The organism is Paraburkholderia sp. GAS333, assembly GCF_050435665.1.
Taxonomy (GTDB): Bacteria; Pseudomonadota; Gammaproteobacteria; order Burkholderiales; family Burkholderiaceae; genus Paraburkholderia; species Paraburkholderia fungorum_A.
On record NZ_JBNDKS010000014.1, the window covers coordinates 1 to 57,671 of the forward strand.

The 57,671-nt window shown below is 56.7% G+C and carries 49 protein-coding genes and 1 pseudogene (1 of these 50 running past the window's edge); 30 read left to right on the forward strand and 20 right to left on the reverse strand.

Annotation, left to right across the window (positions count from 1 at the left end):
- Positions 1-753: 753 nt before the first annotated feature.
- The 4 genes from ABH945_RS35090 (at position 754) to ABH945_RS35105 (ending at position 4,420) form a co-directional block, all read left to right on the forward strand.
- Positions 754-1,845, forward strand: coding sequence for a glycosyltransferase family 4 protein (locus ABH945_RS35090; RefSeq protein ID WP_429253717.1), 1,092 nt, complete (start codon positions 754-756; stop codon positions 1,843-1,845).
- Entirely contained in the window at positions 1,811-2,884 is a 1,074-nt protein-coding gene (locus ABH945_RS35095; RefSeq protein ID WP_429253718.1) for a hypothetical protein, read from the forward strand. Before ABH945_RS35090 ends, ABH945_RS35095 begins: the two co-directional genes overlap by 35 nt.
- Before the next feature lie 3 nt (positions 2,885-2,887).
- Positions 2,888-3,724: a glycosyltransferase family 2 protein gene (locus ABH945_RS35100; protein WP_429253719.1), complete on the forward strand. Its 837-nt coding sequence runs from the start codon at positions 2,888-2,890 to the stop codon at positions 3,722-3,724.
- A 123-nt stretch (positions 3,725-3,847) separates the two neighbouring features.
- The gene (locus tag ABH945_RS35105; protein ID WP_429253720.1) at positions 3,848-4,420 is read left to right on the forward strand and encodes a hypothetical protein; all 573 of its coding nucleotides are present in this window, start codon (positions 3,848-3,850) and stop codon (positions 4,418-4,420) included.
- A gap of 112 nt (positions 4,421-4,532) precedes the next feature.
- Here the strand turns inward: ABH945_RS35105 and ABH945_RS35110 are convergent, their stop codons facing one another.
- The 5 genes from ABH945_RS35110 to ABH945_RS35130 all read right to left on the reverse strand — a co-directional run bounded on the left by ABH945_RS35110 (position 4,533) and on the right by ABH945_RS35130 (position 9,885).
- Positions 4,533-5,027 carry a ferritin-like domain-containing protein gene (locus tag ABH945_RS35110; RefSeq protein WP_429253721.1) on the reverse strand — a complete coding sequence of 165 codons (495 nt, stop codon included), beginning with the start codon at positions 5,025-5,027 and terminating at the stop codon, positions 4,533-4,535.
- A gap of 119 nt (positions 5,028-5,146) precedes the next feature.
- Positions 5,147-6,022: a manganese catalase family protein gene (locus ABH945_RS35115; RefSeq protein WP_429253722.1), complete on the reverse strand. Its 876-nt coding sequence runs from the start codon at positions 6,020-6,022 to the stop codon at positions 5,147-5,149.
- Between the two features lie 272 nt (positions 6,023-6,294).
- The gene (locus ABH945_RS35120; RefSeq protein ID WP_429253723.1) at positions 6,295-6,993 is read right to left on the reverse strand and encodes a hypothetical protein; all 699 of its coding nucleotides are present in this window, start codon (positions 6,991-6,993) and stop codon (positions 6,295-6,297) included.
- Positions 6,994-7,320: 327 nt separating this feature from the next.
- Positions 7,321-8,664, reverse strand: a complete 1,344-nt coding sequence (locus ABH945_RS35125; RefSeq protein WP_429253724.1) for a chemotaxis protein CheB — start codon at positions 8,662-8,664, stop codon at positions 7,321-7,323.
- Between the two features lie 51 nt (positions 8,665-8,715).
- On the reverse strand, positions 8,716-9,885 hold the full coding sequence (locus tag ABH945_RS35130) for a zinc-dependent alcohol dehydrogenase (protein WP_429253725.1): 1,170 nt from the start codon (positions 9,883-9,885) through the stop codon (positions 8,716-8,718).
- Between the two features lie 309 nt (positions 9,886-10,194).
- On the opposite strand from ABH945_RS35130, the pseudogene ABH945_RS35135 reads away from it, so the two are divergent.
- Positions 10,195-11,376, forward strand: a pseudogene (locus ABH945_RS35135) (DesA family fatty acid desaturase); the annotation flags it as partial.
- Positions 11,377-11,439: 63 nt separating this feature from the next.
- Here the strand turns inward: ABH945_RS35135 and ABH945_RS35140 are convergent.
- Complete coding sequence (locus ABH945_RS35140; RefSeq protein WP_429253726.1) at positions 11,440-12,159, reverse strand: Crp/Fnr family transcriptional regulator; 720 nt, start codon at positions 12,157-12,159, stop codon at positions 11,440-11,442.
- 202 nt (positions 12,160-12,361) lie between these two features.
- Between ABH945_RS35140 and ABH945_RS35145 the strand changes: the two genes are divergently transcribed.
- The 4 genes from ABH945_RS35145 to ABH945_RS35160 all read left to right on the forward strand — a co-directional run bounded on the left by ABH945_RS35145 (position 12,362) and on the right by ABH945_RS35160 (position 17,943).
- Positions 12,362-12,616, forward strand: a complete 255-nt coding sequence (locus ABH945_RS35145; RefSeq protein WP_429253727.1) for a chemotaxis protein CheB — start codon at positions 12,362-12,364, stop codon at positions 12,614-12,616.
- Between the two features lie 50 nt (positions 12,617-12,666).
- Positions 12,667-14,145, forward strand: a complete 1,479-nt coding sequence (locus ABH945_RS35150) for a CheR family methyltransferase (protein WP_429253764.1) — start codon at positions 12,667-12,669, stop codon at positions 14,143-14,145.
- Entirely contained in the window at positions 14,099-16,327 is a 2,229-nt protein-coding gene (locus tag ABH945_RS35155) for an ATP-binding protein (RefSeq protein WP_429253728.1), read from the forward strand. The genes ABH945_RS35150 and ABH945_RS35155 overlap by 47 nt, the downstream gene beginning before the upstream one ends.
- A 938-nt stretch (positions 16,328-17,265) precedes the next feature.
- Complete coding sequence (locus ABH945_RS35160) at positions 17,266-17,943, forward strand: HAD family hydrolase (RefSeq protein ID WP_429253729.1); 678 nt, start codon at positions 17,266-17,268, stop codon at positions 17,941-17,943.
- Between the two features lie 801 nt (positions 17,944-18,744).
- Here the strand turns inward: ABH945_RS35160 and ABH945_RS35165 are convergent.
- From ABH945_RS35165 to ABH945_RS35175, 3 genes are all read right to left on the reverse strand, one after another.
- On the reverse strand, positions 18,745-19,227 hold the full coding sequence (locus ABH945_RS35165; protein ID WP_429253730.1) for a MarR family winged helix-turn-helix transcriptional regulator: 483 nt from the start codon (positions 19,225-19,227) through the stop codon (positions 18,745-18,747).
- Positions 19,224-19,637, reverse strand: coding sequence for an ester cyclase (locus ABH945_RS35170; protein ID WP_429253731.1), 414 nt, complete (start codon positions 19,635-19,637; stop codon positions 19,224-19,226). Before ABH945_RS35170 ends, ABH945_RS35165 begins: the two co-directional genes overlap by 4 nt.
- Positions 19,638-21,307: 1,670 nt before the next feature.
- Positions 21,308-22,405 carry a DUF6708 domain-containing protein gene (locus ABH945_RS35175; protein WP_074774260.1) on the reverse strand — a complete coding sequence of 366 codons (1,098 nt, stop codon included), beginning with the start codon at positions 22,403-22,405 and terminating at the stop codon, positions 21,308-21,310.
- A gap of 943 nt (positions 22,406-23,348) precedes the next feature.
- Here ABH945_RS35175 and ABH945_RS35180 point away from each other — a divergent pair.
- Positions 23,349-25,814 (forward strand): arylsulfatase, encoded by a 2,466-nt coding sequence (locus tag ABH945_RS35180; protein ID WP_074774256.1) that lies wholly within the window; start codon positions 23,349-23,351, stop codon positions 25,812-25,814.
- Positions 25,815-26,109: 295 nt separating this feature from the next.
- Here ABH945_RS35180 and ABH945_RS35185 read toward each other — a convergent pair whose 3' ends face one another.
- Positions 26,110-26,736, reverse strand: a complete 627-nt coding sequence (locus ABH945_RS35185; protein WP_429253732.1) for a tyrosine-type recombinase/integrase — start codon at positions 26,734-26,736, stop codon at positions 26,110-26,112.
- Between the two features lie 1,263 nt (positions 26,737-27,999).
- On the opposite strand from ABH945_RS35185, the gene serA reads away from it, so the two are divergent.
- The gene (serA, locus tag ABH945_RS35190) at positions 28,000-29,205 is read left to right on the forward strand and encodes a phosphoglycerate dehydrogenase (protein WP_429253733.1); all 1,206 of its coding nucleotides are present in this window, start codon (positions 28,000-28,002) and stop codon (positions 29,203-29,205) included.
- A gap of 229 nt (positions 29,206-29,434) precedes the next feature.
- Here serA and ABH945_RS35195 read toward each other — a convergent pair whose 3' ends face one another.
- The gene (locus tag ABH945_RS35195; RefSeq protein ID WP_429253734.1) at positions 29,435-30,154 is read right to left on the reverse strand and encodes a Crp/Fnr family transcriptional regulator; all 720 of its coding nucleotides are present in this window, start codon (positions 30,152-30,154) and stop codon (positions 29,435-29,437) included.
- 1,293 nt (positions 30,155-31,447) lie between these two features.
- On the opposite strand from ABH945_RS35195, the gene ABH945_RS35200 reads away from it, so the two are divergent.
- From ABH945_RS35200 to ABH945_RS35210, 3 genes are all read left to right on the forward strand, one after another.
- The gene (locus ABH945_RS35200) at positions 31,448-31,720 is read left to right on the forward strand and encodes a hypothetical protein (protein WP_429253735.1); all 273 of its coding nucleotides are present in this window, start codon (positions 31,448-31,450) and stop codon (positions 31,718-31,720) included.
- 39 nt (positions 31,721-31,759) lie between these two features.
- Complete coding sequence (locus ABH945_RS35205; RefSeq protein WP_429253736.1) at positions 31,760-32,209, forward strand: type II toxin-antitoxin system HicB family antitoxin; 450 nt, start codon at positions 31,760-31,762, stop codon at positions 32,207-32,209.
- 102 nt (positions 32,210-32,311) lie between these two features.
- Positions 32,312-32,578, forward strand: a complete 267-nt coding sequence (locus ABH945_RS35210) for a hypothetical protein (RefSeq protein WP_429253737.1) — start codon at positions 32,312-32,314, stop codon at positions 32,576-32,578.
- Between the two features lie 167 nt (positions 32,579-32,745).
- Here ABH945_RS35210 and ABH945_RS35215 read toward each other — a convergent pair whose 3' ends face one another.
- Positions 32,746-32,952, reverse strand: a complete 207-nt coding sequence (locus ABH945_RS35215; RefSeq protein ID WP_429253738.1) for a hypothetical protein — start codon at positions 32,950-32,952, stop codon at positions 32,746-32,748.
- A gap of 3,225 nt (positions 32,953-36,177) precedes the next feature.
- Here ABH945_RS35215 and ABH945_RS35220 point away from each other — a divergent pair.
- Complete coding sequence (locus tag ABH945_RS35220) at positions 36,178-36,450, forward strand: hypothetical protein (RefSeq protein WP_074774233.1); 273 nt, start codon at positions 36,178-36,180, stop codon at positions 36,448-36,450.
- Positions 36,451-36,497: 47 nt separating this feature from the next.
- Entirely contained in the window at positions 36,498-36,983 is a 486-nt protein-coding gene (locus ABH945_RS35225) for a type II toxin-antitoxin system HicB family antitoxin (protein WP_074774230.1), read from the forward strand.
- 549 nt (positions 36,984-37,532) lie between these two features.
- Here the strand turns inward: ABH945_RS35225 and ABH945_RS35230 are convergent.
- Positions 37,533-38,405: a manganese catalase family protein gene (locus ABH945_RS35230; RefSeq protein ID WP_429253739.1), complete on the reverse strand. Its 873-nt coding sequence runs from the start codon at positions 38,403-38,405 to the stop codon at positions 37,533-37,535.
- Between the two features lie 418 nt (positions 38,406-38,823).
- Positions 38,824-39,945, reverse strand: coding sequence for a sensor histidine kinase (locus ABH945_RS35235; protein WP_074774924.1), 1,122 nt, complete (start codon positions 39,943-39,945; stop codon positions 38,824-38,826).
- Between the two features lie 130 nt (positions 39,946-40,075).
- Here ABH945_RS35235 and ABH945_RS35240 point away from each other — a divergent pair, with 130 nt between their 5' ends.
- Positions 40,076-40,492: a response regulator gene (locus tag ABH945_RS35240; protein WP_074774221.1), complete on the forward strand. Its 417-nt coding sequence runs from the start codon at positions 40,076-40,078 to the stop codon at positions 40,490-40,492.
- Positions 40,493-41,100: 608 nt separating this feature from the next.
- On the opposite strand, the gene ABH945_RS35245 is transcribed toward ABH945_RS35240, so the two are convergent.
- Entirely contained in the window at positions 41,101-41,481 is a 381-nt protein-coding gene (locus ABH945_RS35245) for a MerR family transcriptional regulator (protein WP_074774218.1), read from the reverse strand.
- A gap of 78 nt (positions 41,482-41,559) precedes the next feature.
- On the opposite strand from ABH945_RS35245, the gene ABH945_RS35250 reads away from it, so the two are divergent.
- On the forward strand, positions 41,560-42,570 hold the full coding sequence (locus ABH945_RS35250) for a zinc-dependent alcohol dehydrogenase family protein (RefSeq protein ID WP_429253740.1): 1,011 nt from the start codon (positions 41,560-41,562) through the stop codon (positions 42,568-42,570).
- A 253-nt stretch (positions 42,571-42,823) separates the two neighbouring features.
- Here ABH945_RS35250 and ABH945_RS35255 read toward each other — a convergent pair whose 3' ends face one another.
- Positions 42,824-43,375, reverse strand: coding sequence for a shikimate kinase (locus tag ABH945_RS35255; protein ID WP_429253741.1), 552 nt, complete (start codon positions 43,373-43,375; stop codon positions 42,824-42,826).
- 87 nt (positions 43,376-43,462) lie between these two features.
- Positions 43,463-43,912 carry a RidA family protein gene (locus ABH945_RS35260; RefSeq protein WP_429253742.1) on the reverse strand — a complete coding sequence of 150 codons (450 nt, stop codon included), beginning with the start codon at positions 43,910-43,912 and terminating at the stop codon, positions 43,463-43,465.
- 654 nt (positions 43,913-44,566) lie between these two features.
- Between ABH945_RS35260 and ABH945_RS35265 the strand changes: the two genes are divergently transcribed.
- Entirely contained in the window at positions 44,567-44,779 is a 213-nt protein-coding gene (locus tag ABH945_RS35265; RefSeq protein WP_429253765.1) for a ParD-like family protein, read from the forward strand.
- On the forward strand, positions 44,776-45,543 hold the full coding sequence (gene map / locus ABH945_RS35270) for a type I methionyl aminopeptidase (protein ID WP_429253743.1): 768 nt from the start codon (positions 44,776-44,778) through the stop codon (positions 45,541-45,543). The genes ABH945_RS35265 and map overlap by 4 nt, the downstream gene beginning before the upstream one ends.
- Positions 45,544-45,779: 236 nt before the next feature.
- Here the strand turns inward: map and ABH945_RS35275 are convergent, their stop codons facing one another.
- Positions 45,780-46,616, reverse strand: a complete 837-nt coding sequence (locus tag ABH945_RS35275) for an AraC family transcriptional regulator (RefSeq protein ID WP_429253744.1) — start codon at positions 46,614-46,616, stop codon at positions 45,780-45,782.
- Positions 46,617-46,767: 151 nt separating this feature from the next.
- On the opposite strand from ABH945_RS35275, the gene ABH945_RS35280 reads away from it, so the two are divergent.
- The 7 genes from ABH945_RS35280 (at position 46,768) to tnpC (ending at position 52,063) form a co-directional block, all read left to right on the forward strand.
- Positions 46,768-47,427 carry a glutathione binding-like protein gene (locus tag ABH945_RS35280; protein ID WP_429253745.1) on the forward strand — a complete coding sequence of 220 codons (660 nt, stop codon included), beginning with the start codon at positions 46,768-46,770 and terminating at the stop codon, positions 47,425-47,427.
- Between the two features lie 322 nt (positions 47,428-47,749).
- On the forward strand, positions 47,750-48,100 hold the full coding sequence (locus ABH945_RS35285; protein WP_429253746.1) for a VOC family protein: 351 nt from the start codon (positions 47,750-47,752) through the stop codon (positions 48,098-48,100).
- Positions 48,101-48,798: 698 nt separating this feature from the next.
- The gene (locus ABH945_RS35290) at positions 48,799-49,191 is read left to right on the forward strand and encodes an NUDIX hydrolase (protein ID WP_429253747.1); all 393 of its coding nucleotides are present in this window, start codon (positions 48,799-48,801) and stop codon (positions 49,189-49,191) included.
- On the forward strand, positions 49,188-49,454 hold the full coding sequence (locus ABH945_RS35295) for a hypothetical protein (protein WP_429253748.1): 267 nt from the start codon (positions 49,188-49,190) through the stop codon (positions 49,452-49,454). Before ABH945_RS35290 ends, ABH945_RS35295 begins: the two co-directional genes overlap by 4 nt.
- A 219-nt stretch (positions 49,455-49,673) precedes the next feature.
- Entirely contained in the window at positions 49,674-50,069 is a 396-nt protein-coding gene (gene tnpA / locus ABH945_RS35300; RefSeq protein WP_429253749.1) for an IS66-like element accessory protein TnpA, read from the forward strand.
- On the forward strand, positions 50,054-50,413 hold the full coding sequence (gene tnpB, locus ABH945_RS35305) for an IS66 family insertion sequence element accessory protein TnpB (RefSeq protein WP_429253750.1): 360 nt from the start codon (positions 50,054-50,056) through the stop codon (positions 50,411-50,413). The genes tnpA and tnpB overlap by 16 nt, the downstream gene beginning before the upstream one ends.
- Before the next feature lie 51 nt (positions 50,414-50,464).
- Positions 50,465-52,063, forward strand: coding sequence for an IS66 family transposase (gene tnpC / locus ABH945_RS35310; RefSeq protein WP_429253751.1), 1,599 nt, complete (start codon positions 50,465-50,467; stop codon positions 52,061-52,063).
- A gap of 201 nt (positions 52,064-52,264) precedes the next feature.
- On the opposite strand, the gene ABH945_RS35315 is transcribed toward tnpC, so the two are convergent.
- Positions 52,265-52,765 carry an SRPBCC family protein gene (locus ABH945_RS35315; protein ID WP_429253752.1) on the reverse strand — a complete coding sequence of 167 codons (501 nt, stop codon included), beginning with the start codon at positions 52,763-52,765 and terminating at the stop codon, positions 52,265-52,267.
- 532 nt (positions 52,766-53,297) lie between these two features.
- On the opposite strand from ABH945_RS35315, the gene ABH945_RS35320 reads away from it, so the two are divergent.
- From ABH945_RS35320 to ABH945_RS35330, 3 genes are all read left to right on the forward strand, one after another.
- Positions 53,298-54,812, forward strand: coding sequence for a putative bifunctional diguanylate cyclase/phosphodiesterase (locus ABH945_RS35320; RefSeq protein WP_429253753.1), 1,515 nt, complete (start codon positions 53,298-53,300; stop codon positions 54,810-54,812).
- Between the two features lie 1,011 nt (positions 54,813-55,823).
- Positions 55,824-56,117 (forward strand): hypothetical protein, encoded by a 294-nt coding sequence (locus ABH945_RS35325; RefSeq protein ID WP_429253754.1) that lies wholly within the window; start codon positions 55,824-55,826, stop codon positions 56,115-56,117.
- Between the two features lie 253 nt (positions 56,118-56,370).
- Positions 56,371-56,634 carry a hypothetical protein gene (locus ABH945_RS35330; RefSeq protein ID WP_429253755.1) on the forward strand — a complete coding sequence of 88 codons (264 nt, stop codon included), beginning with the start codon at positions 56,371-56,373 and terminating at the stop codon, positions 56,632-56,634.
- A 717-nt stretch (positions 56,635-57,351) separates the two neighbouring features.
- On the opposite strand, the gene ABH945_RS35335 is transcribed toward ABH945_RS35330, so the two are convergent.
- Positions 57,352-57,671, reverse strand: partial view of a lipocalin family protein gene (locus tag ABH945_RS35335; RefSeq protein WP_429253756.1) — the 3' portion only. 241 nt of this gene lie beyond the right edge of the window; the window shows 320 of its 561 coding nt (coding positions 242-561); the start codon falls outside the window, past its right edge; the stop codon is at positions 57,352-57,354.

Here is a 57,671-nt window from a genome sequence, read left to right on the forward strand (position 1 = left end):
GGTCTCCGCCTGATGCGGTCATCCCTCGTTGACCCGCCGGGAGCGTGGGACTGAGGCGGGAATCACTGGCGTAAAAAAAAACCGCAGCGTCAGCTGCGGCCGTTAACACACGCACCTTGGCAAGGGCCATGGCACCGCCCGATACTATGCCTAATTACAACTATTACAAGGCATTTCGGGAGGTTTAGCAGACTTAAATTCGCAAGAGCGATATTCGAGCAGTGGACAGTGACCCATAACGGCCCTTCGCCGTAACGCCTGATGAGCGACCGTTCTGCAGCGACAATCGGCCGTCCACGCGCATGAACTCAGTGCAATCGATGCTTGCAACTTTCCTTGCCGCGTAACTATTTAGCGAAGCGAGAGCAATATCCCTTTAACGGGCACAGTGTGTGCTCGAACAAAACACAGTGTGTGCTCTAACAAAAGACAGGTACGGCTTCACGGCCGGCCGCGTGCTTATCGCAGCATTTACCGATTTCTCACCCGCTTTTTCTCTGACGGTAATGATCGAATTCGCTTTTGGCACCTTTGTGGGGAAAGCGCGATTCACCGCTGATTCGTATTGAGAATAGCTAGCTTATTCTCATCTCGGGAAAATTTCAGAACTCGTAATTAGGGGCGATTTGCGAGGCACGCGGCGGTCGCCCATCGAAGCTTGGAGAGCAGGCGGGCTCGAGAAATGACCCTTGTACGCACTCACGCAGACTGCCGAATTAATCAGCTTGCCAAATTTTTATAGGAATGCGAGCTATGCCATCCAGGCTACTTAAAATCGGCGTCCTGACGCATATCAGATATCCGATCATCGAACCATTCGCTGGTGGGCTTGAGGCGTTCACCTACGACATCACCAGCCGATTGCGAGCCCGCGGGCATGACGTGACCCTGTTTGCAGCGGGAGGCTCCGCTCCTGAATTGAGGGTCGAGCGGATGGACATCAGCTCCGGCATCAGAAGCGATGCGAAAAGACACGATCACGATATTCTGAGTTCCGGGTTCATTGCAGAACATCAAGCCTACATGTATTGTATGCAGCGAATCGACGGTTACCACTTCGACGTGATCCTGAACAGTTCCCTGCACTATGTGCCAGTCACAATGGCCGGTCTTATTTCAACGCCATTGCTGACGATCCTGCACACACCACCTTTTTTTGAATTGATCAACGCGATCGCGGCAAGACAAAAACGGGAAGGTGGTTTCTACACCACGGTTTCACAGGCGAACGCATCCGCGTGGTCGGATCTCGTTCCTCAGTGTGCGGTGATCCCGAATGGCATCGACCTCGATTTCTGGTGCCCCGCGTCCGGACACATCAATGACCATGCGTTCTGGTATGGACGTCTCGTACCCGACAAAGGCGCGCATCTGGCACTGGATGCTGCACGCGACGCAGGCACGACGATCCGGATTGCCGGGCGGTGTGAAGACCGGCCGTACTTCGAGCGTGAAATCGCCCCGCGTTTGGGGCCCCGCGCGACCTATCTTGGACATCTCGACAGGAACACAATCGTCGAAGAAATCGGCGAATCAGCGGTATGTGTGGTCACGCCCTGCTGGGACGAGCCGTTCGGCCTGGTTGTGGCGGAGTCCTTTGCTTGCGGCACTCCCGTCGTCGCCTTTGCGCGAGGCGCGTTGCCGGAGCTGGTCACGGCTGAAACCGGGATTCTTGTCGAACCGGGGAACGTGGCCGAATTGGCTGCGGCGCTCGTCCGTTCTCGTATGCTCAACCGGCACGCTTGTCGTTCGAGAGCAGAAAAGCTGTGGAGCCTCGATCTGATGACGTCCCGATATGAAACTCTGCTGGATGAAATCTCCATTAAAGCGTGCGTCGATGCATAAGCTGTCGATTGGATACTACGTGCATCATCACGGTCGCGGCCATGCGCGGCGCGCGCTCGCTGTCGCTGCGGAATTACCGGTAACGGTGACACTATTCGGCAGCAATCTGCCTGTCGAAACCTCGCCGGAAGGCGTGCGCAATTGCCATCTTCCCGCCGATCATGAAGAAGGAATCGTAGCCGATTCGTTTGCGCATTTTCACTACGCGCCGTTAGGAGTCGGGGGAATAAGAGAACGCTCGCGAATTCTGGTCGACTGGTTCGACGCGAACTGGCCGTGTGTACTGGTTGTCGACGTCTCAGTCGAAGTTGCTGCGCTGGCCCGCTTGTGCAGCATACCGGTGATATACGTACGGCAACGCGGAACGCGGCTCGATATGGCCCATCAACTCGCTTACGAAAGCGCCGCTGGCCTGCTCGCCCCGTATCCTTGGGAACTCGAAGAGCCGACGGCTCCGGCGCATTTGCGGTCAAAGACCGATTACGCGGGCTTTATCTCGCGATATCGCCGCCGTGAATTTATAAAGGAGCCGTCGCGTGCAACGGTCACCGTGCTGACAGGCTTCGGTGGAACGGACTTTCGTGCGGACAGAATCATTGCGGCCGCGCATGTCTGTACTGACTGGGAGTGGACAGTCGTTGGACCCGTCCAGCCAATTGGCGTGGTCGACCTGCCTCGCAATCTGAGCTTCGTAGGGGTCGTCAGCAATCCGGATGAATGGCTGCACGACGCTACGGTGGTGATCGGATCTGCGGGAGATGGTGTGGTGGGCGAAGTCGCGGAACTGAGAGGCCGGCTCGTCTGCATCCCGGAGGTACGGCCATTTGGTGAGCAGCAGTCGGCGGGGAAAATTCTCGAGTCCGCCGGGTTGGCGATCTGCTGCATGGATTGGCCCGAGGCCGAACAATGGCCGGGCATCCTGAAGAGAGCGCTGCAGCTCGATCCAGATCGTTGGGCAGTTGCCGCCGACGGACTGGGCGCTAAACGTGCAGCCGCTGCGATCATGCGAATCGCGGCCGGCACATTGCAGGAGACTTAATAGATGGAAGTTCTCACGCTTGTGCATGGCCGTCGCCCGCATCTCGAGAACCTCATTCGAGGACTCGAACGCTCGACGGTCTTGCCCGATGCCCTGATCATCGTTCAGATGAATGAAGAGCCGGAGCAATGGTCCGGTTATCGCTTTCCGGTCATCAGTCATGTCGTGCGCGATGTGAACGACAGGTTACCTCTCGCGTCGGCTCGCAACGCTGCGGTCGAACGGGCGTTGGGAGACAACCTGATATTTCTGGATGTCGACTGCATTCCTTCTCGCCAGCTTGTCGAGCGATATAGAGATCGATTACGCGCAAAAGAGCCTGTTCTGCTCCAGGGCGCGGTCAGTTATCTGCCTGCCGGAGCAGTACGGGACGGCTGGTCGGAAGAGCAGCTCGACCGTTTGGGCAGCTTGCACCACGTTCAGAAGGGGCGCCGTCCCGACGATGACATTCCGTACCAGCTATTCTGGTCGTTGAACTTCGCTTGCAGCAGACGGACTTTCGAATCAATTAGCGGCTTTGACGCGAGGTATGTCGGCTACGGTGGAGAAGATACCGATTTTGCTTTTCGGGCCAGACGATCAAGCGTACCGGTTCAAGCAGTGTCTGCACTTGCGTTTCATCAATACCATCCGACCTTCTCTCCGCCACTCAATCATTTCGCGAGCATCGTCGCGAACTCAGAGCGGTTTTATGAGGTGTGGGGCGAGTGGCCGATGGGCGGTTGGCTCGCAGAGTTTGCCGCTGCGGGCTATTTGCGGATCGATAGGGCAAGACTGGCTGTGCTGCGCGTCCCGACCGACGAGGAGATTCTGGCGTGCCTCTCCTCCGTGACCAGTTGAATGCCCACTGCATCGGTAAAAAAAGCGAAACACCGGCTCAGGCCCGAATCATGCGCGGTGTTGTACGTTGGCTGACCACGAAATCCTTTTTCGCTTCAGGCCGACGCAAACCTGGGATAATCCATGTCACTCATCATCGCTGCGAGATTCAATACCTTCGAAAAAGCGGAAAGCGCCTCCGTCAAGCTGCACGCAAAAGGTATTACGAAGGAAGATGTTTCGATCATTTATGTAACGGATCACGGGCAGCATGCGCGAACGCCGATCGGTGGAGATGCAATCGACGATCCCGGATCGAAGCAGGCACCGAAAGGAGCGGGAAAGGGAGTTCTGATCGGAGCGGTAGTGGGAGCAAGCATCGGCGTGGGTATCCTCGTCGGATTACACGCACCCTGGGTGACCATTGCCATTGCGACGGCAGTCGGTGCCTATGTGGGATCGCTGTCGGGAGCCATGTCCCACACCAAAACATCGCGACAGCATTCGCAAACATCGTTGGACAACTTCGAAAACGCCCGGCAATCGGGCGTCATGATCGCGATACACACAGAGCAAAAAAGTGCAGATGCCGTCATTGAAGCACTGGAGTCGTGTGAAGCAATGGACATTGAGCACGCGTCAGGCCTCTGGCAACAAGGCCGCTGGGCAGACTTTGACCCGACCAAGGCGCGTCAACCAGCAGCCAGAGCGCAGTGAAGCGTTTTCGTTTCATGCATCAGCAACCAAGGCCGCGCGTGTTAAAGAGCACAACGCGCGACCGTAACCAGCCGAACGAGAGTCGCGGACGCCCGTTCGAGTTAGGCAAGTTTCAGGCTGCAGCAGCTTCCTCGGTGACTTCCTCATCCGCTAGCTTTGTGAGTTTCAGATCGGCCGCCTTCTCTTCTTCGAGTGTTTCCAGCAGGAGCTTCATTGCATCCTTCTCGCCAAGCTTCTTTGCGAGTGCGGCGAGTGTCCCATAAGTCGCAATTTCGTAATGCTCGACCTTTTGTGCAGCGCCGATGAGGCCCGCATCCAGCACGGCGCCTTTCTCGATTTCGTCGACAAGTTCCTGGCTCTCCTCGACGAGACCTTCCATTGCAGCGCATTTGATTCGCATCAGCTTGATCCCGCATGATTCCACAACCTGATCGATACGCAGGATCTGACCACGCGTTTCTTCGAGATGACTCTCGAAGATTGCCTTGAGGTTCGCATTCGTTGCGGCGCGTGCCATTTTCGGCAGCGCCTTGGTGAGCTGTTTCTCTGCGCTATAGACGTCCGACAGCGAATGTATAAACAGATCTTTTAGCGTTTCTGAGGCCATGATAAATTCCTTTGATAAATTGAATACGTAGTGCCCCTCGCGTCAGGTTGCCTGAAATCCTTACCTGATCAGATTCGATGCACATAGGCGCGGGGGGCTTGCACACTTAACTCGCGCGATCAGGCAGGCTGACCGGCGCCGAGGTCGGCGCCGGTAACCGGGTCGCTACCGGCGTCAGACGCGGTGCGGGCAGCCATTGCCTGCAACGCGTCCACATCGGCGGCATTGACATTGACTGTCGCCAGGCCGTCACCACCATCAACTGCCGGTTGGGGATCTTCCACGAACGTCCACTCCGGGCCTTCATTCCACGGCCCGCGAGTTTGCCCTTCGTCTCCCTGAGACATGTTGTAGTAGACGCTCGTGAAGTCCGGATTGCCCGGCAGCTTTCCTTGCGGAAAATTGGGCTGTATTGAGTGAAGTGCTTTTTCAAACGATTTCTGATGCGCAATTTCCCGAGTCATCAGAAAGCCGAGTGTGTCGCGAATCCCGGCATCATCGGTCACGTTGATTAACCGCTCGTAGACGATTTTGGCGCGCGCTTCCGCTGCGATATTCGAACGCAAATCGGCAGTGGGCTCGCCAATCGTGTCGACGTAGGCGGCTGTCCACGGTACGCCAGCAGAATTGATCAACGCGGGGCCTCCACCGAAAAGCAGCGAAGTCGTGTGCGAATCGTTGCCACCGCCCGTCATCGAACGATAAAGCTCGGCCTCGCTTTCAACCGCCTCGGCTAGCTGGCCTTTTGCGCCTTTATTCAGCATCGCAATGATAGAACCGATAATTTCGAGGTGGCTCAACTCTTCGGTCGCAATGTCGAACAGCAGATCTTTACGACCTGGGTCATCCTCGCCAACTGCCTGCGTGAAATAGCGGCAGGCTGCGCCAAGCTCGCCCTGAGGGCCGCCAAACTGTTCAAGAAGCAGGTTTGCCAAACCTGGATTGGGCGCGGCTACCCGCACGGTGTACTGGAGTCGCTTGTTGTGAATGAACATATAGTTTTCCTTTGAACTCAGGTTGCGCCGTCGCACAAGACACGCCCAACATTGAACGTGTATGACTTGTACCGACCGGCGGTGAATCGCTGAGCGGTGTCGAATCCGATGACTCGGCACACCTCATGATCGAGGCGCCCAGATCTCAAAGCGCTAAGGCTCTGGCGTGGTCGCAGCAGAATGCTGCGGGTGTTAATCGGTGTGACGTGAGTCACTCTGCTTTTTGTTCGTGCGCTTTCATGAAGGTACCTCCGGCTTCACGCGATATCGTCTCAATGGGCAGTACGGCCCCGACTGTCAATGGTGAGATCCCCCCGTGCGCTCCCGCCTGCATCTTCGAACGGCGGCTGGTGGCGAAAGCCTGCGTTACCCGAAACGAGCGCGATAATCGCGCCGACCACAAGCGCAGCAAATGAGAACCAGGAGGCGCGTGCAACACCGCGTGCTGCCGTATCCGCCATCTGACGGGCGTCGGCTTCTGCCTGAGGGCTCGATGCCTGCGCGGCCGCCGAAGCGACGGCGCCCTGAACCTGCGCCTTGAGCGAGTTCAGCATCGTTCCACTGGCAGCGGAAGGGGCCGCCGCAGCCGTCGCGGTTGCGCCGGTCGCTGCAACACTGCCCGCTGCACTAACAGCACTTCCCACCAGAGATGTCGCGCCATACGCCATCACAATGATCATCACGGCCCAGGCGAGGAGACCATGCAGCCATCCGAGCACTGGTGCGCAGCGACCAGCAAAATATGAACCGACGAAGACGGCTACGACGGTCATCACGATCATGTAGGCGCCGGAGCCGAAAGCGAAACTTCGTGAGGAACCTGGCTGCATGAAGGGCGAGAGCACCGACGCCCCAATGGCGGTGCCGAGTACGGTCAGCACCAGATAGGCAATTAGTGAAAGGATGACTCCGGCAATGACGGAACCCCACGAAATTCGCGGAAGACCGTCTTGAGTGGTTAGCAGGCGCATGTGAATTCTCCATTAGTTGGGAAGCCGAAGCGAGTTGTCCCGCTTGAGTGGCTCTGACGCTAACTTGGCGCGCAACGAGCATTCCCAACGTGCCGCCCGAGTGGATCAGAGGCTAAAAACATTAGATAAGACAAGCAGGCGCCGATAAATGAGTGAGGCTGACCGCGCAGTCACCACAGTTGAGTACATTGCACCTCCCTCACACACACGAGGCAGGCGGCGCGACCACACTTCGGTACATCACCTCGTAGCAGAAGCGAACCGAGACGCTCAACCCGATTTGGTAAAAAATGACATACCGGCGCGAACGGAGGGGACATCTCCGTATCACGGTCGGGCCGGGTCGTGACCAAAGAAATTTGCGTCGAGCAAGAGTTCGCGCAATGGCCGGAGGCGTCTCTCGGCCTCGTTTGCCTGACGCTGACAACTTAGCATTTCCAGCGGCGACCCGGATTGCCCCGCGAGCGTCGCAATCTGACGCAGTAACATAACTCTCTCTTCGATTGCTCTTAACGTGTTCCAAAGCCCTGAATCAATGGCGGCATTGATTTCTGCAATAAGCGTCTTGATAGAAAAGGCGTGCCCCGTATGACACCTGAACCTTGTTACCGAACCTTCCTCGATCTGCACCAGCACACCGTGACAATCAGGGCACGTATAACGGGATACCTTGCCGAGTCCCATCACGCCAGCAGCCAAGCCATCTCCACTTGCTGAAATTAGGTTTTCTATGGCGAGACCCTCCGCGACCGGAATTGCATGAGACGCGACGGGAGTACCGACGCATCGTGCGATCTCTTTCGCAAGCGATTCCAGAGAGCCCACAAAGTCCACCGTCACGTGTTCAATGGCGCTTTCCGGCATGGAGGCATGCATGGCGTCCGACGGGGTCTGGACCATTGCCATCCCGCCACGATCTTTTACAGCCCATAAGCCTGCCGTTCCGTCGTCCAGCGCGCCGGAGAGAATCACGCCGATAACCCTCGCGCCATAGGCCTGCGCAGCGGAGCGGAACAGGACGTCGATCGCCGGCCTTGCCCGGCACTCCTTAGGACCCCGAGTAACACGTATCCCAGCGGGTTCAAGCATGATATGGCGGTCGGCCACGCCCACGTAAACGGTTTTCATCTCGAGAGCCATGCTTGTCGTTGCCGGCAAGACTCGCAAGGGGGTTACCGTCGAGAGAATACGGTGCAGGGAACTGAGCGTGTGAGGTGGAATGTGAAGCACCACCAGAAAGGCCGCACAGATATCGTCCGGAATATGACGGAACAGCGTGGTAAGCGCGTCGACGCCACCGGCCGATGCGCCGATCACAACGATGTTCAGAGCGTCGTCGCCTGGAATAGTAGAGTCGATGGTCGATACTGACATGGCGTAGATGCGGTGCTCTCTCCTGGCAACCAATGTTTCGGAAGCCGCGTGCGGCTTTGTTGCGCGATGGCGTCGGCAATAGAACGGTGCTGTCAGTAGCCGAAGTTTCCGTCTTTTGGCGTAAGAAGCCCGCGTGATCGAGCCAAATTCATGCCCCTCAGAATTTTCACGAACGCCACATATATCTTGCGCAAGCGCCATGCCGCGATCGTGGGGTAAATCGCGAGTGTTGAAGTGGCCACGAGCTTCGCTCAGGAACGGCAGAGCAAAGCGCTCCCCGCAGAATCGACGAAACATTCGACTTCGGCAAGCGGCGCATGGTGACTCGCGCAAACACGCGTAATGCCCTCATGGCTTGAGCACGACTTTGATACAGCCGTCCTCTTTGTCCCGAAACGTTTTGTACATGCCCGGCCCTTCTTCGAACGAGACCGTATGCGTAATGACGAAGGAAGGGTCGATCTGTCCTTCCTGGATGCGACGCAAGAGGTCGTCTGTCCAGCGTTTAACGTGGGTCTGGCCCATCTTCCACGTGAGTCCCTTATTCATCGACGCACCGAATGGAATCTTGTCGATGAGTCCGCCGTAGACGCCCGGCACGGACAGGATGCCGGCGGGTCGGCACACGTAGATCATCTCGCGCAAAACGTGCGGGCGGTCTGTTTCCAGCATGACGGCCTGTTTGACGCGGTCATACATGGCGTCGACGGAACGCGTGGCGTGCGACTCCATCCCGACAGCATCGATACATTTTTCCGGACCTTTTCCCTTCGTGAGTTCCTTAAGGCGGTCGAGAACGCTTTCTTCATCGAAATTGATTGTGATCGCGCCACCCTCTCGAGCCATGGCAAGACGTTCCGGGACGCGGTCGATCACGACCACCTGCCTGGCGCCGAGCAACACCGCGCTGCGAATTGCCATCTGACCGACTGGCCCCGCGCCCCAGATGGCGACGGTATCGTCTGGCTGAATGTCGCAGTTCACAGCGGCCTGCCACCCAGTCGGGAAGATGTCGCCAAGGAAAAGAACCTGCTCGTCGGTGAGGCCGTCCGGAATCTTTACATGAGTCGTGTCGGCCATAGGAACGCGCACGTATTCGGCCTGTCCGCCGGGATACCCACCCGTTAAGTGCGAGTAGCCGAATAGTCCAGACGTGGCATGACCAAACACCTTGTCCGCCTTTTCTTTATTGCGATTACTACGTTCGCAAACAGAAAAGTTGCCTCGCCTACACTGGTCGCACTCACCGCAGAATATCGTGAACGGTATAACGACGCGGTCTCCGACACTCAACGCCTTGTTGTCCTTGCCGACCTCAACTACTTCGCCCATAAATTCGTGGCCCATGATGTCGCCGCTTTCCATTGTCGGCATGAAGCCGTCGAACAGGTGCAGATCCGAACCGCAGATGGCGCATGTGGAGACCTTGATGATCGCGTCGCGCCCCTCTTCGATAATCGGATCGGGGACCGTGTCGCAGCGGATGTCGTGCTTGCCGTGCCAACGTAATGCTCTCATTAAGGGTCTCCAGAAGGTTGAGTTCCGACACGCACGATCGGGTGCACGTCAAGGTGGCCTGTTCTTCGAGCAACCGCTATTCCCGCTGTCGACGATGATTGAACATTTGCGTGACGTTCAAGATCCGGTACGCAACCGTACCGACTTTTGCCGGACATGGACCCATCCTGTGATAGGAGGTTGTCCCACAATCTTGGGGTGAGTAAGCCGTTACCGATCCACTTGGAGACCGTAGCCGGCGTCGAGCGTTGAAACACACACTCCAGGGTTGCGTTATTCGCCTGTCCTAACGACGTTGAAAAGGTCGCCATGCCTGATTCATGGATTGTTTTTATCGGTCAGGGAGTACTGCGCCTGAAGTGGTGGGAAAGCCTGCTGGCGACTGCCATTCTCACTCATGCCACCATCATTTGCGTGACGGTTTATCTACATCGTTGCCAGGCACATAGGGCACTGACTTTGCACCGGTCTGTCAGCCATTTTTTTCGTTTCTGGCTATGGATGACGACAGGGATCGTGACAGGACCATGGACCGCAATCCATCGCAAGCACCACGCAAAGTGCGAGACGCCTGAAGATCCGCATAGCCCGCAAATGCGTGGCATCTGGAAGGTGTTGCTGCATGGCGCCGAGCTGTACCGCGCGGAGATAAAGAACGAAGAGACGCTGCGCAGGTTCGGGTATGGCACGCCGGACGACTGGATGGAGCGCAATCTCTACGCGCGCTACCCGGATCTCGGGATAAGCCTGCTGCTGGTTGCAGATGTCGCGCTGTTCGGCGCTCCCGGCGCCTCCATCTGGGCGATCCAGATGCTGTGGATACCCTTCTGGGCCGGCGGTGTCGTGAACGGTGCCGGACATTTCACCGGCTATCGCAACTTTGGATCGCCCGACGCGAGCAGTAATATCTTTCCGCTGGGCATCGTGATCGGGGGCGAAGAACTGCACAATAACCACCACGCGTTTGCAACGTCCGCGAAGTTGTCCAGTAGATGGTTCGAATTCGACATCGGGTGGATGTACATCTCCATACTTTGCATGTTTCACCTCGCAACAGTACGGAAACGTGCACCTAAACCGCAATGGGTGAAAGGCAGAAAGACGGTCGACGAAGACACGCTGCAAGCTGTGTTATCCAATCGACACGAGGTGATGGGTCGATACGCGCGCGCAGTCGACCAGGCTTACAGGCAGGATCTTGCAGGAATAAACCAGCTGAGCGCTGGCGAAAAATCGCGGCGGCTGCGTGCTGTGAAATACCGCTTGCGGACGCTCGACAGAGGGGTACCGGAGCAGGCGCTGCCGCCCTTGACGTCGCACGATTGCGGGCCACTCCTGTACCTCGATTTGCACGCGACGCTAGCTGCAATGTGGATTCGCTCGACCCGGTCGCGCGAGGAACTGCTTGGGCAGTTCCAGGATTGGTGTATTCGCGCTGAGAACAGTGGCAGCACGCCGGTCAGGGAGTTCGCGCTGCGCCTGCGTCAGTATGCCTGGCGGCCAGTCGATTGCGCGTCGCCATATGCATGCGGCAGGATGTGTAAATGCGGTGCTTTACCTTGCGGTGAGATCGGGCAGCAGCCTTTCGCATTCCCGCCTGACAACGTGATAACACTCGCACACACGTTGTTCGAGTCCGATGCGGTCGAGGACCTCGATCCGGCCGTAGCTGTAGCGGATCAGACCGGCGTCCTGCAATCGCAAGGCCGCCTCGGTTACACCAGCTCGCCGCACGCCGAGCATGTTGGCGATCAGTTCCTGGGTCATCGTCAACTGATTCGTATCGAGCCGGTCGAGGCTGAAGAGCAACCAACGGCATAGTTGCTGGTCGATTGAATGGTGTCTGTTACATGCCGCGGTTTGCGCCATCTGGATAATCAACGCCTGGGTGTAGCGCAATAGAAGTCGCTGCACTGCGCCGCCGCGCTGGAACTCTTCCTTCAGGACTTCCGCGTCGAGCAGGAACGCGCGTCCAGCGCTTTGCACGACTGCCCGGTCAGGCATCGTATTGCCGCCCATGAACAGGGCGATGCCGACCAGTCCTTCATTACCGACGAGAGCTACTTCGGCCGACGCGCCGTTTTCCATCACGTACAGGAGGGAAACGATGGCCGTGGCAGGGAAATAAACGTAGGCAAGACGGCTGCCCGCTTCGTAGATAACTTCGCCGAGTGCGAGATCCGCGGGTATCAGATGTGGTGACAGGCGTGCCCATTCCGGGTCCGCCAGCACGCCAAGGAGATGATTTGCGTTGCGGTGATCTTCCTGCAACATGGCGCCTACCCTGATATGGACGGCAACTCGGCCCGCGTGCCCGATGGTTCGATCACCTTTCAGGCTGAAATGCTGACGTGGTGTCGTAACCGTGACGCAATAAACGTTACACTGGCGCTCCGCTTAAGGGTGGAGTTAGCCCTCAAAGATCCACTTCCATCCTGACTGCGTGGGGGCGCATTTGACTCTTCGAATCGTTGCGATGGGTGCCTCTGCAGGCGCCCTTGACGCGTTGCGCAGGTTCTTCCGGGCCGCTTCTTCGGCGCCGGATAACGTCGCGTACGTGATCCTCGTTCATCTGGCCCCGGACTTCGAGAGTCATCTGCCGGCGTTGCTTGCCCATGATACGCCGCTGCCCGTATCAGCCGTCGAGGACGGGATTGCGCCGCGTGCGGGACATGTCTACGTGATTCCGCCGGCAGCAACGGTCGTGATCGAACAGGTGTCTTCCGGCTAAGCCCGGTTATCGCTCGTCCAGCAATCCCCATGCCGATCGATACGTTCTTCATGTCGCTCGCGAGCAATTATCGTGATCGCGCGGTCGGCATCGTACTCACGGGGGCGAATGCGGACGGCTCGGCGGGGGCGCGGGCGATCAAGGCAGAGGGAGGCATGGTCATGGCGCAGACGCCGGAGTCTGCCGAACACCGCGCCATGCCCGCTCACGCAATTGCGACGGGGCTGGTGGACTTCGTGCTGCCGGTGGAGGAAATGCCTGCGGCGCTGTTCGAGTACATCGGACGGGCAATGGCCAGCACGTCTCAGGCTATCGGCGACGCGTCGCCCGCGATCGACCTTGAACCTGTGCTCAGGGCGCTTTCGGCGGCGGGATCGGATTTCCGCGGCTACAAACGCGGGACCCTGCAACGCCGGATTGCTCGCCGCATGGCGGTCAACCGGCTAGACAGCCTGCCCGCGTATTGCGATCTTCTGAGAACGTCGGCGGACGAAGCTCAGGCGCTCAGCCTCGACATGATGATCGGCGTGACCGAATTTTTTCGCGACGCCGGCGCGTGGGAGGCCCTGACTGACCGGGTTTTGCGCATCCTCCTCGACGAACCGGACCGCGATCAGCCTATTCGGGTGTGGATTCCGGGGTGCGCGACCGGCGAAGAGGCCTACTCGATGGCCATGCTGCTGAGCGAAGAGATCGAGAAGCACCGGTCGGCGCGAACGTTCATGATTCTCGCCTCCGATGTGAACCGGATCGCACTGGGACGCGCGCGACAGGGCATTTATTCGAGTAGTGTCGCGCTGCCTTTGGGTGAATCGCGGCTCGAGCGGTTCTTTTCGCCGCACATCGACGGCTTCCAGGTTCGCCAGGAACTCCGCGAAAGCGTGTTGTTCACTCCACAGAATCTGATCGCCGATCCGCCGTTTTCGCGCGTCGACCTGATCAGTTGCCGCAATCTGCTGATTTATCTGGAGCCCGAAGCACAGCAGCGCGTGTTCGAGCTGTTCCACTTTGCGCTCAATCCAAAGCGCTTTCTGTTCCTCGGACGCTCGGAAAGTACCGATCCCGATTCGACCCAGTTTGAGGAGGTGTCGAGGGCCTGGCGCATCTACGAGCGCAGCCCGGCGTCAACAAGCGCACCGGCGAGCTACCGCTTTTCCGCAAGAATGAACCGGCGCGAAGATTTTCCGCCGATGAGCCGGGTGGGCGCGCGCAGCAAGGGCTACGCGGAACTGGTGAACGCCACGCTGCTCGGGGAGCACCACGCGGCATCGGTACTGATCAATCCCGCGCATCAGGTGCTGTACGTAAGCGGATCGACGGACGAATATCTGACTCAACCGGTGGGCGAGCCCACCGGGGAACCTTCTCGACATGGCACGCGAGGGCCTGCGCCTAAAGCTTCGAATCGTTCTGCGCCGGGCGACCCAGGATCACGCCGCCTGTCCCGTCAGCGAGGTCGTCGCCGATGGCGGAGCCCCTGCTGTGAAAATAACGGTCACGCGCCCGTTCGATACGGCCCACGCCGGTAAAGCGTTGCTGGTCATTTTCGCCCGTCTTGCAGCCGCTGATCGGCCCATGCCGAACGCACCGTCCGGTATCGATTCGGACCTCTGGCATCTCGAGAGCGAACTGCGCACGACGCAAACGGAACTCGGCCAAACGATCGAGGAGCTTGAAGAAAGCAACAGCGAGTTGCGGGTGTCGAACGAAGAAATACTCTCCATGAACGAGGAGTTGCGCTCGGCGAATGAAGAACTCGAAACCTCGAAGGAGGAGTTGCAGGCAGTCAACGAGCAGTTGAATAGCGTAAATGCGCAGCTCGAGGAGAAAGTGCGCCAGATGGCGGCGCTCAGCGAGGACCTGACCAACCTGCTTGCCAGCACCGACATCGCTACGTTGCTCGTTGACAGGGACGGCTTCATCAGACGCTTTACGCCCAAGGCGGCGGACATGCTGGGCCTGGCCCACGCGGACCTTGGCCGGAAAATCGGCGAAGTACTCGGTAATCCGCTTGGCCACGCATTGTCGACTGAGATCGGGCGGGTGTTGGCGAATCAGGACGGGCAGGTTGAAGAGGAAATCGAAACGGCCGACAACCAATGGTACGTGCGCCGGTTGACGCCTTTTGTCGCGATGCGCGGAACGCCTGCCGCCGGCGTGGTGGTGACCTGGACCGACATTACGCACATCAAGCTTTCGGATGGGCGCGCACGGCGCCTTGCCGCAGTCGTTCAGGATTCAAACGACGCAGTAACCGTGTTCGACCTCAACGGCCACCTGCGTGCGTGGAACCGGGCCGCAAGCACGATGTACGGGTACAGCGAAACTGAAGCGCTGCAGATGTCGGTCTCCGATCTGGTGCCACGCGGTGCGAGACAGGATCATCTCGACTTTATCCGCCAGGCTGAACAGAATCAGGCGCTCCATTCGTACGAAACCCAGCGCGTGACCAAAGACGGCCGCGTGCTGGATATATGGCTGACGTTGTCGGTGTTGTCGGACGACAAGGGAAAACCAGCCGCGGTAGCGTCCACCGAGCGCAAACTCGTCAATCGCAGCGTAAGTAATACCCAACTGCGTGAACGCGCAGAGCAGCTTGCGGTGGCGGACAGGCGAAAAAATGAATTCCTTGCCATGCTTGGCCATGAATTGCGCAATCCGCTGGCTGCGCTGGCTTCCGCCAGCACCTTGCTCAGCTCGCGCGGCGCGGAGGAGAAGCAGAAGGAATGGGCCGCAGGCGTGATCCGGCGACAGGCCCGCGCAATGACGAGTCTTGTCAATGACATGCTGGACATCGCCAGGATAACCAGTGGCAGCATCGAATTGAAACGGCAGCCTGTTGTGCTGACAGCGATTGTCCAGAACGCGCTCGAAGTGTGTCAGCCAATAGTGACCGAGCGCGGTCACACGTTATCCGTCTCGCTTCCCGAAGAGCCCATCTGGCTGAATGCCGATGCGACCCGTCTGTCGCAGGTTGTCGAAAACATCGTGATCAACGCCGCGAAGTACACTGCTCCCGGCGGAACAATACACGTGCACGGCGCCAAAACCGCCGGGCGCCTGTTGCTTCGCGTCAAAGACAATGGACAGGGAATTCCTCCCTCAATGCTCAACAGCCTTTTCGATATGTTCGCGCAGGGTGCGGGGGCGGACAATCAGCGGCTGAGTGGTCTGGGCGTCGGTCTCTCCGTGGTGCGTCGGCTGGTCGAGCTGCATGGCGGTTCGGTGCGCGCGCTGAGCGATGGCAGAAACGGGAGCGAGTTTATTGTCGATCTGCCGCTCGATCCTGACGCCTTGCCGGCGGAATACACCGGAGGGCAGCCGCCTTGCGGCATACCCACCCCGCAGCGGATCCTCATCATCGACGACAACGCAGATGCCGCCGAGGCGCTTGCCATGCTTCTGATGAACGAAGGGCACGAGGTCGAAACGTGTTTCGACGGCGCGACCGGCCTTGATGCGGCCGCAAAGTCAGTGCCCGATTTTGTGCTCTCGGACGTGGGACTCGTCGGTATGGACGGCTTCGAGGTGGCCAGACGGCTGCGTGAGTCTACGGCGACACGTGAGGTAATCCTGATTGCCGTGACCGGCTACGGTATGCCTGCCGACCGGCTCAGGACCGCACAAGCGGGCTTTGACCATCACCTTACCAAGCCTGTTGACTTCGACGCCCTGCGCGAGTTACTTCGGACGCACAGCAAGCCCATCTGATTCCGGGCGACCTCGAACCCATATCAGGCATGTCTCATGCGAAACGTTGGATGAACGACAGCCGCTTCGGCCATCGCTTCGTATGGCTGAACGGGAGAAGCCGATGTACAACCTTTTTACTGCACAGTACTGGCGATGGATCTCGCTATTTCCGGAGTTCATTTTGGGAATGACGGGCGAACCCGCGACGGATACCGGTGATGTCACGAGCCGGGCAACAGGATGGGCATGCATGAAGGCGCCGGTCACGTCTAGAAAGCCGTTGCGTCGGGCGCTCAGATACGATCACGCCAGAAAACATCTTTGAACCTGGCACGGCTACTCCTGCTTCTGAGACGTTGGATTCTCGGGCATCAATCGCTACGGTTCGGAACGTGACGCCCGGATTTTTGCACATCTTCTGAAATTCTCAGGGTTGCTCAAGATCCTTGCTCGAACTCGTTGACCCTTCCTTATCGGGCTGATCTCGTTGATCCTTCCCCGACTTGCTTTTAGCGACGCCAAGCTCGTCAAGCTTATCGTCGATTTTCTGGGAGTCTCCGCTGTCGAGACTTTCTTTAGCGGTTTGATCTGATTCCGTTGGCATATGTCCTCCATAGTGGGTGTCTGTATTCGGCGCAAGCGCCATTCCTCTTACGGACTGTCGTAGATGGTTGTGGATGGCGCCGCGAGGCTTTGGGCATCGGACGTCGCCAATCAACAGTTCAACCGTTGCAAATATGACGCGTAGTTTGTGTATATAACGCGCGCCGTTTTACGGTTCATCCAGTTCCGATCAGATCAGTTGGGCTATCGAGCGCAGAACGGTGCACCTGTCGAGTATCTGAATGAGTTAATTCGAAAACGATCGGCAGGATTTATATGGATGTCGAAATGCGTCGGATGGACTTATTCGACCTCACACCGATTGCATGTGTTTTCCTATGGAGGAGTTCGCTATGACCAAAGCCGCGATATTCGATATAGACGGGACGCTGGTCGACTCTGTCGATTTGCATGCGAGCGCATGGCAGGAGGCGTTCGCCCAATTCGGCCACGACGTCACGTTCGAACAGGCACGCAGCCAGATCGGCAAAGGCGGCGACCAGCTTCTGCCAGTGTTTCTCTCCCCGGAGCAACTTGAGGATTATGGCGACGAGCTGGAAGCGTGGCGCGGCGAGCGGTTTAAAGAAAAGTATCTGCCAATGGTCCGCCCATTTTCGGGAGTGCCTGAATTATTGCAACGTGCTCACGACGGCGGCCTTAAAATAGCAGCCGCGTCGTCGGCAAAAAAAGAAGAACTTGGGATATACCTCGACATAGCGCGCATTTCGCATCTGGTTGACGTATCCACGTCGTCGTCTGATGCCGACAAGTCGAAGCCCGCACCAGACATCTTCAATGCCGCGCTCAAAAAGCTGGCGATCAACCCAGCCGATGCTGTCGCAATAGGAGATACACCGTACGACGCACAAGCTGCAAGACAGGCCGGCATGCGAGCCATCGGCTTGCTATGTGGTGGTTTTACCGAAGACAGTCTCCGCGATGGTGGCTGTTTGGCCGTCTACCCGGGACCCGGTGCACTACTGGCCTGCTTCAATTCGTCGCCACTCGGGGCCGGGCCATGGCCGAAGTAAATTCTCTGTCTCGAAGCGCTGGCTGCTCGATTCAGCGGTGGTAAAGACGACGTTCACGACAAAAGCAATGAACGGCTGTTTTGCGGCGCGGAGCAGGCTTTCAATCGGCTCCCGGACCGCAGTGATGAACGTCTCTTTGTGGCCGAACCCCGGAGTTTGTCCGAATTTTGAAAGCTGGTGTGTCCCACCGCTCGCGAATTTCCGTAGCCGACCCACAACTGCCTTTCGATTCAACGCAAGGGCTACGGCTGGTTGAATCCGCCGAACTGGAGCGGCCATTCGCACGGCGTATCGGTCGGCTTGTCGTCGGCTTTTACGGTCTCCAATACGCAGGTCAAGAAGAGTCGGCTGAAGACCGGCAACCAGCCATTCACCTGCCGTGCACCTTGCGCGTCGAGTGTTATCGTCACGAGGGGCAAGTCTCAACCCGCAACAGATATCTGGATCGATTGCCGGGAACCGCGCATGTCGGATCGACAGCGCCCCGTCCAAGGCTACGGGCGAAGCGCAAGCAGACGCAGTGTTTTGCGGGTGGCTGCTACTGCCAGCGCGCCGACTAGCGTGCGTATCTCCGTTGGCCGAATTCCCTAAGGTGTTCGACCATTCGGGACCGGCTCAGAATTCCCAACAGACTCTTACGTGCAAATGACGGCATGCGCAAAAACATCGCGTGTAGGCTAGGTCTCGTTGTGGGTCAGAGGCTATGTACGACGTCGAAACCTTCCATGCCGCACTTAGCCGACCGTCCGTGTCGCCCAAAATGGGAACTGCCACATGAATTTGCGGCAAATGATCGGCCTCTCAATCAGGAGCGGGTTCACGCGTAAGCCGGTCTAACGTAAGCACTGCGTCTTTTAAACGCTCGCGCTCTTCATTGCTAGTTCTCGACATAAGCTGACTGGTCAGCCACTCAGTGCGCGCGGCCCTGTCTTTCTCAAGTTGTACCCGGCCTGCCTTGGTCACATGCACGAGATAAGCGCGGGAGTCCCCGGCATCTCGCATAAGGCTCAGAAGCCCTTGCTCGACCAATTTCATCACGATCAAGCGCATGGTCTGATGCGTTACTCCCCTGCTGGCGGCAAGCATTGAAATACTGACCGCACCACTACGCAAGAGGAAGCCGAGGGTCTCACTCTGAGCATTCGACTGGGTTCCGCTATGTTCGCGCACAGCGCGCACAAGGCGACTTACAACATCGCGAACGGATTCCGCGAGAAGTTCTACTTCACATGCAGATGCCTGCGAAGTCTCCGGATCTGATTTAGCCATGTCGAACAGACTCATCCCATCTGGAGTTGTGTGATGACGGCGGCCAGCGTATTAACGCCCCAATGCTCCACATATTGACCGTCGCGAACGCGGACGATATCAATGACGTCGATCGAGATCATACGGCCAGTCGGTTCGATACCGAACAGCGGGCCTGCATGACGACCCGAGACGGTCTTTCGCGTTGTGACCTTATCGCCATCGCACAGCTGATCAAGGATCTGAACCTGTATCCCTGCAAGCGCTGGACGCAGCACAGTGTCGAATGTCTTCCACATTGCCTCCGCGCCGCGAAGCGTTGCATCAGGTGCCGACCAATTAACAAAATCGGTCGACATCAGGGCGTCAAACGATTTGCGATTCCCCTCTTCGATCACTTCACGGTTGAACCGCGTGACCACCTCTTTCAGCTTGCTAGAGTCCATTTTCTTACAAGTTAAGTAGCTATCCAGTGATAATATACAGCATGACTGTATATTTCAAGGAAATCGGCTCTCTTGGTATGCGCTCCACACAGTGAAGACGTGATCGCCTTTCGAGCGATCGAAGATCGACTGACCGGTGCCTATCACTTTGCGGACGTAAGCGAAGCCGATCCCAACGGCAGCAAAGGCCGACAAGCACGCGTGGAGGATCCGGCACGTTTCGACGAAGGCCAGCCGTTCGAGTGGCCACTGGACGGGCTCGGGCGAGCGGCAGATTGTGGCCGATGGCCGTCTCACGAGCGCGAGTCACCCTCAGCCATGCGATCGGGTTGATGCAAGTAGAAAGGGATTTTAGAGTGCTACAGATTTGCTATAGCACTGTAGCAGCGCCTTATCTGGCGGGCATCCGCCTTATCATTCCACCCCCTGAACTATCGTTGCCCGGAAACGAGCGACGGAACTTTGACCGGCTCAGATCGACCCATATGGGACGATCAAGACCGCAGAGAGCAGACGTCCACGATGTCGTCATCTGCGTGTGGACAGCATATGAAGCTTGCGCAGGAAGTTTTCCCTTTGTCCCACTTGCGAACGAAAAATAATTACGGCAGCGTAGGCGCTCATTAAGTCATCGGAGTCACCACTCATGCACTTACCCGGTAGGCTGCACCACATTGAGCTAAACGTCTCTTCACTACAAGTCTCGCTATAATTTTGGAAGCCACTTCTCGAGCGATTTGCGTACGTCGAATACCAAGCTTGGGACAGCGGCCGGAGTTACAAACTTGATGACACATATATTGTCTTTGTTCAAGCCAGCGGGTCGCTGTCGGCGGACGGATACGATCGTAGACGCGTCGGATTGAATCATCTTGCATTTTCTGCAGCCTCACGCCAGCAGGTCGATGAAATAACGCTCTGGATACGGGAGAACAATTTCCGCCTCCTGTACGAAGATCGGCACCCATTTGCCGGTGGACCCGAACACTACGCACTCTATTGCGAGGATCCTGATCGCATTAAAGTCGAGGTGGTTGCACCCGCTTAGAAGTCTTGGGACGTGCATCGCGGGGATGCAGGTAGGCCTACGATGTGCGCACAAATTGTCGACGATCTACCAGCTGATCCGAACGTCCGAAAGTGGCCGAGACCGCGTGAAAACTCGCGTTGAATGCGGCTCGTGAAAAATTAACCCTTCAGATCGCGCAGTATTGGCTTGGTTGCCACTTGGGACGGGTAAAGCGACACCTGAAAACCGAGTATTTTCGCGTTTTCACACGGCCTCGGTCGAACTGAGCCCGTCGCCTAACGGCCTGACGCAGATCGAATATCTATTCGGCATAGGAGCGGGTCCGACCAGGAAGAGACGGACGTGTGCTTCGGGAGTAGAACGTTCGGGCGGCGGCGCCAGCCCGAAAGCGGTCCTCCGCCAATAAGCGAACGGAAACGTGCGACAAGTCATGAATGTTGATGAGGGCTGTGTCATATCTTCGTTATCCGCCGCATCGGAAGGCGGTTCTGAGAACGGGAGAACTGGACACGCAGCGCCGGAAGTATTCGACGATGCGGGACGGGTGCGGCAACGAGCGCGGACGAATCTGTGAACCGTCAAGGCCGCCGGCCAGCAAACCGTGATCGAAGTGCATTGTGGCCGCGCACTGCTCAATCTTTCATTGCACCCCTCGCACAACGGACCGTTCCACAAGCGCTGCCGGATTCGCGAGCCAGGCTACCGCGTGCACCTTGCCATCGACTTCACCGGTCCAGTCTTCAGCCCGCGCCTTCGGGTTCTCTGGATAGTCGCCGCGTTGCTGGGCCAGCACGGTGTCTCCCCAGCCGACCGGGGTTTTGTGGCGCGGCTCTGCATAGGGGTCGTTCTGCGCAATCGAACTGATCTTTTCAACGTCGGCTGGCCAGACCGGGGCACGGTTGGTTACGTTTGCGAGAGCCCGCAATCCTGTGAACAGCAGGATCTGCGGCATCATGATAATGCGCAAAAACGCGGGGGCACGCATTCCGAAGCCGTACATTGAAAACAGGAACGACTCTCGCAGCGTTTCGCGCTGGGTGTGGAACAGCATAGGCTTCGGCAAGCGACTCGGCCCATCGCTCATGTACCTGCACCAGTAATTCCATTGCGCCAAGGCCATCTCAACCTGTGCCTTGCCAGTCCACTCCCGGCCGATCGAGAACGCCCGGACGACGTTGCCTTTGGCATCGACCGTATAGTGCCGGATGTGAAATACCGTCCCGAATGGCGTTTCCTCGCGGTGCAGACAGAAGATCGAATCGCTTGTCCACGGAGCTTCCCATACGACATCGCCGTCGCCAGGCTTGGCGAAGTACCGCGGTGCATGGATTGCGTAGAGCCTGGCTTCACTGCGATGGAAACGAATCGGCCGGTACCTCAGACCAAACACCAAACCTCGCGCAATTTTCCACACCAACGAGCCGAACGCCGCGACAACTAGAAGAGCCACGCAGTCAAAAGCGAACATCCAGAAAGCCGGCCCAGGTTCTGCATGAGAAACCACATAACCGTATGGGCCGATAGCCATACCCGCGCAGGCTAGCGCGGCCCCTGCCAGCACCCATTGCTTGTCCAGGTATGACGGCTCCGTCACATCCATGAACGTGGAGTTGGTACAAAAGGTCGCCCCGAAATCCTGAACCTCTGGACCGACAGATCGGTTGATCGGCAACCTGTGCGCCATATCCCACTCGGGCACAGGCTGGCCGATGCACTTCTTCATCAATCGCTCGTCCATGGTTTAGCTTCCAGCAGCCGACGTAAACGCACGAACTTCAGCTTCGAGCGTGGGGTAGTGCTCACCTGTACTGAACTTGCAACGCGAAATCCAATCTTTCATTTCCGATGCCTTGAAAACGGCAATCGCGATGCCAACAAATATCGAAGCAACGAATGCAATCCAGAAGCCCGAAATAAGAAACAGATTACAGCGATCAAGACTGCGTCACAAAATCAGACGGGAAGTCGGCGTTCATGAAAGCCAACAGCCAAATGTCGAGCCATCATGTCGTACGCCTCGCGCTTCGTCGAGCCGGCAATCTCGGTCCAGCGCTCCAAGTCATGCTGCGATAGCAATGGGCGTGCGCATTTCTGCTCATAAGGAGATCGCATTGTTTCATAAAGTCTGCTTGCAGATCGTCGGGCGGTGCTGGGCTCATATCGCGGTTAGGGCTACGTGACCGAGGGAGTATAAAACTGCAGCACAATAGCGTATCGACCGGTCGCTTGCAGCGATCTCAGAGGTCCGATCCGGGCCGACGTATGCTATTCGCATAAGGCAGTCACCGGCCGAACCTGGTCCTATGCTGAACAGATATCGATCTACGTCAGGCCGCTAGGCGACGGGCTTAGTTCGACCCAACCCGGTCAGACAGCTTCCTCCAAACCGGTCATTCAGCCGAATCCATGTTCAGCGAACCGGAGTGCCAGTAAGCGGACGCTGGCGAACTCACCCGATGGGCCAGAATGAGGCGCTCGGTTCAGTAACTCCAAAGGCCGAACTGAGACGGATAGCTGTCGGTGCCTTAAGGCGACCCTAATAGGGTATTGGGCAACCCATTTTGCCCTTGAGGGCAACAAGACTGGGCGATGATTGGCGGAAAATGGTGCGGTGGTTTTAGCCCCGCGTTAGGTGGCACCGTCGACAATTTGTCCAACAATCGCGTTGCGAGGTGGCTCAGATGATTCGCAGAATCCGGTCTTTGCTAAAAACGGTCGCGATCGCGGTCTCTCTCGTGTCGACAACTTCCGTACAGGCGCAACAAAATGCCATGCCTTCGGCTACCCCGGGCACTGTCCTACCTGATCGCCGTCCCGGAGAATTCAAGGGTACGATCGGCACGACCTTTGCGGACTCGAAGCCGGACTTTCCAAAGAATCGTGCGGCGCCGGCGGGTGCGCCGAATATCATTCTGATTCTTCTCGATGACGTCGGGTTTGGCGCAACGTCAACCTTCGGCGGGCCCGTTCCAACACCTACGCTTGACCGCTTAGCCAAAGGCGGATTGCGCTATACACAATGGAATACCACCTCGCTCTGTTCTCCAACACGAGCGGCATTTTTGACAGGTCACAACCACCACGAAGAGGGTTTCGGCGTAGTAGCTGAGATGTCCACGGGTTTTCCAGGCTATAACGCCATCCTGCCGGACACTTCCGTAACGATTGGCGAAATTCTGAAAGACAACGGCTATAACACCGCCTGGTTTGGCAAAAATCACAACACCCCTGACTCCGAGACGAGCGCAACTGGCCCATTCTCTCAATGGCCCACAGGCATGGGTTTCGAGTACTTTTATGGATTCAACGGTGGCGATACGAATCAATGGTCGCCTGCGATCATTGAAGGCACCAAACCCGTCGAGAAGCCTGGCGTGAAGAATTATCACTTCATGTCAGACATGACAGATCACGCAATCACCTGGATTCGCAATCAGAAGTCCATAGCACCCAACAAGCCTTTTCTCGTTTACTTCGCACCCGGAGCGACCCATGCTCCCCATCACGCGCCCAAGGAATGGGCCGACAAGTTCAAGGGGCAGTTCGACCAGGGTTGGAACAAGGTTAGCGAAGAGACGTTTAACCGGATGAAGCAACAGGGCATCCTTCCCGCCAACTCAAAATACAACCCGATTCCTGGGGAAGTCGGTGAGTGGGACCAACTCAGCGCGGATCAGAAGAAGGTTTACGCGCGGATGATGGAGGTCTATGCGGGCTATCTCGCCTATGCTGACGAGGAGGTCGGACGCATGCTTGCCGCCGTGGACGATCTCGGCATCTCCGACAATACGTTGGTCGTCTACGCTGTCGGCGATAACGGTGCTAGCGCCGAGGGCGGATTCAGCGGGACGCTCAACGAGATTGCAGCGGACCTGAACAGTTACCGGCCCGACGCCGTTCCAGAAGCGCTGAAGAATCTCGATGCAATTGGCGGACCGACGACCTACAACCATTTCCCGGTAGGTTGGGCCCTTGCCACCAACTCGCCTTTCAAGTACGCCAAACGGGAAGCCTCTCATTTCGGAGGCACGCGCAACGGACTGGTGATCTTCTGGCCAAAGGGGATCAAAGATGGAGGCGATATACGTACTCAATTTCATTACGTGAGTGACATCGTCCCGACCGTTCTTGAAGCCGCGCATATTCCGCAACCCAAAGAGGTCAATGGCGTCAGGCAGCGACCCATGTCCGGCATCAGCATGATGTACACCTTTGACCAGGCAAACGCCAACGCGCCCAGTCGGCGTCATGTTCAGTATTTCGAAATGGCCGGAGCGCGCGCTATCTATAAGGATGGATGGATTGCCGCGACGACGCATGGCATGAAGCCGTGGACAGATGCAGAATCCAAGGGGAATTTCGACAAAGATACCTGGGAGCTCTACAACCTCGCCAACGACTTTACAGAGCACGATGATCTTTCGGCTCAGAACCCGCAGAAGCTCAAGGAAATGCAGGCTGCGTTCATGGTCGAAGCGAGGAAATACAACGTGCTTCCATTGGACGATCGCGCAGTCGAGCGTTTCAGTACAAAGCTCACAGGTCGTCCTGCCGGCGCTTTGGAGGGCGTCAACAAGATCACGTTTTATCCGGGCATGGTGCGGCTCCCGGAAGGCAGCGCACCGGACATGAAAAACCGGTCCTACAAGATCACAGCCTATGTCGACACCAATGGCGACGCCAACGGAATCCTGATTACCCAAGGCGGCCTCTTTTCCGGCTGGGCGCTGCGGGTCATCAACGGTACACCGCAGTTCATCTACAACTGGATGAAGGAAGAGTTCACGACGATCGCGTCTAACGAGAAGTTGCCGGCCGGCAAGGTTCAGATTCGCTTCGAATTTGCGTATGACGGCGGCGGCGTGGGCAAGGGCGGTACCGGCACTCTGTACGTCAACGACAAAAAGGTCGCCGAGGGACATATCAAACAAACTGTCCGTAATCGCTACTCTTTTGACGAGACTATGGATGTGGGTGAGGACACTGGCACCCCCGTTTTCATGGACTACATGGAGAAGATGCCGTTTGCCTTCACAGGCAAGCTTGAGAAGGTCACGATTGAACTTGCCCCGGTTCCGACCAATATGCAGGGCGCGGCCGAAGGCGCGAAGCGCGAAGCAGATGAAGCCCTGAATCTCACGAATTAGTATTTGAGGTAACCCGGACTTGCGAATGCGCGTCTGGACTCTTTCTAACGACACGTACCATTCTATGGATCGGCGATGCTGTGCGAACGCCCTCTTTCTTCCCATGACCGGCCATTCAGTAGCGCCGGACGAATGGCCCATCATGGCCGGCTTGCGGCAGTCCCAAGGGAAATCAGCTTGCCGAACAACGGCCATTCAGCAGGGACGTATGGGGTCTCCGTTAGCCGAACTGGATGACGACCTCGACCGGCCGCTAATGGCCGGACCGCGTCCGATTGCCGCCCGGCCGGGATGCTCACACTTCGGTTTGTTCAGCCATCTCGAGCGCGTCGTCGACCTCAATGCCGAGATACCGGACCGTACTCTCCAGTTTTGTATGGCCGAGCAGGAGCTGTACCGCCCGAAGGTTCTTTGTACGGCGGTAAATTAGCGATGCTTTCGTTCGGCGCATCGTATGCGTGCCATAGGCCGTGTCATCGAGCCCGATCGATTTTATCCAACGATGCACGATCCTCGCGTACTGACGAGTTGAAAGATGAGGTGACGTGTGAATTCGGCCGGGGAACAGAAAGTCGGAGGTAGACAGCCCAGCTGTCCTGATCCAGTTTTCGACGCTTTCCCGCGTTTGCTCGGTGATCTCGAATTGCACCGGCCGCTGCGTCTTCTGCTGCATGACAGTCGCGCGGGGCGCTACACGAGTGCCTATGCAGACATCTCGCACCCGCAGCTTCGTCAGGTCGCACGCTCGCAGCTTGCTGTCTATTGCCAGATTGAACATCGCCAGATCACGGGTTTTTCCGGCTAGTTGAACGCGGATTCGAATGGCCCAAATTTCCTTGAGCTTCAGCGGTGACTTTTGCCCGGTCAGCTTGCCCTTGTTCCACGGGACATGAGGCACGCTCGTGCTGATGATCGATTCCATGACAAACTCCTTTCTGATGAAGGGAGAGTCAGTCTGCGCCAATTCCCGATGGGCGATGCCCGACCCAACCCGGTCAGACAGCTTCCTCCAAACCAGTCATTCAATCGAATCCATGTTCAGCGAACTGGAATGCCAGTAAGCGGCCGCTGGCGAACTCACCCGATCGGCCATATGCGGACCGTCGATTGATGCAAATCGGCGACCGTTCCTCTCTCGCAACCGGCCATTGAAGTCCACGTCAAAGATATTCAGAGGACGTTTCTCTAACGATGGCTCAGGAAGGCCTTCCGGCTCCAGTAGCCAATGCCGTGAAGAGCACTTCCGGATTGAAGGGTTTCTCGCACCATGGGTATCCGATGTACGCAGGGTCGAGCGCGTCTCCCTTTTTTGGCAAGGACACTACCTGTGACGCAAATGTGTTTTGTAATCGGCGGGGTGATACCGAATCACGGTACGGAGCGGTACTCTCGCGGCAGGCCATCGAACGCCGACTACCGCCGTATTCGACATTGCATAGGTAATTGCGATGCTTCGGACAAGCAGGCCTCACGGCGGGTCGTTCCGCACATCGCAGAAAACCGGAGTCGGTTTTAGAAACGTCACGATTTAGTTTGCTATTCGACGGCATTGAGCGCATGGTACGTAAATCCAGATGCACCCGGCCGTCATTTTTTCGCATCTGTACAGGCGGCGTTTCATGACGGTCAGTAACGCTTATGGAGTACGCTGTCATGACCTTTCCCAGCATCGGATACAAAGGGTACTCGCTACGCGCGTATTCTCATCAAGAATTTCCGCTGCATCGTAGTCCGTACGCTCAAGGATTGCGAAAGCTTTTATCTGTAGTTTGAATCGACACCGTTCAGTCGAACGATATCAAGGCCCGGCGCTATGCAACCTTTTTTTCTACGGCGATTCCATCCACTGCAGGTGATGTTATAAACCTCGCCATGCAATACGGCAAGCATATTGCCGATGGCGAGGGTCAGGCAGTCGAACTCTGACATGTCTGGACATCTGGCCATGACGTGAGCAAAGCCGACCATGCAATAGCCGATTTATGGGCATCGCAACGGCGAGAGCGGCTTTTGTGTTGTTTTCCAGATTTTCAAGAAGCCAGTGGGTCTGGCTATTCGTTGGACGTGTCATGGCGCGGCCTGCCGATGACACAAACCTCCTCTAGTGATTCGCTTTACAGCGTTTCAATCCATCTTAACGACAGCGTGAGCGTTTATCGACAGGGTCGCGCAAAAGAGGGGTGCAATGACATCTGCAATCCTGCTGGAGAATATTCATGCGAATGCGCTTTGCCGATTCAAGGAGGCAGGGATCGAAGTCGAACGGCACTCGGGTGCGCTGAGTGGAAATTTGCTGCGTGACGCGCTAGCTACGCACCAGATCGTGGGCATCCGCTCTTCCACGCAGATCATGCGGCCGGACATTGAGGCCGCTGGGCATCTGCATGCAATTGGCTGCTTCTGCATCGGGACGTCGCAGGTAGATCTCAGCGCTGCGGCCCAGATCGGTATCCCTGTTTTCAATGCGCCGTTCTCAAATACACGGTCGGTCGCTGAATTGATTGTCGCAGAGGCGATACTTCTGCTTCGCCGGGTTCCGGAGAAAAATACGCTCGCCCATGCTGGCACCTGGGCCAAGGGCGCCGAAGGTTCGTTCGAGGCACGCGGAAAAACAATTGCAATCATCGGCTACGGCAACGTCGGGGCGCAAGTCGGGGTGCTTGCTGAGGCACTCGGTATGCGGGTCGTGTACTACGACGTGCAGGCAAAGTTGTCGCTCGGCTCAGCAAAGGCCGCACGCTCTGTTGCAGCTGCAATCTCACAGGCAGATGTCGTCACACTTCACGTGCCCGCAACATTGCGTACGGCGCAGATGATTGATGCCACTGCTCTGTCGCTCTTCAAGCCGGGCGCTGTCCTGCTGAACGCCTCGCGTGGCTCGGTCATCGATATTAATGCTCTAGCACATGCACTTCAGAACAAAGTACTTGGGGGCGCCGCAATTGATGTGTTCCCCGATGAACCCGGGACGAACGATGAACGTTTCAGTAGTGTGCTTAGCAATATGCCCAACGTCTTACTAACACCGCATATAGGCGGAAGCACGCAGGAGGCGCAGGAGAATATAGGAACCGAAGTCGCAGCTAAACTTATCGCATTTCTCGCGACTGGCGATACGGCAGGCGCAGTCAATTTCCCGCATGTTAGTCCCGGGCCACTAATAGCGCCGGCGCGACTGCTCAATGTCCACGGGAACGCTCCGGGGGTATTGGCTGCGCTGAACGGACTTCTCGCGAAGGAGGGCGCCAACATCGTGGCACAGCAACTTCAGACGAAGGGCGAGACAGGCTATGTCGTGAGCGATCTTGACCGGATGCCGTCGAAAAACTTTATCGATATTATTTCAGATCAACCAGGTTTTATCAGAACCCGCGTTTTGACTAAAGATTAGCTGCCAGCTATAGAGATGCGGGGACGAGCCTGGTCACTTCCGAATAGCACACGAGCGCTCGTTCTTCAACCTTTCCACCAACTCCGGAGGCCTAGAGGAATGCCGACTTGAAGGCGCATATTCGTGATGAGAGCACCATTTTATGGACGGTCATCTGAAGTCGGCCTAGGGTAGCGATATAGCCGATCATCGAAACCCGATGAGTGAGCTGCGTGACGCAACCCGCCTTCTACAGTGCTTTCAAATCGGGTAACAGGCGGTCGAATTCCCGTCTTACTACGCTGTAGCATTCGCATACGCGTACTTCCAGTCCGGGACGATCCAGTACTTCGATATGCCCGTGACTGTAACGAATTAGTCCCGCATCCTGTAGTTTCAGCGCCGCTTCGGTGACGCCGGAGCGGCGCACACCCAGCATGTTGGCAATCAGTTCCTGTGTCATCTTTAGTTCGTTGGATGGCAGGCGATCAATGCTGAGCAGCAGCCAACGACAGAGTTGCTGATCGATCGAATGATGACGGTTACACACGGCTGTTTGCGCCATCTGGGTGATCAGTGCCTGGGTGTAGCGCAATAGCAGCCGCTGCACCGGGCCGGCGCGGTGAAACTCCTCTTTCAGAATTCGCGCATCGAGTCGGTACGCCTCGCCGGCGCTTTGCACGACCGCACGACTTGGCGTTGTCTCCCCACCCATGAACAGTGCAATACCGATGAGCCCCTCATTGCCGACGATCGCAATTTCTGCTGACGCGCCGTTTTCCATCACATAGAGAAGCGAGACGATCGCAGTAAGCGGAAAATAGACGTGATTGAGACGATCGCCGGATTCGTATACAACCTGGCCTAAGGGCATGTCGACGCGCACTAAATGAGGTGCCAGCCGGGCCCACTCCGTCTCCTGCATAACCGAAAGCAGATGATTTTTCCTTGCGGGATCTGCGTTTGCCATGTATCGCTCCTCAACCTGTTGCTGACAACCGAATGACAAGGCAGCAGCAGCGCTCTCCCCCGCAAGGGGTAAGCCCGATCAAATTATAGTTCCGGCGCGTCGGCGCAACATCCTGCTATCTTCCAGCAATTTTCGGACATAGAGGGCAACTGGACCCGCCCAAAAAGCTGGAGCATCTGTTGATTGTGCGCTTGCACGGAAATCAGCAGGCTGTAAGTCTATGCCGCGAATGCGGCATCAGGTCGAGTCGGATGTGCGATGTGCGGCAATGACAAGCAGGTGGGGTATAAATGCGCTCCCGGGTCTGGGGGGCGCGCTGGCTTCCGACACGGTCCCCACCGTGCATGCGCAATTGCGCTACGACGACAGCCATCACGACGGTGTACATGACATTCGGGGTACGCTGCATTTCCGCAGTGTCTTTTGTCTGTCAAGGGACGAACGGCAACTGTCAAATGCGTGCATTTAGTCGCGAACTACGGCAAGCCCGATATCGTATGAAGGTTCGGATGTCTAACGAGCATCGAAGGGCCAGTCTCTGCGTCGATCACACCCGACGAAGATGTATGCCCGTACGGCACCGTACCGACGTTCTGCACGGGGCCGCGCATCATCTGATGGACGGCTTCGTATGTCCCCGAAAGGACAGCTTCCCTAGACAGTCTCAACGCACCTTGCCCGGTTATCCTTTCAGGCCGCGCGACAAATGACGAGTGGCCTATGATTTCGCCGGCCTGCACCATTTTTTCGGTCGCGTCGGTAGCGGAGAGAGTCGTTGCGTTGTCATTGCGCTGCTGGACGATTCAATTCGTCAAAGAGCATGTTAGCTGCTCTATCCGATAGTAGCGCGCATATAAAGCCGCGTTGCACGTCGGAAGCAAAGCTAGACAATACGTTTCTAAAGAATCGCGCTTGTAACGCAGACTGCGATGCAGTCCATAATCGGCTGCGCGATGATACCGTCATCAAGTGGGGGTGATGCAGCACCGCTCAGAACGCAGTCGGACTTGCGCATGTACTGCGAGTCCGGACATCGATAGGTAATGGCAACGCACAGTGCACATGCAAGCACGAAAGCTACGTCCTGCACGAGCAGGTCGTTGGACGGACTCGCCGTCCAATACGGAGGCTGGCACGACGCTGGCCTCCATTTTCACATCAGCAAAATTTAGATCGTTTAGCGGCATCATCAGGCACATTGTGGGTTAATCCAGATGTTCCTCTGGCTTCACTTTTTCGCGTCCGGTTAGTCACGATACAAGGCTATCGGCACCATTTACGGACCACCTAATCATGACCATTCCCACCATCGAATACAGAGGGTACGAGTTACGCGCGTACTCTCATCAAGATTTTCCTCTGCATCGTGACCCGTATGCCAAAGGCCCACGGCAATTTTCATCTGTCGTGCGCATTGACCCCATTCAGCCAGGCGGGGACACGGCACGTCGCTATGCGACGTCGTTTCCTGCAGCAAGGCCCACCACCGCGGGTGATGCCATCGACCTCGCGATGCAATATGGTAAAGACATCGTCGACGGCAAGGTTCAGGCGAATGGGCTTTGACCGAATGCCGGTCGGTTCTCAGCTGGAGTGGAGCAGGACATGCAATATCCGCTTTATGTGCGCCGCGATGGCGACGCTGGCTTTCGCGCCAATTTTCCAGATTTTCCCCGCGTAGTTGTGCACGGCAATTCAATCGATGAATTGAAGAGTGACGCACAGCAGGCTGTCGAACTGGCCTATGACCGTAGCGAGCAAATCATACCCGCTCCGACCCGCAGTACATCGGAATTACATGTGCTCGATATGGACGATGGAGAGGGAATCTGGATGTTCGTCGACATCAATCTCGCGCGCGTTACCTCACTGGCAGTCAGCATCCAGTTCAGTCTGCTCGAAGGTTTGCTGCAGCAAGTCGATCTGGCAGCAAGAGAATGCCACATCACGCGCTCTGCGGTGATCACGCTGGCTGTCGTGCACGAACTTGCAAGCCGGTACGAAGGACAGTTGTTTAGCATACCTGTTTCCCAACGGGGCTTCGTGGACGGATGACGCGTACTCTACCAAAGCCGATGCGATGTGTTGCGCCGTCCCGGCTCATGCTGGGCCCCGACCGCCTGTTGGCAAACCAGTATGTCTCACAGGAGTGTGATCATGAACGATGACCAGGTGAATGCAGAAGAGCTTGAAGAACGCAAAAGACGCAGAGAAGCCATGCAGCGTGCGACGGATGATGGTATGCCGGTTACCGCAAAAATTGAAGAGCGAGACGCCGTGGATATCGCGCACAGGAAGCCGAAGCAATGGATCAGGCACGCAAGGAAATGGCTAGGCGCTGGCGGTTCGGTGCAATCCTTGGCCATCGGTGTTCAAAAGCGAGGACACAGTCCCGCGGGGAGATTGAGAAACAAAGGCCAGTAAAGAGGCGCTCTGCGAGGAGCCCCAACTGCCACAACACACATCGGTGGCGTACACTGCCTGGCAGCGCTGCCCATCTCCTTGGCTTTATTTGATACACCTGCTGGTTGATGAGCGATATAGACGGATTAAATGACCCCACACGCCTACCGTCGAATTGACATGTCGCTTCACGCCTTCCCGCCGCCGTCGATTCCGCTTCCAGTTCGCCATATCCGCTTGCCTTGCTCGGATAGCTCACCGCAACTATGCTCGGCGTCGGCTTCCGAGCCTTCTATGGCCATGACGCCGCCGGCCTGTTCCTGCGCCTTCTGTTTCTGCTTGCGCCGGGCTGCGACAGCTTCGTCGTGCGACCTTCCCGCGTAGTTCAGGGTCATTTTGTCCACTCCTCGAGAGTCTTTTTCTACCACCTGATACGTGCCGAGTAGTTCCGGAAATCACTTCGCGCAGAACCGAGCTATCCGGTTTTGCTTGCGTACCCGACACATGACTAAAAACCGAGTTTATCGCGCAACCTGTCGATCACGTGATGCTCATTCAACCAGCGAATCTCCCGCTTTCGCGCTACGCTTTTGCGATACCGGTGAAAGGAGACCGAGAAAATCAACATCATGCCGGTCAGAACACCCCACATCGGGTAAGTCATAGTGCTCCCTGGATTTGTAGCGTCAAATATGGTCGGATCAAGCTGTAACGAGAACCGGTGTCTTATAATTTCACGAAAAAACTAGTACAAGTACGGCAATTGCGCCCATTGCTGGCAGGCTGGTCAGAACGTATCCCGCCTTCGGCTATGCTGTCATCTTGACAGCGAAGACCAGAAGCACGACAGCGAAAGTCATCGCTAGAACGCCATATGTCGAATCCTTCTGCGCGCTGGTGGCGCGCCCCCACCTGTGACCCATCCTGATTCGCAAGTGAGCTACTTTTTTTGCGCGATCTCTATCCAACCTGGGTACGCCCAGTTTGTCTATCTTTGAGCACTCAGTCTAATGTGCAGGCGACGGCTTGTCTGTACGGTGTCGTATCGCTCGTTGACCCATATCGCATGGGATCAAAAACTGCACTTGAGGGAAACGAGCAATGCCCGCAAACGCTCATGTGAGGCGCATCCCAGGCGGCTTTTGCGATCCCCTTTTTGGGGATGGACAGGATGGCGAAAAGGTATTTCGCGTGAGCGACAGCTCTGCAGCTGGTTTCTAGCGTATGACAAGCGCCGGTCGGACTACCCATTGGCGCGAAATCGAAAGCGATTGCCTTTCTTTTCTCGCCGCAAATGCACTGGGGCGGCTTAACAGCAGCGAAGCTTGTCGGCGGGCGGCGACGCTTCCGTTGCCATTATCTAATCGCCGCAGACCGCAACGTCGATACGCACGGAGCTACTGGGCACCTTAGTGCTTTCGTGCTGACCGTTGGCCGTCTGATGGATGAAACGCCGTTGAGATCCATCAGATCAACATGAGGCTTCTCGGCGTGTTTGATCGCCATCGTCATTGTTGCCGTGGAGATGGGATATCGCCTCATAGCTCGTACGGTAGCGGGCAGACATACAACCGCGGCCGGTCAACAATCGTCGCGGACACGACATAGCTGCCGAGGAGCAAAATGCTACACAATCATTTCGAAAATGAGCTGGCGCACCTTGAATATGTCATTTTGCTTCTCGCGCCGGACAGCCCGCTTGGACTACGGTACTGGCGCCGTCGTATTGACTCGCTTTCCGAGCATCAGCGTCTGATATCCGATGGCAAGACCCGTGTGGCCCGACTTCTCGTGCAATTCGACAAAATCGAGTGTCTTTCGGCGTCGAGATGACCGCTTTCGTTCTGTCTCCCGCAGTGAGCGATAGCGAAGTCGCGCCTTGAGCAAACCCCCCTTCAGAGCGGTAACGTTGCGTGGAATTTTCTAGTTCACAAGGAATACGTCTGCGACGCCGCGCGGTTCCATGGCACTGAGGCAGCGATCGCACAGAGATAAGCATGATCAATCACATAAGGCGACGATGACACCTGCACTGAAGACTACAGTGGTAGGGGCGAGAAGCCGCGCCATCCCGACACGAGAGCGTTCGATGATTTCCCTGGAGACTCCAACGCGATTGCGTGATCCACCGGGTGTCCGTTTCGACTTCGCGCGGATACAACTAGCGGGGCCCGGCTGGGTGACGACTCTGGACGACTTCAGCGTCGCAATTTACCTTCCCAACGCGGACACCCTCTCGATGGTATGGAAAGTGCACGTTGAAAGTCCCGTGCGGGCCGGTCTTTACGACGTCGGGGTGGCTGACGTCATATGGTTCTTGTGCTTGTACGACCAGGGCATCGCTCTGCCGCTCGCATATTTTTCAGACTCGTTTCCCCGACAGTGTGGTGCACACCTTGAAGGACGACCCGTGAACTACCAAAGGCATAACGAGAACAATGGTGGACATTGGGAGTGGCAGGATGATCTTCAGGCACAGTTGCAAACGTGCGATCGCGCTTCTGGAAAATTCGTCTACGCTTTGGACGTTACGGAGTGCAGCTAGCGGGCGTCCGTTAATTGAATACCGCTTGGGTTGTGTATCGCTGTCTATGAAGGCACGTTTGCTTGGCTGTGCAATGCATTCTTACGAATGCATTGCATGACGTTCGGCCGGATCCTATTGGACGATTTCTTTAGCACCAAGTCGAATGGAAAGCGCATCACCGTCCGCAGCCATCGCATGGGAACCGCTTGAGCGGACAGCTTTATGGATTCGAACGAAATTTTCTTTGATCTTCTACCCTCTCCATTTTAAGTCGAAAATTGCCGAGGGGCTGTAAAAGGCTTGGCTACGGACGTTCGTGACAATATGCCGAAAGGCCCCTATGGGTCGGGCTACGTCGGTCCGCTCCCTTAACTCATCGCTCTAAAGCGGTCAGTGAAATTCCGCGGCCCCGAAGCGGCCAGTCGGCAGTGCGTACTCCCGACCCGTTACTGCCGTTCGGTGATCATTTTCGTTTGTCTCAAGGCTAACCCCAAACGGCCATTCGCTGATGACATATCTAGGCTCGGCATCCAGAGCCCGGCCGACGGCGCATGCTACCCGGAGTCACGCGTCGGTGAGAGGTTGATACCCCTATTGAGCACGCCTACTTATGTGCGGTGGATTCGCTGTACTTCCTCTGCAGAGGGTATACAGTGGATTCGTCCGCAAAATTGTTTTTTTGATACGCAAACTCTTTGAAGGCTAGCGCCTTGAATGCCTTCGGGCCCTAGCACCAAGCCGGTTGCGGCGCCGTCTATAACGTTACTGTGCGGTTAGAAGACACAAGTCAACCCAGCGCTCTTCCGGCTGTCTGTAGGCAACCCAGAGCCTTCGAATGCCCCAGTGGCGGCTCACCCTCACGTTCTCTGCGCCGAAATCCGCGTTCACGTCACGTGAGCGGGGGCGGGATGGCCTGCCCAAGCCGTGGCGCCGTCCATGAACTATCCGAACAAGGGCCATACGTATGCCGCACTTTCACGGAAGTTGGTGCGGATTTCGGTGTCGCTATAGCAGTTCGACCAAACGGCTTACCGCAGCAGAGCTTGCGGATAGCGCTACTCGCTCAAATTCTGTTTAACAGGAACACATTATCATGACTATTCCAACCATCGAATACAGGGGGCACGAACTGCGCGCCTATTCAAATCAGGTCTTCCCCCTGCACCGGGACCCATATGCCAAAGGGCCTAGGCGCTTTGCATCGGTCGTAAGGATTGATGCGGGACCGTCTTCCAATGCCGGGACAGAGCGTTATGCGGTGCAGTTTGCAGGCAGCGAACCCGCTCTATCCGTCGATGCACTAAACCTTGCATTGCAATATGGCAAGGACATTATCGACGGCAAAATTCAACCGGCGCAGTTGTGAGTCGCGCACGTACACATTTCCGTCCGTTGGCAAGATCGAGCCCTACCATGAAATATCCGCTTTACGTCAATCGCATCAGCAGTACCCAGTTGCATGCGCATTTTCCCGATTTTCCGCGAGTCGACCTGATCGGAAGTTCCCGCGCAGAAATCGAACTCAACGCGCAGCAGGTCATCGAGCAGGCATATGACGGTAGTGATCAGCCAATTTCCGCACCAACCAGTGACACAGAGCTACGCGCTCTCAGAGCGGATGGCAGCGATGGACTTTGGGTGTTCATCGATATCGATCTGGCACGCGTGTCTTCGACAGCCGTCGAACTCCGGTTTAACATTCTCGACACCCTGCTTGATCGCGTCGACGCGGCAGCAGCGGAACATCATATGACGCGGGCTGCCTTCTTTTCGCGGGCGGCGATGCACGAACTGGAAGAGAACCGAGCGTCGCGAATGGCGCAGACGCCTTCGTCCCTAGCGAAGAGTTTTATCTCTATATTAGGTGCAAATTATGATCGACGATCAAGTCAACCTTGAAGAACTCGAAGAAAGCAAGAGGTGGCGGGCTCTGCAGGAGACCCGCGCCGACGGTGGTGTGCCGGTAGTACCGACGGTGCCTGTCCGTATCCCTCAAAGAGCACCCAAACAGTGGATACGAGAAGCCCGGAAGTGGCTCGGTGCTGGCGGTCGGATAATTTAGTGGATTTTGGCGCGTCAAACGAAACGCCAGTTCGTCGGCACGACGAGCGCGGGAAAGGCCGGCGAAACGCTGGCGTCTTTGAAAGTTTCGCGACCGACGCTTATCAGACGCGCTGTTCCCGTAGTTTGAAGCGCATTGGGCTGTTGATTTCCGCCAGAAACTGATCCAGTCGGGATCAGAGTCGATCGTCAACGTCACAAGATGGCACGCGAACAGCAGTTCGAACGTGAGGCCCGCTGACCGTTCATGGCCGCCGCCTGCTGTCCGACGCGGTCGGCAGAAATCGACCCACAAAGGTCCTTGAACTTTTTCGAAAGAGACATTCGAGAAGGGCGCGAGGCAAATAACGCACGGCCGTGTTAACAGCCGCGCATTTGCCTGCAGCGTCAGACGGTCTGACCCATACCAAGGTCTGCACCCGTCGTTGGATCCGAAGTCGTATCTGACGCAGTCCTAGATGCCATCGACTGCAGCACCTTTACGTCCACTTTCGATACATTAACCGTGGCCGTTCCATCCCCTCCGTCAACCGCGGGCTCCGGAGATTCGACGAACTCCCAGTCCGGCCCCTCGTTCCACGGCCCGCGCGGCGCATCATCGCCTTTCGACATCTTGTAGTACACGCTCGTGTACTGCGGCACGCCAGGCAGCTTGCCCTGAGGAAAGTTGGGCTGGATCGAATGCAATGCCTTCTCGAACGACTTCTGGTGTGCGATTTCGCGTGTCATCAGAAAGCCAAGTGTTTCCTTGATGCCCGGGTCGTCAGTGACATTGATGAGGCGTTCATAGACGATTTTCGCGCGAGCCTCCGCCGCAATGTTTGACCGCAGATCGGCCGTCGGTTCGCCGATCGTGTCGACATAGGCCGCGCTCCAGGGTACTCCGGCGGAATTGGTCAGGACCGGACCGCCACCATATAGCAAAGCGGTCGTATGCGAGTCGTTTCCGCCACCGGTCATCGAACGATACAGCTCGGCCTCCGCTTCGACGGCTTCGGCAAGTTGACCCTTTGCACTTTTGTTAAGCATCGCAACGATCGAGCCAACAATCTCCAGATGGCTGAGTTCTTCGGTTGCGATATCGAACAGCATATCCTTGCGGCCAGGATCATCTTCGCCGACAGCCTGGGTGAAGTATCGGCATGCGGCGCCAAGCTCTCCCTGTGGTCCGCCGAATTGCTCCAGTAGCAAATTTGCAAGACCCGGGTTCGGTGCGGCAACTCGCACGGTGTATTGGAGGCGTTTGTTATGTATAAACATGAGACTTCTCCGGTGACTGGCCAACGCAGCTCGTTGTGGGATTAAACAGGGAACGGAAGTGCCCCTGAACCCGTCAGGAATCGCGTACGACCATGGATCAACCCGGACAGCGGCACAACCAGATGGTTGTCCGCACCCAACGATGGGCGCCCGGCTCTCAGAGCGGACGCTCTGGCGGATGCGCGGCAAAATTGCCAGGCATGGCACCGCAGTACCGAACGTTCTGCAGCACGCGCTATGCCCAGAGTGCAAACTTTGTTATTTGACCGGGCGCACGCAGCCAGCATCGGTGCTCTGACGGACACGTCTGCGACGTGACGCTGACTCTTCGCGAGTTTGATTGTCGATGCTTGCGCTGAGGTTGGGAGTTATTTGCGTGGATGACTTCTTTGCCTTCGATCAACGGCACAATGAATAGCTACCTGTTACGCGGCAGCTGTACCGCGAATTCAGTTTCGCATTGCTCGGACCGCACATCGATTTCGCCTCCATGTGCCTTCACAATTTCGCGCACGATATACAGTCCGAGGCCGAGGTGGCTGCCCTCATCATATCGTTCGCTCTGACCCTCGCCGCGCGTTAGCGGCTCGAAGATCTGTTGCAGGGCTAACGGTTCAATCGTCGGTCCGCTGTTTGCGACCACGATACGCACGTCCGCCTTCTCACCGATCACAACGACTCGCACAACCGTGTTCGGCGCGCCATACCTAATTGCGTTCAGAACGAGATTGCCAAGCATTTGCTGCAGACGCGGGCCGTCCCAAATACCTTCAATATTTCCCCGTACCTCCAGTTCAAGCTGGCGACCGGGATGGTTCGCGCGAACCTGGTCCAGCTCGTCGCCGAAGACAGCCGCCAGGTCGACGAGGGTCGGAGCGATCGCGATGCCCAGACCCAGTTTCGTCCGGTTGAAGTCGCATAGATCGTCTAAAAGAGACTGCATGCGGGCGCCGCTTCTGATCAGGCGATCTGCAGCACTTGTCACACGCTCCCCGGCGTTCAACGCGACGAGATACGAAGCCGTCGTCTGGATGGTTTGAAGCGGACTGCGCATGTCGTGCCCAAGCATCCCAAGTAACAGGTTGCGCGCCTGGTCCACCTGAGCGCTGAAGTCGCCGAGCGATTCTGAGACGGCCTGATCGATTGCCTCGTTGAGCCGGATGACGTCGTCCATATCGAGTACGTCACGCGAGCACCGATCCATCCATAGACGCAGGACGCTGGCGCGGAGCGCGCGGTATTCTGCTACCAGTTGTTTGACGTCGAAACCGCTTCGCGCCCGCAGAATTGCGTGCATCTGCGCGGCGGTCTCAGGAGCATCGATCAGGCTTGGGGCGTGGCCCCTCGACTTTTCGAGTTGTGCTTCCCTCGTCTGCGCGGCCGACAGATCCTTTGCGATCGCCTCCAGGATCTGCGGCGCGTGGTCGCGTAAAGCTGGCGGCTTCATGTTTGCGGCGGCCGGCAACAGAGTGCCGGCAAACGCCTCCCATTGCGCCACGATTAGTTCCATGTTACACAAGATGAAGTCAGCCAGCCGCATGTCAGCCTCGAAGAAGTGGCAAAGAAACCGTGAACCGGATATCTCTGCCACCCTCATCCTACGCGCAATTATCGCCAGATCCCGCCGGGCCCGCCATTTGCGTCAAAACAGGACCGTCAGGAGAACCGACATGCTCCCCATCCGCACTCACCACTTACTTGTCGCAGATGATGACCCCAACTTGCTCGCCGCATACGTCCAGTATTTCCAGCTGCACGGCTACGAGGTTCGGGCCACTCAAGACGGAGAGGGTGCTTTGACCGAGTATTGCCGGTGGCTTCCGGCGCTTGTCATTCTCGACATTCAGATGCCTAAACTCGACGGTCGGACGGTGGCCAGAGAAATCAGGCGTCTCAGGCGCCGCTCCGCGCCACTGCTTGTGGCGGTGTCCGGATTGTCGTCGCCGTCCGAAAGAGCTGAATCCCTCCTGTCCGGTTTTGACCATCACTTCGCAAAACCAGCGGAATTGCAGGTCATTCTTGCTACGGTTGCCTCTCATTCACGTGTCAGTGACCCGAATATCGCACAGCTACATAGCCGTTGTTGATCGTCCGCTTTCGAGACTTCCGTCCACTGGATCCTTGTGGCCGCATCCTGTCGCACGATGGCTCGCCTACTTCTGTCTAACTATGCAGATGGCATATATAAATTCCTTCCGAGGTTAGAGCCTGCTCCTTGGTAGCGCGCATTCGGTCCGGGTCAGCCGCCCTGAACTCGTGAAAGTGATGCAGTCGCTCACGCGCCATAGTCACGTGCGGATCGCGTATGAATCCGAGACCACGGTGTTTGTCACGCGCTAGGGCGACATCGCAGTGACACACATGCCGGTGCGGCACATCCCCGTAGTCTCGTGTTCAGTGGAAGTCCGCTGGCACTGCTCCGGTTCGCATCAACGGCTTTACTCCACGCGCTAAAGTGCCTTTTCGACGTTCCGTGTCGCACTTGGCGCGTGCTGACCTCCAAGGTCTGTTGCGCGAGCGTAGGAGACTTTCGGGAGTCTATCGACGGTCGTCGGCCAACGTCCCCAAGTGGCCGACTTGTGCCCGACGCGCAGCGGACCGTCATCGACCCCGAGCGGTCTGTCACAATTGAAGAAGCGGACATTCAAAGGCGAGCTGCATATCTGCTCGATTAGCTAGTCCGCAAGCGATTTCATCATTGCCGAACTTTCTGGCTCTTACCCGGATCATTTGCTGCGTCAAATAGAAAGCGGGAAAGAATCTGCCTGCTGTTCGACAGCGTTGCCATGCGGGAATCCAACAACTCAATCTGTTGTCGCAGGATTGCCCGCATTTCGCTACACGGTTCAAACGTCGGCTCAGTGCTGCGCACGCACGGAAGCAGCTGGCGAATGGTTTCGAGCTTCAGCCCTGCTGAGGTCAACATCTGGATACGTTTCAGTGTTTCTACAGCTACCGCATCGAATTCACGGTAACCGGCACTGGTTCGTGCGGGGGTAAGCACCCCCTCTGATTCGTAGTAACGCAACATTCGCACGCTCACGCCGCTGTGGCGTGACAACTCACCGATTTTCACGATTTCCCCTTGACGTTAACAGCGCTGTCAGAGTTTAACCTGCGAATGATAAATGGCGTTCTCATCGAGGAGAAATAGATGCGTAGCTATCGCTTACTGCGACGCAGCGATACCGTAGTCCCGGTTGTCACGGAAGACGCTACCCCGGTTCCCGGCCCTTTCGAGGTGCGCATCCGGGTTAAGGCTGTCAGCCTGAATTATCGTGATTTGATCGTGCTCGATAATGCTGCCAACGGCGACTACGACGGGCGTATTCCACTTTCGGATGCCGCTGGGCAAGTTTCAGCAATCGGCGATAAGGTCATCAGGTGGAAAGTTGGAGACAGGGTCGCCGCTTCCTTTTTTCGCGACTGGCTCGACGGTCCATTCAAGGGCGAATATCTGAAGTCAGCCTTGGGTGGCAGTGTGACTGACGGCGTTCTTGCTGAAAGCGTTGTTTTGCCAGAAAGCGCTCTTGTTGCGATACCGGAGCACCTTACTATGGAGCAGGCTGCAGCGTTACCGTGTGCGGCTGTTACAGCGTGGCAGGGACTGATCGCGCGGGGTCAGGTGGGTGCCACTAGCACGGTACTGGTACAGGGGACCGGCGGCGTTGCGCTATTTGCTCTTCAATTCGCAGTGGCGAAAGGCGCGCGGGTTATTGTGTTGTCGTCTTCAGATGAGAAACTGGAACGCGCAGCAAGTCTTGGCGCTTCTGTATTGATCAACTACAAGACCACGCCGGAGTGGGACAAGGCAGTGATAGCGGAGACAGACGGCCAAGGGGTGAGTCACATTCTAGAACTCGGCGGCCCGGAGACGTTTGAGCGCTCTTTAAGAGCGGTGGCGGCCAGTGGCAAGATCGCACAAATCGGAGTACTGACCGGGTTCGGACCTACCCCGAATCTTGCGAGACTACAAAGTATGAATGCGGACATCCTGGGCATCACCGTTGGATCAACGTCGCACTTCACTGCGATGAATACCTTCATCAACGAGCAGCGTCTGGTTCCCGTAGTTGATCGGTTGTTTGATTTTGAAGATGCGGTCCGCGCATATGCGTACCTGCGAAGCGGTCAGCATTTTGGAAAAATTGTCATGCGCGTATGATCCTGGGTGGACGAGTGTCTGCTTGCGGGCGAGGTTTCCGAGAGGCCGTTTCTGGCCGATGAGTGCCTGATGCGGTTCGCATACCGAGTCAGCGACTGGCGGCGCAGGCGCTTCGGCTGGAGGCGACCCTAGAGGGACGTTTAGGATTCTCCATGGCGGGCATTCTCGCCTGCCTCACGGGACGCAATCCGCCGACCAAGCCGCTCCGAAAAACAAGCTAACGCATTCGGCGTTTAGAGCGATCACACTTTCGTTAAAGCGTGGGACGTTTGACGCGATCGCTCATCTCGAGATGCGCCAAGATCGTGTTGATTAGCGCGTCGACCGACGGTTGGCCCGTTTCAACGATGAGATGTGCGCATTCGCGATAAAGCGGATCGCGCAACTCGTAAAGCGATTCAAGACGCGACCTGGGATCCGTAGACTGCAAAAGGGGACGATTCTTGTCACCGCCTATGCGCAGCCAAAGGTCGTTTGGGTGGGCGCGTAAATAGATGACAAAGCCGCGCCTTTTCAGCACTTCGCGGTTCTCAGGACGCAACACGGAGCCGCCGCCCGTTGCCAGGACGATGTTTTCGCGGCCAGTCAGGTCGGTGATTACATCGACCTCTCGCTCCCGAAAGCCGGCTTCGCCTTCGAGTTCGAAGATTGACGTGATGCGCGCGCCCGATCGGGCCTCAATTTCGTGGTCGGAATCAAAAAACTGGCGGCCCAGCCGACGCGCGAGCGGCCGGCCCACGGTGGTCTTGCCTGCTCCCATGAGCCCAACAAAAAATACATTGATGTGTATGTCCCGTGCTTGCAACTGTGTCCCCTGCCTATCCAACAATTGTTATGCGGGCCGCGCCGGTTCTTCTGCGTGGCTCGCGGCGCAATAAAAGCACCGGCCGTCTTAACTGTTTATTCCGACTACTGCTCGCAGAATGACTGGCTGTCCACCACGCAGTGAAACGGCACCGAAAACGGAACGGGAATGGACGCCGACCGGTCCTAAAATCTCTACCAGGAGGTCGGATGCGCCATCGAGAACCTGGGCATGCCCCTTGAAGTCTTCCGATGCGTTGATAAAGCCTTGTAGCTCAATGAATTGTCCTATACAGCTCAGCGAGCCCAGTTCTTCCCGCAGGACGAGAAGCAACTCTAGCGCGACCTCACGCGCGATTCGTCTGCCCTCGCTGAGGTCGATGTCGGAACCTAGTTTTCCCTCTACAGCCCTGCGAGAAGATTTACCTGATAAGAACATCAAGTTGCCCCAGCGAGTCGCATTTTGATAGTTTGCTGCCGGTGTGCTAGCACCTTCATAGCCCTTCGTCAGCGAGTCAAGCTTCTCATCGGCGCTCATTCGGTTAGTCCCGTCGTTAGTTTGCATAGCTTGGATTCTCTCCCAGTGGTCCGACGATGCTTATTGCAAATTCTCGTTTGCTAATGATCCGGACGTAGATCTGCCCCGCCATACTGACTATCCACCGTTGCGCCAAAAGACTCCTGCGCGCCTGCCAAGGCTTATATGAACTCCGTATCGCACCGACAGCCCGCCAAGGGTTGCGCTCGACTGTGCACTGGCCCACGAAGAACCGCACAGTCGCCTCCTTACGAACCACGACCGCTCACAGTCGGAGTTCCCTCCCGCGCGTGCAGTTTCCTCCTACGACACACAGCCGACGGTGTAACGCAGCGCGATCTGTCAACGATTTTGCTGCGTCGGTCGAATGTCCCAAATTGGCCGGCTGCAATCCGATGCCGATTACGTGGGCGCTCGACAGATAATCGACTCGCGTCAGACCGTGGTCGACCCAGAGCGGTCCTCATTTGCCATGAGTGCGGACGTCTGCTAGCGGATCCACAGCGGGCGTCCTGTCGCGCACTCGACTCGCACACGCCAACTCGTCCTTTGTAGCTGATATCCGCACCGTCGTATCTGACCTCGCAAAAAACGCTTGTTCTGCCAGACAGATTGAATATATGATTCGTATATGAGTTATATATGGATAATAATGTGGGCATCGTAAATATTGACGACGACTTGCACGATCAGATACGTAAGGCGAGCGCAGTGTCGTGCCGGTCGATCAACGCGCAAGCGGCTTTCTGGGTCAAGGTCGGCATGTTGTGCGAAATGAACCCGACGCTGAGTTTCAACGAGATAGCTACCCGCGAACTGACAGCCGCAGGCGTCGTTCCGCAAACTGTGAAAGTGTCGTTGACATGACCAAGCGACCCGAAGAAATCGCATTGATGGCAGAGTCGGGCCGGTTGCTGGCAGGTGTATTTGGCTGTCTGGATCAAATGAGCCTGATCGGCATGTCCACGATGCAGGTGAACGACCTGGTCGATAGTCTCATCGTCAATGAACTCAAGGCTCGCCCGGCAAGCAAAGGACAGTACGGTTACGCCTACGCGCTTAACTCTTCACGCAACCATGTTGTTTGTCACGGTGTTCCGTCCACGACAGAGATCCTGCGAAGCGGAGACATCGTTAATTTCGACATTACGCTCGAGAAGAACGGCTACATCGCTGACTCCAGCAAGACCTATCTCGTGGGAGAGGTGTCTCCACTGGCTAAACGGCTCGTGCAAGTAACCTACGAAGCAATGTGGAAAGGCATCAAGGCCGTTCGCCCCGGCGCCAGACTTGGCGATGTAGGTCATGCTATTGAGCGGCATGCACGCAGAAATGGCTATTCCGTCGTGCGGGAATATTGCGGACACGGCATCGGGCGGGAAATGCACGAGGAACCGCAAGTGCTGCATTGGGGAAAGCCGCAGACGGGTTTGACGCTGCGCGAAGGCATGGTGTTCACCATCGAACCCATGATCAACCAGGGGCGGCATTCTGTTCGAACCGAAGAAGACGGCTGGACAGTGGTCACGCGCGATGGCCAACTGTCGGCGCAGTTTGAGCACACCGTGGCCGTGACCCAAACGGGCGTCCAGGTTTTGACGCTCCGATCCGAAGAAAGGGTGCCCAACTGATAGCTTGACGGCTGCGGGCCACTCATTTGAGAGAAGAGTTCATTCGATGGCAGTTCGCGGATCGCAAACCGACATTCATTCGTCGATCATGAAGGACCGATAACGGCCGAACCCGGTCCGACGTTGACTGGAAGGACCGCGCAGTAATTGATCGGTCCGCGTCGGCTGTACCGGACCCCAAGCGACCCTTAAGATTCTCCCTGAAGTGGTCGTTCGGCGTTCGGCATCCTTTGCATTCAAGAGAGGGTCTGGAGTTGCGTTGGATCGCCCCTGACAGTCATTGGCGAGAACCCAAAACGTTTCTTAAAACGAACCGAAAACCGTGAGGCCGATTCATAGCCGACTTGATAGGCAATTTCCGCAACCGTACGGTCTGTTACCTGTAAGAGAGTAAGCGCCGTTGCCATCCGTACATCAATCAGAATTTTATTGAAAGACTGCCCCTGATCCGCCAAGCGGCGCCTCAAGGTCGCTTCGCTCATAGCAAGAGATTGCGCCAGATCTCTCGAAATCCAAATTCTGTCTGGCGCGGCACCGATCATGAGACGTACCTTCCTTTGCAGATCGGACGGCGTGTCTGAATTGAAGACCCATCCCGTATGTGCGAGCCACGCCAGCAGTTCCTGCATCCGGTGCTCTGCAACGATGCCGGGGATGCGTTCGGGCGCGATAACGGCTTGTACAGCACGTTCAAACGATTGCACGAATTCACTACCCAGTTCTTTCAGTGCTATAAGTTTTTTCAGCTTCTTGTGATTTGGAAACGCGCTCTCCAATCGCGAAAGGATCGAATTGGCGCAGACGATCCAGGTGGATTGAAACTCTCCGCGTTCTGTTTCGTTTAGAACATCGCAAGTGGTACCTGGCGCGATCGCCACAGCGTCGCCCGGTAACAATACGATTTTCTTGCCGCTGATCTTGAGGGTTTTCCGGCCACGTCTTAGCAAGATAAGGGCTGGATGATCCGTCACGAAAGTGTGGACGAGTAAGTCGTTCCGTTGACGAACCGATGCAGTCAAGCCGACGTCCTGTCTCGACCAGAGCAACCGTTGAATTCGGGCTTCGTCATACATGTGTAACTCGATATGGATCTAGCCGATCTGTTGGAGAGCTTGAATCACTTTGACTGGATCAGCACATCAAGTGATTGTATCGGCACATCTAGCGAAAGACATCTCATCTAATCTGGCTCTGTGTTTTTAACAACGAAGTCGGAGAAAATTCATGATCCTGTATACCTCACCACTTGCGTGCTCAAGCGCTGCTCACATGGTCCTGCTTGAGCTTGGTATCCCTCATGCAGTTAAGTTCGTTGACATCTACGCGCAGCCGCACGTAGTGATCGACGATGGCACGTCCTTCGCTGACGTGAATCCCAAGCATGCAGTTCCGGCGCTCAGGCTGGACTCCGGGGAACTGCTGACCGAAGTCGGCGTTATCCTCCAGTACATCGCCGATCTGAAACCCAAATCAGGGTTGCTCCCGGAAGTAGGCAGCTTGGCGCGCTATCGCGTGATGGAATGGTTGAGCTTCGTGGGCTCCGATGTGCACAAAGCCATCGGACCGTTGTTCAATCCGAATATGCCCCAGATCGCAAAAGAGATACACCGCCAGAACCTCAACCGCAGACTGACCTACATCGAGCAGCAGTTGACACATCAGTTATATTTGACGGGTGATACCTTTACCGTCGCTGATGCTTACCTGTTTGTGATGATCGGCTGGGAACCCTATTTAAAATTTGATATAACGCCCTATCCGAACCTCGTCCGGTTTCAGGAGCGGGTGGGATCGAGACCGTCATTTGTGAATGTTCTTCAGATCATCGACCCGGTGCTTGGACAGGTGAGTCTTCCGGTATTCCCCAACACAAACCGCCCCTAGCGTAGGTGCGCAGCATACTCAACGGATGGATCAGGACAATAGTCCGGGCGAATGCCGCGCTTGCTTTCAACAACGCCAACTCTGATCATTTAAGTGTTCTCGGACAATTGTTGACAATCTACGCCCGACTGTCGAATGACTGGTTCTGGCCGGCCACTGCCGGACGGCGATCGGCAGCTCGCGACCCTGAGCGGACAAATTGACATCGACAAAGCAGTCACTCGGTTCAGCAAATGCGTTGTCCACTTCGCAAAACCAAATTGTTCGGTCACTATCTCGATCTTCCTTCCATCGCCCAGCGCCAACACAAGGAAGATGTCGCATGAACTCGCAAATATGTGCAGTGCTAGTCTATGTACCAGACGTACCGGCCGCATTGAACTGGTATCAGTCAGCTTTTCGAGGCGCGGAGAGGCGCCTTCTTGACGAGTTCAATCTGACATACCTTGAATTCAACGGCATCAGACTCGAGATTGTTCCCTCTGATGCAAAAATGGCGGCGGGATCAGCGGGCACAGTAGTCTACTGGGCTGTCGATGACTTCAACGAAGCACTACAGCATTTCCTGCAGGTAGGCGCCACGGTTTATCGTGGCCCTAGCGACGTGGAAGCCGGCAAGCGGATGTGCATGCTGCGCGACCCTTGGGGAAATTGCATCGGGCTGTACGGGTAAGTCGAAAGCGTGTCGACGATCTAGCTGACCAAGCCAAGTGTCTGCAGTTGGCCGATCAGCGTTTGATGCGACGGATTTCCCGACCCATGGGGGACACTCACACTTCTCGACAACGGACATTGAATATCGGAAAGCGATGCAGGTGTCGAAGCGAACGGGTTCCTCCGTGCTTTGTTGGTTGGCTAGTCGTGCTCTTTGTCTGACCGTTCGTCTGGCGTATCCCGAAACCCACCACGCGGAGACCTCTTTGCCCTGTGCATTGGCTTGCCAATTTGATTCGCAATGTCTCGAAGAGTTGACCGCGTGTACCACGGCCACCAGGCGAGGTGATAGAACCACACGCACGCTGCTCGAAAGCCGCGAAGCCATCCTCTAGGAATACCGGCTGGAGGAAAGCTCTCAAGTGGTCGATGCCCGAGTGTCATCACGCCGATAGTCATCCAGACGACGGCCAGCACAAAGGTTGGAAGGGACAATAGGCAGGCCCCGACGAACAACGCGAGAGGCAGGCAGATCGCAACAGGTGAGCGAGTCTTCATATTCTGTTTGGCCTCTAACCATCATTTTTTGATTTTTTTAGCCTAGGACATTTTTGACCTGCTGCCTACATCGCTTAAACGCGGGCTATTCTTCTTAAAGTCGCCGCTGGCTCATAATCCGGTTTCCGCGCCCGAAGTCACATTTTTTTCACAAAAGGCATGAAAGATAGATCCACAGTCGTATGCATACAGAATGGCAAAGTGCTGCTAGTTGCCCGCGCACGCTCCCGTTGGTCGTTGCCTGGCGGCACGATCAAGCGGTCGGAGTCGCCTTTGGATGCGGCACGGCGGGAACTGATAGAGGAAACGAACCTCGTTGTGACAGACTTGGTCTATGTGTTCCGGTTTGGCGGACTTAACAAGAGGCATCACGTCTTTTCCGTCGAGCTTTCTCCGGAAGCGCTGCCTGAGCCCGGCAATGAAATCTCGCAATGTCACTGGTTTAGCCCCGTCAAGGTGACAACCTTGTCAGCCAGCATACCCACCCGCGCGATCGTGGATCTGTTCGTGCAAATCGAAAGTCGTCGCCTGGCACCGGGAAGCAGCGCATGAATCGCACGTATGAATATGAGGGATTTACCATCCAGGTAGGTGTGGAATCGGACTTTAGCTGGCAGCAGAGCCCTGCACCTGCGAGACGTACTGGCTTTGTGGCGACGGTGAGGGTTTTCCAGGCAGGCCATGCTGTTGCCTTATTTTCTCCACTAAGGTTTGGTGACACCGGAGGTCGGCCGTTTACCACGGAGGCCGACGCCCTCATGGGCGGCTACAGCGCTGCGCGCAAAATCGTCGATGACATTTTTAGCCGCCCGTGACTTCAAGCCGCGATTGTCGGCCATTTAGCTGCCGCCTTCGAATGTCCCTTGTTGGCCTAGGCCGTGTGAAAACGCGAAAGTACTCTGTTTTGGGGTGTCGCTTTATCCTTCCCAAGTGGCAACCAAGCGTAACCGTCCGACCCTGACCGTATAGACGCCTGATGAAGGCGAAGCCATGCTTTCCCGGGGCACAAATGTGACTGTGTCCACAAAGGAATCATGGACAGAGTGACTGAATTCACCGAAATCAAAGTCGCCCGGAAGTATCGCCGGCGCACCGTGGACGAGAAACGCCAGATCGTCGAAGAGGCGCTATCCAGTGGACGTTCGGTGGCGGAGATTGCACGCAGTCACGAACTGAACGCGAATCAACTGTTCGACTGGCGCAAGCAGTATCTGGATGGACGACTTGGCGCGAATGGTCGCGAATGCGCGTTGCTGCCGGTCACTGTGGATGAGGCCAGCGACAGCGGCGTGTCCGAACCTGCAGCATCTACACCTTCGGCACCGGCGCCCGGCAAGATACGCATCCAGTTGCCACGAGGCGAGATACACGTTGAAGGGAGCGTCGATCCCGACACGCTGCGCGTGGTGATCCAGTGCCTGAGCCGATGATTGGTCCGCTCGCAAACACGCGCATCTGGGTTGCCGCCGGATTTACGGATATGCGCTGCGGCTTCGACGGCCTGGCCGCGAAGGTGCAGACCGTGCTGGCGAAGGATCCATTCTCGGGCCACATCTTCGTGTTCAGGGGCAAACGTGGCGACCTCATCAAATGCCTGTACTGGCGCGACGGCGGACTATGCCTGTTCGCCAAACGTCTGGAGCGTGGTCGCTTTGCGTGGCCTCGTGCTGACGGTGGGGTTGTTTCGCTGACCAGCGCACAACTCGGCCTGCTACTGGAAGGATTCGACTGGCGACAGCCTGTCGATGCAGCGCGCCCCTGCAGCGCTTTGTAAACGTATGTGACAACGCAGGCATGGCGCACTGCACACGCGTAAACTGCCTGCATGGCATCCAGCGACGCTTCCCTTCCGGACGATACCGAGGCCTTGAAGGCTCTCCTGCTCGCGCGTGAGGCGGCGTTACGTGAGCACGAAGGCGAGCTTACGGATCTGCGCGACACTGTAACGATGCTCCGGAAGACACTCTCCGACCGGGCGCTCGAGATCGAGCACCTGAAGCTGTGGATCGCGAAGCTCCAGCGCATGCAGTTCGGGCGCAAGTCGGAGAAGATTGATCGCCAGATCGAGCAACTCGAATTGCGTCTCGAAGATCTGCAGGCCGACGATGGCGCGGCAACGGGCGACGCACCAACAAGGCCCCGCTCTGAGACCGGCAAGTCGACGGGACGCAAGCCGCTTCCGGAACATCTACACCGCGAAGTCGTTGTACATCAGCCCGAGGACGCGTGCTGTCCCCAATGCGGTGGCGCGCTTGGCGACCTCGGCGAGGACGTTTCCGAGCAACTCGACTATGTACCGGGGCATTGGCGAGTGATCCGTCATCGCCGACTCAAGAAGGCCTGTCACTGTTGCGACTGCATCGTGCAGGCGGCTGCGCCCAATCGGCCAATCGATCGCGGCATGCCCGGTCCCGGGTTGCTCGCACATGTTCTGGTCGCCAAATTCTGTGACCACCTTCCCCTGTACCGACAGTCAGTGATCTATGCGCGAGACGGCGTGGACCTCAGCCGTTCGACACTCGCGGACTGGGTCGGCCAGTGCAGTGCGTTGCTCCGGCCACTCGTAGACGTTGTTCGCCGGTATGTGATGGCCGCTTCGAAGATCCACGCGGATGATACCCCCGTACCGGTGCTCGAACCCGGTAATGGGAAGACCCGTACCGCACGTCTCTGGACGTACGTTCGGGATGACCGGCCGGCTGGCTCTAAGGATGCACCAGCGGTCTGGTTCGCATACAGTCCCACAAGGGCCGGTGAATATCCGCAGGCCCATCTGAAGGACTTCAGGGGAACGTTGCAGGCCGATGCGTTCGCGGGGTACAACGCGATCTACGAACGTGGTGATGTGCGTGAGGCTGCATGCATGGCGCACGCGCGTCGCAAATTCCACGATCTGTTCGTCGCACGAAGAAATGAAGTCAACACTGAAGCGTTGCGCCGGATCGGAGAGCTGTACGCAATTGAGGCCACGATTCGCGGCAAACCACCAGACGAACGACGACGTGTCAGGCAGGAGCAGGCGCGTCCGTTACTCGATGCCTTCGAGATGTGGCTGCGCTCGACATTGGGCACGGTGTCGCAGAAAGGCGATACCGCCAAAGCCATCAACTACGCGCTGAATCAGTGGGCAGCGCTCACGCTGTACGTCGACGACGGCGCCGTGGAAATCGACAACAACGCAGCCGAACGCGCTTTACGTGCCGTCGCTCTCGGCCGAAAAAACTTCCTGCACTTCGGTTCCGACAGCGGGGGCGAACGCGGGGCCGCTATCTACACTCTGGTTGGCACCGCCAAACTGAATGGCCTAGATCCCGAAGCCTACCTGCGCCACGTCATCGCTCGCATCGCCGAGCACCCTGTCAATCGCGTCAACGAACTGTTGCCATGGGTCGTCGCCGATCAGCTTCACCACGACGCCGTCTGACTCAACGCGCTGTGTTCAACTGTTCGATATCAACATGCCGTCAAGAACGGTCGTGGTCGGACGGTTACAACCAAGCCAATACAGCGTGATCTGAAGGGTCGTTTTTTTCAGGTGCCACATTCAACGCGCGTTTTCACACGGGCTCGGCCGATCAGCGACTGCGGCCATTGCGACAATTGATGTTGCGGTATATACCGGCGCTCATGGCGTTTTCGTCTCCGAACGCTGTTTAACCGCGACATTCATTGCCTGAAAATTCCGCTGCGTGTCTTCGATTACGTCTTTCGTCAAACGCCCAACGAGCAATCCCGAAAAAGACTCTGTTTGTTCGAGATGGGTACCCCCAGTTGTGGCCGTCAGATGAATGCAATGTGTGCCGTCGAAAACGCCGCGAATCCACACACTGCCGCGCCAGCAAATGTCATGTTGCGGACGGACGACCAGAACTGTCGGCCTGAACACCATCGAATCTGGGCCATGCCCTAAGACGATGCGGATTGTCTCTCCCGCCCTGAAGTCGCCGTCGACGCGCGTAATGAAGGGATTCCAGTCAGAATATGCGGCGCTGTTCGAGACGACGTGCCAGACATCCGCGGGCGGCCGATCGATGAAAATGTCAGCTCGCGTACTGATGTCTTCGTGCAGGGCAAGAAGGGCGCCAATTACGCCGACAACGATAACAGTGACGCCTCCCAGCAACATTCTTCGTAAGCCCATATCCGCCCCGTAGTCGGTTGCAATTGCAATGCTGCAGTCTCGAACTGCACAGATTGTTGACGATCAAGGCAGCGACGTCGAGTGTCTCAAACTGGCCGATCGGGTGAGTTCGCCAGCGGCCGCTTACTGGCACTCCAGTTTGCAAATCCGGATCTGGCTGACTGACCGGTTCGGAGAGGGTTATTTGACCGGAGTGGGTCCGCGCTGAGTCCGTTCAACCAGCAAACTCATCGCTGCAAAACGGCCAGTGGCCACTAAGCGGCCGCTTGCAGTGGGCGGCGAGAAGTTTGATTTGCCCCCTATTTAGACGTCGTGCGGGTGGGCTCTTAGGTTTTTCCTCACTTCAGTTCTTGTGAGCCTTGCCGATAAAACGCTGAGACCATCAACGTCCTTTTCTTGAGTAATGCGTACATCTTCATGTGCAATTCTTCGGCACGTGCTAGGCCTTGCCGCCTCGGTGCTTGCGACTGTGTTCGCGTTATCCTGCCTGTGGGAATTTAAGCTCGAAAGCTCGTCCATGCGCGCACTAGGACTCGCGTATGAACCCTCATTCGAGTCATCGGAACGCTGGCGTTTCATTCTGACGTCAACTTGCTTCGCCATCATTGCTCTCATCGCGCCCTCAATCTGGCTGCTTCGATCGCTGCGCATTCAGCGGGATGGTTACGCCGAGCTAAAACGCGCGCAGGCGCAGAGTGAAAAACTGGCGCGCCATGACCCGCTTACCGGGCTGTTTAACCGGCGCGTGTTCAATGAGCGCCTCGTAGCGACACTTGCTGATAAACAATGCGCCGCTGCCGTGTTCCTTATTGACCTCGACGGGTTCAAGCGGATCAACGACCGCTACGGCCATGCGACTGGCGACAAGGTGTTATGCGAGATCGCCCATCGACTCCGGAGCATCGCTGGACGGGCAGAGGCATGCATCGCCCGCATAGGTGGCGACGAGTTCGCCATGATTATTGACGAAGGCAACAAGCGGTGCCTCTCCGACCTCGCCATGCACATCATAGCCAATCTCGGCATTCCTCTCACCTCACTGGAAGGCACCACTTCGGTGAGCGCCACCATCGGCATCAGCCTTGCACACGTCGATGCTGCGTTGCCGGATGACTTGCTGCATTGTGCCGACCATGCAATGTACCGGGGGAAAAGCACTGGCATCACAAGGTTTCACTTCTATGAGCCGGGTTATGAGGAGGCCCAGCAACTCGCCAGCAAGTTTGAATCCGACCTCGCCATTGCCATCGCGCATAACAGGATCGAGCCGTATTTTCAGCCAATCGTCGGCTTGCCAGATCAAAGCGTCGTTGGTTTTGAGATCCTGGCACGCTGGCAATGCCCTAATCGCGGTCTGCAAGCGCCAGCGGACTTCATCCCTGTCGCTGATCGCCTTGGCCTGATTCCGGAAATGACGTTTTCCTTGCTCGCAAGGTCGATCGAATGTGCGCGGCATTGGCCTGATCACTTGACACTTGCGATCAATGTCTCAACATCGATGCTCGAAGAGACAGGCTTCGCCGATCGGCTTTGCGACGCAATAAGCGAACATGATTTTTCCGCGCGAAGGCTCGAAATTGAGATTACCGAGCAGGCGTTCGTCTCTAACATCTCGGCGGTACGGGAGAACCTGGCGAAACTTCATGCGCGAGGAATAACTGTCGCCCTTGACGATTTCGGAACTGGTTATTCCGGGATCTATCATCTGACCCATCTCGCCATCGACAAGATCAAAATCGACAGGTCCTTTCTCAACGTGAGTATCCAGAAACAGGAGAAGGTCGTTACCGCAGTGCTGGGCCTCGCAAGAAGTCTGGATATTAAGACGATTGCGGAAGGTGTCGAAGACGAAAACGTTATGCTTTGGCTGTGCGCCCACTCTTGTGATTTTGCACAGGGCTATCTGTTTGGCAAGCCGATCCCAGCAGATCAGGCCACACGGCTCATCGAGGAAATGCGGGATTGTCCGCATCCGCTTCGATGGCGCTGCGGCGCGGAACAGGTTTCGTCAATGACGGCTGGCGAAGAGTAAAGCATGCATCAAATTATTTGCTGCTTGCGGTTGTCGTCTACTGCGTCAAGCGCATCGTAGAGCGCGTCTGCGTCATACGGCAAAGCGAATGGCCGTTGTGCGTTCCCTTATGGCCAGCTGGTGGAACAGGCATCGGCAGGCTGAATTAGGTCGACACCGGAACTTTGCCGGCAACAGCGAGGGGGTGGCCACGGCTTCTCGACGCGGGCCGGACGCCCGGCCCGGGTATCGGATGACCAGGCTACACAGTTGTTGACCCGAACAATGCCTGCCGTCCCGCCGCTTTAGGGCCGCGGCTGCAGCATCGGCACCCTCCTCTGCCCCCGCTTCCCCACTTCAGGATGGGCAGTGATCGAGTCTCGGATTGGAAAGGAAAATTATAAGGAGCCTAAAGGAAAAACCCCTTCACAATAGGGCCGAGATAACCGGAAAACTGCACGGAAATCAAGGGGACACCAGTGTCGGAGGGCAGTCAACGACAGGCGCTGATCTTCCTAAATGCGATGTTCACTTGACTGGCCGACGCGGGTTATCAGCGCGACGATCCAACGGCGCTTCTGCGGCGTTGCGCGAAAAGGTCCGCGCAGCGTGTCACGCGATACTGTCCACCTCGCAAAGGGATGAAGTGAAGCAGTTTGTCGAACAGCATTCGGGAGAGACCTGGACGCAGCGTGCGTACTTCGCCTGGTGCCGCTGGATAACCACGTTGCTCGATCTAGGGGCGTGCATCTCGAAGGTCGGCGGCGGCCAGATGAGCAGTTTTTCAGACGGCTTGGGGCAGACGGACGCGATGAATAGTAGCTTTAGACGCTTGGTAAGGGCGACAAGGATCGGATCGTCCCTGTGGCGAGGGAGGTTATTCCGGCCCTACGACACCTCGGGACTGGCAGCGGGCGCTCGCCCGGCCCACCCGGTCTGAGGAAAACCGCGCTGGGATGCCGTTTAAGGGGGGCTGATTGGGACGCCAGGCCCAATGCTTGCGACTTCGTTTCCGGACAAGGAGTTGCACGCATGAAAACGACGCTCGATCAGTTCAAAACGCAATTATCAACATTGCTTCGGGATCTTATTCCATGCACAGCTGCGGATCTCACGGATAGTGCCATCGCATATTGGGATGGGCACCGAGTGGTCTACTGTTATCTCGATGAAAACGACCTGATCGACGCAGAGTTCGATCTTGACGTCGGTCTCTGGAAAGAATGGCAAGACTACCTGTCGGAGTGGATGGCAGCACCGCTCTTCAGCGTTAGGCCCGAATTAGGGGACTTGCTAAAGGATTCGCCGCCGAACGAGGCGGGCTGATTGATTGGCGCTCAAAGCGCGGGAGCCAGGGTGGCTTTCAACAGATGCTATTTACACGTCGATGGGGACCTGGCTGCCGACGCGGGACGAATAATCCGGGCTGGGGAAGTCACCGCGGAGCGCCCCCCTGCAGGTCTGAAGGATGGGCATTGAAAATGGTTCCGCGCCTAGGTTGTCGCGAGAGGCCGTCCACTTGGTCCCGTCTGTCAGGCCCACGGTTTGCTTCACGGCCTCGGACCTTGAAGGAGTTCTCGTGAAAATTGCCCAACTGCATTCCCGACTCGATTCAATCCAGCGCCGGATCGCCCTGCTCGACAACGACGTTCGGATCCAATGCGGCGTGATCGATCTGCTGGCAAGGCTCGGCACCGATACTCAGACGCTCGAAGCCGAGCTCGCCACGATCGTCCGCGAAATGACCTACTGGCAACATCAGCGCGAGGTCGTCGCAACGCGGATCGAATATCACCCGGCGAATGCCGAGTTCGCTGCCAAAGGATTGCCGCTGGCTGCGTAGGCGTTTCGGCGCCGAACCGCTCTCGACCCGCTTACTGGTTCATCTTCCAATCCCTTGCCGTTGGTCCACGGCCCGAAGAGCCCGGTGGATAGCGCCACCAGCATGCAGGGGGTGATACCGGGGAGCCGCCCCAGTTACGCCAAACTCACGCAGCGATACTGCAGTGAAGAACCCGGACAACATGCGGGGTTGGTGTGTCCGCCCAGCAATAGCGCGGTCTCATGGCGACCGGAAGCTCAGAATGTCAGCGGAAACATGAAGCGAGAGAACAACATATTGGAGCGACATTTCACTACGCAAGAGGGTGCATTGCGCCGCCTCATTCGAATCCGGAGGGAACAAAGCGAGAGCGACCTTCTCGACGTCACCGGGCGCCGAAAAGATGGCGCCGAACTCGCGGGGATTCAAGAAATCTTACGCGAGCTTCGGCGCGGGCAAGTCGCTTTTTTTTTCTATTCCGATCTATTGAAAAGCCAGGTTGTATTCGTGAGCTAGTAATCAACCGGCGAGTGGTTCACACAGATGTGTCACGGGACCAGTGATTGCAACCGATCGCCATACTTGTTCATCGTGCCAAGGACCATCGAATGGCCCGCCCGAAATTGAAACCGGTGCCGCTGCAAAGATCGAGAAACCGTGGGCTGCTACTCGACGAAGGTCGGCACCAGTCCAACCAGGGTCTGCGTCCGGTGCCACGCGATCACCAGGTCATCATCTTCATTCCAGATTGCTCTGTTTTGTCACTCTGACAAGCGACCAATCGTAACCAAGTGCTCGCACGCGAGCCTCCAGACTGGCCAGGACTTCAGCGGCCGGGTGTGCGGTGCGCGTCAGTATCCATAGGTAGCGACCCGACGGCTCGCCGACGATCGTCCAGTCATAATTGTCGCCATGGTCCAGGATCCAGTAATTTGCATAGAATGGCCCAAAAAATGAGACTTTCAATTTTGCATTTGTCATGGGGTCAGCAATTTTCGCTTTACCAACCGCCTGCCTGAACTCGGCAGAGCCGCCCGATTTGCGGCCACGATTGATGA

Excerpts from the sequence above, each read along its gene's own strand:
- ABH945_RS35110 (WP_429253721.1), bottom strand. The coding sequence starts at position 5,027 with ATGGCCTCAGAAACGCTAAAAGATCTGTTTATACATTCGCTGTCGGAC.
- ABH945_RS35125 (WP_429253724.1), bottom strand. The coding sequence starts at position 8,664 with ATGTTTCGTCGATTCTGCGGGGAGCGCTTTGCTCTGCCGTTCCTGAGC.
- ABH945_RS35230 (WP_429253739.1), bottom strand. The coding sequence starts at position 38,405 with ATGTTTATACATAACAAACGCCTCCAATACACCGTGCGAGTTGCCGCA.
- ABH945_RS35295 (WP_429253748.1), top strand. The coding sequence starts at position 49,188 with ATGAATCGCACGTATGAATATGAGGGATTTACCATCCAGGTAGGTGTG.
- ABH945_RS35165 (WP_429253730.1), bottom strand. The coding sequence starts at position 19,227 with ATGAGTCTGTTCGACATGGCTAAATCAGATCCGGAGACTTCGCAGGCA.
- ABH945_RS35250 (WP_429253740.1), top strand. The coding sequence starts at position 41,560 with ATGCGTAGCTATCGCTTACTGCGACGCAGCGATACCGTAGTCCCGGTT.
- ABH945_RS35140 (WP_429253726.1), bottom strand. The coding sequence starts at position 12,159 with ATGTTGCAGGAAGATCACCGCAACGCAAATCATCTCCTTGGCGTGCTG.
- ABH945_RS35185 (WP_429253732.1), bottom strand. The coding sequence starts at position 26,736 with ATGGAATCGATCATCAGCACGAGCGTGCCTCATGTCCCGTGGAACAAG.
- ABH945_RS35170 (WP_429253731.1), bottom strand. The coding sequence starts at position 19,637 with ATGGACTCTAGCAAGCTGAAAGAGGTGGTCACGCGGTTCAACCGTGAA.
- ABH945_RS35105 (WP_429253720.1), top strand. The coding sequence starts at position 3,848 with ATGTCACTCATCATCGCTGCGAGATTCAATACCTTCGAAAAAGCGGAA.
- ABH945_RS35290 (WP_429253747.1), top strand. The coding sequence starts at position 48,799 with ATGAAAGATAGATCCACAGTCGTATGCATACAGAATGGCAAAGTGCTG.
- ABH945_RS35200 (WP_429253735.1), top strand. The coding sequence starts at position 31,448 with ATGACCATTCCCACCATCGAATACAGAGGGTACGAGTTACGCGCGTAC.
- ABH945_RS35205 (WP_429253736.1), top strand. The coding sequence starts at position 31,760 with ATGCAATATCCGCTTTATGTGCGCCGCGATGGCGACGCTGGCTTTCGC.
- tnpA (WP_429253749.1), top strand. The coding sequence starts at position 49,674 with ATGGACAGAGTGACTGAATTCACCGAAATCAAAGTCGCCCGGAAGTAT.
- ABH945_RS35225 (WP_074774230.1), top strand. The coding sequence starts at position 36,498 with ATGAAATATCCGCTTTACGTCAATCGCATCAGCAGTACCCAGTTGCAT.
- tnpC (WP_429253751.1), top strand. The coding sequence starts at position 50,465 with ATGGCATCCAGCGACGCTTCCCTTCCGGACGATACCGAGGCCTTGAAG.
- ABH945_RS35215 (WP_429253738.1), bottom strand. The coding sequence starts at position 32,952 with ATGACCCTGAACTACGCGGGAAGGTCGCACGACGAAGCTGTCGCAGCC.
- ABH945_RS35120 (WP_429253723.1), bottom strand. The coding sequence starts at position 6,993 with ATGCGCCTGCTAACCACTCAAGACGGTCTTCCGCGAATTTCGTGGGGT.
- ABH945_RS35220 (WP_074774233.1), top strand. The coding sequence starts at position 36,178 with ATGACTATTCCAACCATCGAATACAGGGGGCACGAACTGCGCGCCTAT.
- ABH945_RS35280 (WP_429253745.1), top strand. The coding sequence starts at position 46,768 with ATGATCCTGTATACCTCACCACTTGCGTGCTCAAGCGCTGCTCACATG.
- ABH945_RS35160 (WP_429253729.1), top strand. The coding sequence starts at position 17,266 with ATGACCAAAGCCGCGATATTCGATATAGACGGGACGCTGGTCGACTCT.
- ABH945_RS35175 (WP_074774260.1), bottom strand. The coding sequence starts at position 22,405 with ATGGACGAGCGATTGATGAAGAAGTGCATCGGCCAGCCTGTGCCCGAG.
- ABH945_RS35325 (WP_429253754.1), top strand. The coding sequence starts at position 55,824 with ATGAAAACGACGCTCGATCAGTTCAAAACGCAATTATCAACATTGCTT.
- ABH945_RS35100 (WP_429253719.1), top strand. The coding sequence starts at position 2,888 with ATGGAAGTTCTCACGCTTGTGCATGGCCGTCGCCCGCATCTCGAGAAC.
- ABH945_RS35275 (WP_429253744.1), bottom strand. The coding sequence starts at position 46,616 with ATGTATGACGAAGCCCGAATTCAACGGTTGCTCTGGTCGAGACAGGAC.
- ABH945_RS35240 (WP_074774221.1), top strand. The coding sequence starts at position 40,076 with ATGCTCCCCATCCGCACTCACCACTTACTTGTCGCAGATGATGACCCC.
- ABH945_RS35320 (WP_429253753.1), top strand. The coding sequence starts at position 53,298 with ATGCGCGCACTAGGACTCGCGTATGAACCCTCATTCGAGTCATCGGAA.
- ABH945_RS35260 (WP_429253742.1), bottom strand. The coding sequence starts at position 43,912 with ATGAGCGCCGATGAGAAGCTTGACTCGCTGACGAAGGGCTATGAAGGT.
- ABH945_RS35180 (WP_074774256.1), top strand. The coding sequence starts at position 23,349 with ATGATTCGCAGAATCCGGTCTTTGCTAAAAACGGTCGCGATCGCGGTC.
- map (WP_429253743.1), top strand. The coding sequence starts at position 44,776 with ATGACCAAGCGACCCGAAGAAATCGCATTGATGGCAGAGTCGGGCCGG.
- ABH945_RS35210 (WP_429253737.1), top strand. The coding sequence starts at position 32,312 with ATGAACGATGACCAGGTGAATGCAGAAGAGCTTGAAGAACGCAAAAGA.
- ABH945_RS35130 (WP_429253725.1), bottom strand. The coding sequence starts at position 9,885 with ATGAGAGCATTACGTTGGCACGGCAAGCACGACATCCGCTGCGACACG.
- ABH945_RS35195 (WP_429253734.1), bottom strand. The coding sequence starts at position 30,154 with ATGGCAAACGCAGATCCCGCAAGGAAAAATCATCTGCTTTCGGTTATG.
- serA (WP_429253733.1), top strand. The coding sequence starts at position 28,000 with ATGACATCTGCAATCCTGCTGGAGAATATTCATGCGAATGCGCTTTGC.
- ABH945_RS35315 (WP_429253752.1), bottom strand. The coding sequence starts at position 52,765 with ATGTTGCTGGGAGGCGTCACTGTTATCGTTGTCGGCGTAATTGGCGCC.
- ABH945_RS35115 (WP_429253722.1), bottom strand. The coding sequence starts at position 6,022 with ATGTTCATTCACAACAAGCGACTCCAGTACACCGTGCGGGTAGCCGCG.
- ABH945_RS35285 (WP_429253746.1), top strand. The coding sequence starts at position 47,750 with ATGAACTCGCAAATATGTGCAGTGCTAGTCTATGTACCAGACGTACCG.
- ABH945_RS35235 (WP_074774924.1), bottom strand. The coding sequence starts at position 39,945 with ATGCGGCTGGCTGACTTCATCTTGTGTAACATGGAACTAATCGTGGCG.
- ABH945_RS35090 (WP_429253717.1), top strand. The coding sequence starts at position 754 with ATGCCATCCAGGCTACTTAAAATCGGCGTCCTGACGCATATCAGATAT.
- ABH945_RS35150 (WP_429253764.1), top strand. The coding sequence starts at position 12,667 with ATGTCGCTCGCGAGCAATTATCGTGATCGCGCGGTCGGCATCGTACTC.
- ABH945_RS35145 (WP_429253727.1), top strand. The coding sequence starts at position 12,362 with ATGGGTGCCTCTGCAGGCGCCCTTGACGCGTTGCGCAGGTTCTTCCGG.
- ABH945_RS35095 (WP_429253718.1), top strand. The coding sequence starts at position 1,811 with ATGAAATCTCCATTAAAGCGTGCGTCGATGCATAAGCTGTCGATTGGA.